We start from the raw sequence: 56,684 nt of genomic DNA, 5'->3' as shown, positions 1-56,684 counted from the left end.
CCGACCGACGCCCTGGGCGCCGGCGCGGCGGTTGAGCTCCTCGATGATCTCCAGCGGGGAGAGGGCACGGCCGTCAAGGGCGGTGGGCACGCCGCGCTCGAAGGCGATGGTCACCACGTCCGGGGCCGGCGGGAAGGAGGGGTCGTCGGTGTAGTCGTAGACGTCCTTGGTGGGGCCGTTCCAGATGTCCTCGAGGAAGCCGGTCTCGACGGCGCGGCCCCACACGTTCTGGTCGATGGAGAACGGGTTCTTCTTGGTGGTGACGATCGGCAGCTCGTTGCGCTCGGCGTACTCGATGGCCTTGTCACGGGTGAGGGCGAGGTCGCGCACGGGGGCGATGCACTTCAGATCCGGGCCGAGGGTCTGGATGGACACCTCGAAGCGCACCTGGTCATTGCCCTTGCCAGTGCAGCCGTGGGCCACCGTGGAGGCGCCGAACTGGCGGGCCGCGGCCACGAGGTGGCGGGCGATGACCGGGCGGGAGATCGCGGACACCAGCGGGTACGCGTCCATGTAGAGGGCGTTCGCCTGCAGGGTGGGCATGCAGTACTGCTCGGCGAACTCGTCGCGGGCGTCCGCGACGTAGGCCTCGACGGCACCGCAGTCCAGGGCGCGCTGACGGATAGTCTCGAGCGACTCGCCGCCCTGGCCCACGTCGACGGCGACCGCCACGACCTCGGCGCCGGTGGCCTCGGCGATCCACCCGATGGCCACCGAGGTGTCCAGGCCACCGGAGTAGGCGAGGATGATGCGTTCCTTCACGGGTTCTTCTCCTTATATTGGCGGCGTCCGCTCACGGCGTCCGCCGGGGGCGGACAGGGCGCCGCCGCAGGACGTGATCGTGCCTGACCCTACCGGCCTCGTGCATATCTATGCAATACGGCGAATAACCCCGCGTGGTGGAGAGGGGCACACACGGGGAGTGCGACTCCTGCACACTCCGACAGAGGGCGGGTTACACATCGGTAACATGTCATGCGATGCGGGCTGTTCACAGGATTGGAGCCGTCCGACGCCCTTGACCGTGGGGTCTGAGTCTCGGCCGGGGAGACATACCCCCCTCTTCCGGGTCGTCGAATGGACGGATCGTCATCGCTCTGCCTCGATCAGATGGAATCGTCCATTCCAGGGGCACCAGGAGTCGTTCTCCACCGGTTTCCCACATGCCGATTTGACGAGTCCCCCCTCCCCGGCGTTGACTCTTCCGTAGCCGATTCGTGATCCAACCGTTACCGAACGGCCCCGGCCAGCCCGGAGCCACGGCAACACGGACCTCGACTCGAACCACTCCCCCGGAGCGCCCGCCAGCGGGTCGTCTCGGTCCGGAGGAGTCTTTGACCCGACCAAGGAGTAGACGACCCCGGCGTGGACACACGCTGCACGGCAGGATCTCGACCCCCTCTCTCACCATGGCTCTCTTCACCTCTTCCGCCTCCCGCTCCCGCCGCGCCACCGCCTCGATGGTGGCCGGCATGACCCTGGCCGGCGCCGCTGCCGTGGGCTTCTCCGCCCCCGCCAACGCCGCGTCCCTGGCCACCTGGGACAAGCTCGCCCAGTGCGAGTCCGGCGGCAACTGGTCCATCAACACCGGCAACGGCTTCTACGGCGGCCTGCAGTTCCACCCCGTCACCTGGACCGCTATGGGTGGCTCCACCCCGCTGGCCAGCCAGGCTTCCAAGGCCGAGCAGATCGCCATCGCCGAGAAGGTCCTGGCCATCCAGGGCTGGCGTGCATGGCCCGGCTGCTCCGCCAAGCTCGGCCTCACCGCCGCCGACGCCCAGGGCACCTCCTCGGTCGCTGTCGAGCGCACTGCCACCGTGCAGCGCCAGGCCGACGTCGCCGCCCAGCGTGCCGCCGCTCAGAAGGCCCAGGCCGAGCAGGCCGCCAAGCAGGCCGCTGCTGAGAAGGCCGCCGCCAAGCAGGCTGCCGCAGAGCGTTGGGCCGCCAAGCAGGCTGCCGCCCGCGCCGCCGCCGCCGAGCGCGCCCAGGCTCAGCGTGCCGCCGCTGCCGAGCGTGCCGCCGTCGCCCAGGCCCAGGCCCAGGCCCAGGCCGAGCGCGCCGCCGAGCGCGCCGAGGCCCAGCGTGCCGCCCAGGCCGCCCGCGTCTCCGCCGCCGAGCAGGCCGCCGCCGCCCGCGTCAACGCTGAAAACAAGGCCGCCCTGGACGCCGCCGCGGACACCGTGTTCGTCAAGCCCGGCGACAGCCTGTGGAGCATCGCGCGTGCGAACAACGTCGAGGGTGGCTGGGCCGCTCTCTACGAGGCCAACAAGCACATCGTGGAGGACGCCAACGTCATCTACGTCGGCCAGGAGCTCGTTCTCCCCCAGGCCTGATGCAGCGAGGGCTTGAACCCGCAGCACCGCAGACATGACTGTGGCCCCCATCCTCTCGGATGGGGGCCACAGTCATGTCCCCCAACGCTTCCCCCTCAGCTCCCAGAAACCCCCAGCGCCCGGGCGACAGTCCAGCAGTGCAGGACCGCTAGAATGTCGCCCGGGCGCTGGGGAAAGGGGGTGGGGGTGCGTGCGGTGGGTGGGGTGCGGCGGGTGGAGTAGGTGAGTATGGGTGCAGGCAGGTGGTGGGTGCAGGAGGGGTCAGCCAGCCAGGCTCAGCAGGTAGGCGGCCACGGCAGGGGCCGAGTCGGCGCTCGGGGTGATCAGCAGGATCGTGTCGTCCCCGGCGATCGTCCCCATCACACTGTCCACGCGTGCCTGGTCCACCACGGAGGCGAGGAACTGGGCCGCGCCAGGAGGCGTGCGCAGCACCACGAGGTTCTCCGTGGGCTCGGCCGAGATGAGCAGTTCCCGGGACATGCTCGCCAGCCGTCCCACCTGGGACTCGGTGCTGCGGCCGGGCACGGGCTCCTCACCCTCCGCCGGCACGGTATACACGAGGCCGCCCGGCCCGCGCATGCGCACGGCGCCCAGATCCACCAGGTCCCGCGAGAGGGTCCCCTGGGTGACGGACAGACCCTGCTCGGCGAGCACCTCCGACAGCTCCGACTGCGAACGGACCTCGCGGGTGGCCAGGACATCACGGATCGCCGCCTGCCGGGCCGTCTTCGTCGTCGGAGTGGCCATCAGCGCGGATCCTCGGCCAGGCCGGAGCGGTACAGCAGCCAGGCCATGAGCGCCTTCTGAGCGTGCAGCCGGTTCTCGGCCTCGTCGAACACCACGGACTGCGGGCCGTCGATGACGTCCTCGGTGACCTCGTACCCGCGGTAGGCGGGCAGGCAGTGCAGGAAGATCGCGCCTTCAGCCGCGCGGGCCATGGCCGCCGCATCCACGCGGTAGTCGGTGAACAGCGTCAGCCGCTGCTCCTTCTCGTCCTCCTGGCCCATGGAGATCCAGGTGTCCGTCACCACGACGTCGGCCCCGTCCAGGGCCTCGGCGGCGTCGGTGGTCACGAGCACGGACCCGCCGGTCTGCACGGCCCGCTCGCGCGCGGCCTCCACCACGTGCTCGGCGGGCAGGTGGCCCTCCGGGCCGGCGATGCGCACGTGCATGCCCGCGGTGACCCCGCCCAGCAGGTACGAGTGGGCCATGTTGTTGGCGGCGTCGCCCAGGTAGACGAGGGTGCGCCCGGCGGTCTCGCCCAGGTGCTCGCGCACCGTGAGCAGATCCGCGAGGATCTGGCACGGGTGGTAGTCGTCCGAGAGCGCGTTGATCACGGGGACCGAGGAGTGCTCGGCCATCTCCTCCAGCCCGGACTGGGCGAAGGTGCGCCACACGATGACCCCGACCATGCGCTCAAGGACGCGGGCGGTGTCCGCCACGGACTCCTTGTGGCCCAGCTGCGACTCGCCCGGGTTCACGATCAGCGGGCTGCCGCCCAGCTCGGCGATGCCCGCCGAGAACGACACCCGGGTGCGGGTGGAGGTCTTGTCGAAGAAGACGATGCCCGTGCGCGGGCCGGCCAGCGGCCGGTGCAGGAAGCGGTCCTGCTTCATCTGGGCCGCCAGGTCCAGCACCTCGGCCTGCTCGGCCGGGGTCAGGTCCGTGTCCACCAGGAAGTGGCGCACGGGCACGGCGGGACGGGACGGGGACTGCGGTGCGGGGGTCACGGGTGCTGCTCCTCAGGGTGGTCGGACACGCCGAGCGCGGCACCCACCAGGGCGGGCAGCTGCTCGGCGAAGCGGTCGAGGTCCTCGACGGGGACGGTGAGCGGGGGCGCCAGACGCAGGGTGGCCGGGCCGGTGGCGTTGAGGATCCAGCCGGCCTCCAGGCCCGCGCGCACCACGGCCGGGGCCAGGCCGCCCTCGGGCGCGCCGGCGGACGGGACGGTCAGGTCCACCCCGATCCACAGCCCATGGGCGCGCACGGCCTGCACCTCATCCAGGGCGGTCAGGCGCTCGGCCAGGCGCTCGCCGGCGCGGCGGACGTGCTCGAGCAGCCCCTCTCGCTCGACGGTCTCGACCACCGCCAGACCCGCGGCGGCCGCCACGGGGTTGCCGCCGAAGGTGGTGCCGTGCTGGCCGGGGCGCAGCAGCGTCGAGACCTCCTCACCGACGCAGATCAGCGCACCGATCGGCACTCCCCCGCCCAGGCCCTTGGCCAGGGTGACGGCGTCCGGAACCACGGGGGCGTCGTCGCCGGTGACCTGCGGGTTCTGGAAGGCGAACCACGTGCCCGTGCGGCCCATGCCGGACTGGACCTCGTCCAGGATCATCAAGGCTCCGGCCTCGGCGGTGGCCTCCCGCACCTGGCGCAGGTACCCGGCGGGCCAGCCGTGCACGCCGGCCTCGCCCTGGACGGGCTCGAGGATCACGGCGGCCACCGTGCGGCCCTGCGCGTCCGGGGCCAGGGCCGCACGCAGAGCCCCGGCGTCGCCGCCCGGAATGAACTCCACCCCGCCGGGCAGCGGCTGGAACGGGGCCCGGTAGACCTCCTTGTGGGTGAGCGCGAGGGCGCCCATCGTGCGGCCGTGGAAGGCCCGCTCCATGGCGATCACCCGCGTCCGGGCCCCGGAGGGGTCCTCGGCGCCGTGCCGCCGGGCCAGCTTGAAGGCGGCCTCGTTGGCCTCGGTGCCGGAGTTGGCGAAGAAGACGGTGGAGCCGATCGGGGCGCCGGCGCGCTCCAGCAGCGCCTCGGCGAGCCGGATCTGCGGCTCGGAGGCGAACAGGTTGGAGATGTGCCCGAGCGTGCTCAGCTGCCCGGCCACGGCCTCCACGAGCGCCGGGTGGGCATGGCCGAGCGCGTTGACCGCGATCCCCGCGAGCAGGTCCACGTACTCGGTGCCGTCCGCGTCCCACACGTGGGCGCCCTCACCGCGCACGAGGATGCGGGCCGGGCGGCCGAACACCCCCGTCAGCGATGCCGTGTAGCGCCCCAGCAGGGCGTCCTGGCCGTGGGGCGCGCTCATGCGTCCTCCTCCTGGTCGGGGTCCGGGTCCGGCACCACCTGGGTGCCCACGCCCGCCGAGGTGAACACCTCGAGGAGCATCGAATGGGGGCGGCGGCCGTCCACCACGTGGGCGCGGTCGACGCCGGCGGACACCGCGTGCAGGCAGGCCGCCATCTTGGGGATCATGCCGGACTGCAGCCGGGGCATGAGCTCGCGCAGCTGGCCGGCGGTGAGGGAGCTGATGAGCGAGTCCCGGTCCGGCCAGTTCGCGTAGAGGCCCTCGACGTCGGTCAGCAGCACGAGCTTGGAGGCGCCCAGGGCAGCAGCCAGGGCCGCGGCGGCGGTGTCCGCGTTCACGTTCAGCACGGCACCGGTGGGCTCACCGTGCCGGTCGATCTCCGGGGCGACCGAGGAGACCACGGGGATGCGGCCGGCGTCGAGCATGTCCCGGATGGCCCCGGGCTCGACCTCGGTGACCTCCCCCACCAGGCCGAGGTCCACGGCGGCGCCGTCGACCACCGTTCCGGTGCGGCGGGCGCGGAACAGCCCGGCGTCCTCACCCGAGGAGCCCACAGCGTAGGGCCCGTGCGCGTTGATCAGCCCGACCAGCTCGCGGCCGACCTGGCCGGTGAGGACCATGCGCACCACGTCCATGGCCTCCGGGGTGGTGACCCGCAGGCCGCCGCGGAACTCGGATTCGATGCCCAGGCGGTCCAGCATCGCGCCGATCTGTGGGCCGCCGCCGTGCACCACCACGGGGCGGACTCCCACATGGTGCAGGAACACGATGTCCTCGGCGAAGGCCCGGCGCAATGGCTCGGAGACCATGGCGTTCCCGCCGTATTTGAGCACCATGGTGGTGCCTGCGAACCTCTGGATCCATGGGAGGGCCTCGATGAGCACCTCAGCCTTGGAGGAGGCCTGCTCGAGGCGCTCAGCCGTGGAGAGCAGGGGCACGGTGGCGGTGGTCGGGTCGTCGGTCATGGGCGGGTCCTCACGTGGAGTAGGCGGAGTTCTCGTGCACGTAGTCGTGCGTCAGGTCGTTGGTCCACAGCTCGACGACGGCGTCGCCGGCGTGCAGGTCGATCTCCACGCGCACCTCGCGCCCGGACAGGTCCACGCCCTCACGCGGTTCGCCCACGCCGGCGGCGCGGCAGACCTGCACCCCGTTGAAGGAGACGTCCAGGGCATCGGCATCGAAGGGGGCGACGCTCTCGGGGACGGTGCCGACCGCGGAGATCACCCGACCCCAGTTGGGGTCCTGGCCGAAGATCGCGGCCTTGAACAGGTTGGAGCGGGACACGGCGCGGGCGACGGCCTCGCCGGCGTCCTCGGAGGAGGCGTTGACCACCCGGATCAGGACCTCGTGCGCGGCCCCCTCGGCGTCGGCGACGAGCTGGCGGGCCAGGTCCGCGCAGACCTCCCGCACGGCCTCGGCGAAGCTGTGCCGGTCGGGGGCGGTCGCGGCGGCACCGGAGGCGAGCAGCAGGACGGTGTCGTTCGTGGACATGCAGCCGTCCGAGTCCACCCGGTTGAAGGTGGTGCGCACGGCCTCGCGCAGGGCGGCGTCGAGGTCCGCGGCGGGGACGTCGGCGTCGGTGGTGAGGACGCAGAGCATCGTGGCCATGCCCGGGGCGAGCATGCCGGCGCCCTTGGCCATGCCGCCGACCGTGTACCCGTCCCGGCGCACCAGGGCGGTCTTGGCGACGGTGTCCGTGGTCATGATGGCGGTGGCCGCGGCCCCGCCGCCGGCAGTCGAGAGCCCCTCGACGGCGGCGTCGACCCCGCTGAGCAGGCGGTCCATGTCCAGGCGCTCGCCGATCAGCCCGGTGGAGCACACGAGGATGTCCCCGGCCGAGAGGCCGAGGGCGGCGGCAGTGTGCTCGGCGGTGCGGTGGGTGTCCTGGAATCCGGGGTGGCCCGTGGCGGCGTTGGCACCGCCGGAGTTGAGCACGACGGCGTCCGCGCGACCATCGGCGAGAACCTGCCGAGACCAGCGCACGGGGGCGGCGGCCACCCGGTTGGAGGTGAACACGCCGGCGGCGGCGCGAGAGGGGCCCTCGTTCACGACGACGGCCACATCCGGCTTCCCGGAGGGCTTGAGGCCGGCGGTCACGCCGGCGGCGCGGAAGCCCTGTGCTGCGGTGACGCTCACGGTGCGACCCCCTGGATCTCGAGCCCGGCCCGCTCCGGCAGGCCCAGGGCGATGTTCATGGACTGCACGGCACCGCCGGCGGTCCCCTTGGTGAGGTTGTCGAGGGCGGCAGTGACGATCACACGGCCGGCGTGCGGGTCCACCGCCAGCTGCATGGCCACATGATTGGAGCCGAGCACGGACTTGGTGGTGGGCCACTGGCCCTCGGGCAGCACGTGCACGAACGTCTCGTCCGCGTAGGCGGCCTCCCAGGCGGCGCGGACCCGGCCGGCGTCGACCCCGGGACGCAGGCGGGCTGTGGCGGTGGCGAGGATGCCGCGGGCCATGGGGGCCAGGGTGGGCGTGAAGGAGATCTGCACCGGCTCCCCGGCGGCCTGGCCCAGACCCTGCTCGATCTCGGGGGTGTGGCGGTGGCCGCCGCCGACGCCGTAGGGGCTCATGCCGCCCATGACCTCGGAGCCGAGCAGGTGGGGCTTGAGGGCCTTGCCCGCACCCGAGGTGCCCGAGGCGGCCACGATGACGACGTCCTGCGGCTCGAGCAGGCCGGCGGCGAAGCCGGGGGCGAGGGCGAGGATCGAGGTGGTCGGGTAGCAGCCGGGCACGGCGATGCGGCGGGTGCCGGCCAGGCGCTCGCGCTGGCCGGGCAGCTCGGGCAGGCCGTAGGGCCAGGTGCCGGCGTGCTCGCCGTCGTAGAACCGCGCCCAGGCATCGGCGGACTCGAGGCGGTGGTCGGCTCCGGCGTCGATCACGAGGGTGTCCGGGGAGCGCTCGGCGATCTGGGCCGCGAGCGCCCCGGAGGCACCGTGGGGCAGAGCCAGCACGACGACGTCATGCCCGGCGAGGACCTCGGCGGTGGTCTCCTGGAGGATGCGGTCGGCGAGGGTGTGCAGGTGGGGCTGGAGCGCGCCGAGGCGCTCGCCCGCGTGGGAGTGTGCGGTGACGGCGCCGACGGTGACATGGGGATGCGCGACCAGGAGGCGCAGCGCCTCCCCTCCCGCGTAGCCGGTGGCGCCGGAGACGGCGACGGTGTGGGTCATGCCGCCATGCTAGCGCAACTATGCGGCGGCTGGAATATCTATGCACCCGGGGGTGCGGCGGGCGAGTGCTCCTACCGTGTCCCCCGCACCTCGTAGAGTGCGCCCCATGAGCCCGACGAGCACCTCCCCCGCCGATCTGCCCCACACCCACCATGCCGTCGTCGCCACCGGCGCCGGCGGCCCCGAGGTCCTCGAGTGGACGCAGGTGCCGGTGCCCGAGCCCGGCCCCGGGCAGGTGCTGGTGCGCACCGCCGGCGTCGGGCTGAACTTCATCGACACCTACCGGCGCTCCGGGGTGTACCCCGTGGACTTCCCCTCGGTGCCCGGCACGGAGGCCTCCGGCACTGTGGTGGCCCTCGGGGAGGGGACGGACCGGGCCCTGCTGGGCACCCGGGTGGCGACGGCGGCGGCCCAGGGGGCGTACGCAGAACACTTCACCGCAGACGCCGACTCCCTGCTGCCCGTGCCCCAGGGAGTGGACCTCACCGAAGCCGCAGCCCTGCCTCTGCAGGGGATGACCGCCCACTACCTGTGCCGATCCACCTTCCCCGTGACCGAGGGGCAGACAGCCGTGGTGACCGCCGGCGCCGGCGGTGTGGGGCTGCTTCTGACGCAGCTGGCGGCCGCATGCGGCGCGCAGGTGGTGACGGCGGCCTCCACCGAGCACAAGCGCGAGCTCTCCCGCCGGGCCGGGGCGACGGCGTCGGTGGACTACGCGGATCTGCGCGCCACGGTGCAGGAGCTCACGGACGGCGAGGGCGCGCACGTGGTGTACGACGGCGTCGGGAAGGACACCTTCGAGGATTCCCTGGCCAGCCTGCGCCCGCGCGGAATGCTGGTGCTGTTCGGTGGGGCCTCCGGGCAGGTGCCCCCGTTCGACCTGCAGCGGCTGAACTCCGGCGGGGGCCTGTTCGTGACCCGCCCCTCCCTGACCTGGTACACCCGCACCGCCGAGGAGACTCGCGGCCGTGGCGAGGAGCTGTTCGAGGCCTGGGCGGCCGGGCGGCTGAGTGTGCGGATCGGCGAGCGGGTGCCGCTGGCGGAGGCGGCGCACGCCCACACGCTGCTGGAGTCGCGCTCCACCACGGGCAAGGTGCTGCTCACCCTAGACTGACCCTGCCGGCCCGGCACGACCGGGCCGTGCTGCGCGCCCGCCGCACCGACCCGCCTGCCGTGGAGGCCCCGTGACGCCCGACGCCCCCCGCCCGCCCCGTGTCCTCCCGCCGGCCCCACAGCCGCCGCATGCACCCCAGATGCCCGGGTCGGACCGCACCCCGGAGTCCCGCACCCTGATGGACGTGCTGGAGGCGACCGCCCGAGCCCACCCGGACGCCCCCGCCCTCGACGACGGCGCCTCCTGCCTGACCTACGCGGAGCTGCAGGAGCGCGTGCTCGCCACCGCCCGGTTTCTCGCTGACCAGGGCGTCGGCGCCGGAGACCGCGTGGGGGTGCGCATCCCCTCGGGCACGGCCGCGCTGTACGTGTCGATCCTCGCGGTGATGGCCGTGGGCGCCGCCTACGTGCCAGTGGACGCGGACGACCCCGAGGAGCGCGCCGCACTCGTGTTCGGGGAGGCCCAGGTGGCCGGCGTCCTGACGGGTGAGCGCGAGCTCGTGCCCGGCACCGTCTCCGACCGCGACGCCCACCCCGAGGCCCGGCCCCCGCTGCCGGAGGACGACGCATGGATCATCTTCACCTCCGGCTCCACCGGCACCCCCAAGGGGGTGGCCGTCTCCCACCGCTCGGCGGCGGCGTTCGTGGACGCCGAGGCCCGGCTCTTCCTCGTCGACGACCCGCTCGCCCCCGGGGACCGGGTGCTCGCCGGGCTCTCCGTGGCCTTCGACGCCTCCTGCGAGGAGATGTGGTTGGCCTGGCGCCACGGCGCCTGCCTGGTGCCCGCCCCGCGCGCCCTGGTCCGCTCCGGCATGGACCTGGGCCCGTGGCTGGCCGAGCGGCGGATCACCGCGGTGTCCACCGTGCCCACCCTCGCGGCCATGTGGCCCACCGAGGCCCTCGCGAACGTGCGCCTGCTGATCTTCGGCGGTGAGGCCTGCCCACCGGACCTCGCCGCCCGACTGGCCGTGCCCGCCCGCGAAGTCTGGAACACCTACGGGCCCACCGAGGCGACCGTGGTGGCCTGCGCCGCCCCGTTGACCGGCCAGGGCCCCGTGCGCATCGGCCTGCCCCTGGACGGCTGGGACCTGGCCGTCGTCGACCCCACCACCGGTATACCCGTGGACGAGGGGCGGACCGGCGAGCTGATCATCGGCGGCGTGGGCCTGGCCCGCTACCTGGACCCGGCCAAGGACGCCGAGAAGTACGCGCCGCTGCCCACACTCGGCTGGGAACGCGCCTACCGCTCCGGCGACCTCGTGGTCTTCGACCCGGCCGGCCTGCTGTTCGTGGGCCGCGCCGACGACCAGGTCAAGCTCGGCGGCCGCCGCATCGAGCTCGGCGAGGTGGACGCCGCCCTCCAGAACCTGCCCGGCGTGCAGGGCGGGGCCGCCGCAGTGCGCTCCACCCCCTCCGGCACGCAGCTGCTCGTGGGCTACCTCAAGCCCACCAGAGACCTCGACTCCTTCGACACCACTGCCGCCCACGAACGCCTGGCAGAGGAGCTGCCCGCCGCGCTCGTGCCCCGGCTCGTGCTCGTGGAGTCCCTACCCACCAAAACCTCGGGCAAGGTGGACCGGGCCGCTCTGCCCTGGCCCCCGCCCGGCCAGCAGGACCAGGACGCCGGCCCCGAGCCGGACGAGAGCACCCCCCGCGGCTGGGTGCTGCGACAGTGGGCCGACGTGCTCGGCTCCGCCCCCGCCGACGACGACACCGACTTCTTCACCTCCGGCGGCGGCTCCCTGGCCGCCGCCCAGCTCGTGGCCCGACTGCGCGCCCGGCACCCCGCCGTGACGGTGCAGGACGTCTACCGCCACCCCACCGCCGGCGAGCTCGTGGCCGCCGTCCTCGGGGAGGACGGCTCCGGCGCAGACATCGAGGTCCACGAGCGCAGCGTGACCGGCACCCGCCGCCGCACCCAGTGGGCGCAGACCCTCGTGAGCATCGCCGCGTTCGTCCCCCCGGCCCTGCGGCTGGGCGTGTGGGCCGGGCTGGCCGTGAACCTGCTGGCCCTGACCGGCCTGGCCCCCGGCCTGCCCACCGTGCCCTGGTGGGCGCTCGCGATCGTCGGCCTGGCCGTGATCACCGCCCCCGGGCGCATGCTCGTGGCCGGGCTCACCGCCCGCGCCCTGCTGCACGGGATCGGCCCCGGCGCCTACCCCCGCGGCGGCCGCGTGCACCTGCGCCTCTGGCTGGCCCAGCACGTGACCGACCTCGTGGACCCGTACTCCCTGGCCGGCGCCGCGTTCATGCCCACCTACGCCCGCCTGCTCGGCAACCGGGTGGGCCGGGACGTGGACCTGCACTCCGTGCCCCCGGTCACCGGCCTGCTGGAGGTCGGCGAGGGCGCCTCCATCGAACCGGAGGTGGACCTGTCCGGGCACTGGGTGGACGGGGATGTCCTGCGGGTGGGCCGGATCCGCATCGGGGCCGGGGCCGTCGTCGGCTCGCGCTCCACCCTGCTGCCGGGCACCCGGATCGGCTCCGGCGCCCATGTGGAGGCCGGCTCCACGGTGGTCGGGCGCCTGCGCGCCGACGTCCGCCACGCCGGCTCCCCCGCCGCCAAGGTCGGCCGCGTGCCCGACGACGGCCCCAACGTCGCCCCGCCCCGCGCCACCGGCTGGCGGGCCGTCTCCACGGTGGGCTCCACCGTGCTGGCCCTGCTGCCGCTGGTGGCCGTGGCCGCCGGCGCCGCCGTCGCGGCCTGGAGCCTCACCTGGTGGCCGCCGGCCCCCGAGGCCACGACGCCGCTGGCCGCCGTCACACTGACCGCCGGACGGCTGCTGGCGGCCTCCCCGCTGATCGCCGCCGCCTGGTTCCTCACCCAGGCCCTTCTCGTGCTAGGGGCTGTGCGCCTGCTCGCCGTGGGCATCACCCCCGGCCACCACCCCGTCCGCTCCCGTGTGGGCTGGCAGATCTGGGCCACCGAACGCATCCTCGACACCGCCCGCGACCAGCTGTTCCCGATCTACGCCTCCCGCTTCACCCCCGTGTGGCTGCGCCTGCTCGGCGCGGAGATCGGCCGCGGCGTGGAGGCCTCCACCGTGGTGCTGATCCCCTCCCTGACCCGGGTGGGCGACGGCGCCTTCCTGGCCGACGACACCATGGTCTCCTCCTACACGTTGCGCGACGGCTGGATGCACGTGGGCCGGGCCAAGATCGGCAAGCGCTCCTTTGTGGGCAACTCCGGCATGGTCCCCGGCGGGCGTACCCTGCGGCGCGACTCCCTCGTGGCCGTGCTCTCCGCCGCCCCCGCCAAGACCAAGCCCGGCACCTCCTGGATGGGGTCGCCGCCGGTGCGCCTGCGCCGCACCGAGGTGGCCGCGGACACCGCACTCACCTACGACCCGCCAGCCCGGCTCAAGGCAGCACGCACCGCCTGGGAGGCCCTGCGCGCCATCCCCGTGGTGCTGCACGTGGCCCTGACCGTGCTCACCGGCGCGGCGCTCGCGGCCCTGGCCGCGTTGGGCTCCTGGCTGCTGCCGCTCGTGCTGGGCGGGGTGGTGATGCTGGCCGCCGGCGCACTGGCCGCGGCCCTGACAGTGGCGGCCAAGTGGGTGTTCGTGGGCCGGATCCGCCCCGGCGAGCACCCCCTGTGGTCCTCGTTCATCTGGCGGAACGAGGTGGCGGACACGTTCACCGAGTTCCTCGCTGCCCCCTGGTTCGCCCGGGCCGCCGCCGGCACCCCCGCCCTGGTGTGGTTCCTGCGCGGCATGGGTGCCACGATCGGCCGGGGCGCCTGGGTGGAGTCCTACTGGCTGCCCGAGGCAGACCTGGTGACCCTCGGCGACGGTGCCACCGTGAACCGCGGCTGCGTGGTGCAGACCCACCTGTTCCACGATCGCGTGATGTCCCTGGACACCGTGGAGCTCGCCCCGGGCTCCACCCTCGGCCCGAACTCCGTGGCCCTGCCCGCCGCCCGCCTGGGCGAGGGCACCACGGTCGGGGCCGGGTCCCTGGTGATGCGCGGCGAGGAGCTGCCCGCCGGCACCTGGTGGCTGGGCAACCCGGTGGCCCCCTGGCGCCGGCCCGGCCGGACCCCTCGCACCGAACGAACCCGCACGGAAGGAGCAGCCCGCCCGTGAGCACCGACCCCTACGTCCCCGGTGTCGGCACCGACGCCGCCGTCCTGCGCCACATCGAGGCGGTGCTGGATGTGCGCCTGGCCGCGAACCGCCTGGCCGGCACCGTCCGCCTCCGCCTGCGCCTGGCCCGTGAGGTCGATGCGGTGGAGCTGGACCTGCACCAGCGGCTGGCCGTCAGCTCGGTGCAGGCGACCACCCCGGTGGGGGCAGGGCCGGTGAAGGCCCGCCGCCCGCCCAGGGCCCCGCACCGGCTGCACGTGCCGCTGGGTGCAGCCCTGCCCGAGGGCACTGTGGTGGAGCTGGAGATCGCCTACGCAGGCTCCCCCGCGCCCCGCCGCAGCCCGTGGGGCACGATCGGCTGGGAGGAGCTCACAGACGGGGTGCTCGTGGCCGGGCAGCCGCACGGGGCCTCCACCTGGCTGCCGTGCGTGGACTCCCCCGCGGTCAAGACGACGGCGGACATCACCGTGACCTGCGACGCCGGCTACCTGCCCGTGGCCAACGGGCGCGGCGAGCAAGTGCGCACGCGCGGGTCCCGGGTGACGTGGCGGTGGCGCCTGGACCGCCCGGTCTCCCCGTACCTGCTGACGCTGCAGATCGGCCGGTACCGCCGGACCGCCCTGCTGCCGGCGGGGCTGTCCTCGTCGACCCCCGCAGCGGAGGAGGTGGCCGCCCCGGCCGTGCCTCCGCTGCGTCTGGTGGCGCCGCCGTCGTTGGAGCGCCGGGCCCGGACGGCGTTCGCGGACCAGGCCCGCATGGCCGCCGTGTTCGCGCAGGCCTACGGACCGTACCCGTTCGAGGACTACACCGTGGTGGTGGCAGACGACGAGCTGGAGATCCCCCTCGAGGCCGCCGGGATGTCCCTGTTCGGCAGGAACCACCTGGACGGCTCGTGGGAGTCCGAGCGGCTGATCGCCCACGAGTTCTCCCACCAGTGGTTCGGCAATTCCGTGACGCTGGCCCGTTGGTCCGACCTGTGGCTTCACGAGGGGTTCGCGTGCTGGTCCGAGTGGCTGTGGGCGGAGGCCTCCGGCCGCTCCACCGTGGAGACCATGGCCCGCCGCGCCTGGGAGGGGCTGCGCCGGAAGCCGCAGGACCTGGTGATCGCCGACCCCGGCCCGCAGGACATGTTCGACGACCGCCTGTACAAGCGCGGTGCCCTCACCGTGGCCGCCCTGCAGGCATTGCTGGGCCCGGAGGTGTTCAGCCAGGCGCTGCGGGAATGGACCACGAAGCACCGCCACGGGACGGTGACCACGCCGATGCTGCGGGAGCACCTGCACTCCTGGGCGCCGAGCGCGGCCGTGAGCACGCAGGCGGTGGACGAGGTGCTGGAGGCCTGGCTCATGCGCCCGGAGCTGCCCGCCCTGTCCGTCTGACCCTCAGGCTCAGGCCCCTGCCCTGGCCGGGGACGGCCGGGGCGGTACGCAATGCGACGGCGCCGACGACGCCCGGAACCCCGACCACGCCGGGAACACCGACCATGCCGGGAACCCCGACGAGGCCGGCAACGATCGAGCCTGCGGAAGGCGCCGGGACGATGCCGGACAGGTCCGACAGGTCGATCAGACAGGTCCCGGCCGGCGGGTGCAGCGCCGCCACCGCGGACGGGTCCCCGGTGAACCCCGTGCCGGCGGCCTTGACGAGCGCTTCCTTGCGCGTCCAGAGCCGGGCCCTGCCCCACGCCCGCTCGGGTTCCGGGAGGGCACGCAGCCAGACCTGCTCGGCTGGGTCGAAGGCCACGGCACCGAGCGCGTCGTCACTGCCGAAGGCCTGGGCCCCCACGGGTTCGAGGTCCACCCCGATCCCAAGGCACGCCCCCGGGCCGCCGCACCGGCCCTGCCCGGCCTCGGACGGCGGCGCCCACCAGGCGGCCACCCGATGCACGGACCCGTCCGCCCCGCGCAGATGCGTGAAGGAGACGACGGCGCACCGCCCCTCCGGCAGCCCCGTCAGCCTCGGTGCCCCGTGGTCGCGGGCCCCACAGGCCGGGCAGTGACGGGCCACCCCCAATGGGCCGACCCCGTGCCCCCACACCGCGGCGAGCGCGGCCCGCACCTGCGCGAGCAGCGCCGCCGAGACGACCTCGGCCGCCCCCGCAGAGGCGGGGACGGCCGAGGTCAGGCCCCAGGGGCCGGCGTCGAGCGCGGGCTCAGCGCTGGAGAGCACGGGCTCAGTGCGGAAGGGCCTGGGGTCAGCGCTGGACCGCACCGTGCCGTTCGGCGGCCAGCGCCGTCGCTGCGGCACGGGCCTCGGAGGCCTCCTCCGCGGTGAGCGTGCGGTCCGGGGCGCGGAAGCGCAGACTGAACGCGAGGGACTTGTGCCCCTCCGGCACCCCGGCACCGGTGTAGACATCGAACAGCTCGACCGACTCCAGCAGCGGGCCGGCGCCCTCGGCGAGCGTCGCCCGGACGTCCCCGGCGACGACGTCCCCGGCCACCACGAGGGCCACATCCTGCGTGCTCACCGGGTAGGTGGACAGCGCGGCGGCGACCACCGTGTCCGGGGCGGCGGCACCCAGGGTACCCAGGTCCAGCTCCCACACGCTGGTGCGCGCGGGCAGGTCCTCGGCCTCGAGCCACTGCGGGTGCAGCTCGCCGGCGACGCCCACGACCGTCTCCCCGTCCGCCCCGGCGACCACCAGCTCGGCGGTGCGGCCGGGGTGGAACGCGTGGTGGCGGCCCTGACGGACGGTCACTTCGGCACCCAGCACGTCCGCGACGTCCAGGGCGGCCCCGAGGGCGTCCTGCCAGTCCAGGGCACGCGGGCTGTGACCCGGGCCCGCCGGGGCGTCCTCCCCCAGGAGCACACCCGCCACATGCCAGGGCTGCTCCGGGATCCCGGCCTCAAGGTCCGCCAGGGTCGCGGCATCCGGGTGCACGGCACGCGGCGGCACGGACGCGGAGCCCTGCCGGCTGCCCGGCAGGAACACCAGGCCCATCTCCACGAGGGCCAGGCTCCGGGCACCGCGGCCCAGGTTGCGCCGGGCCGTCTCCACCAGGCCCGGCAGCAGCGAGCGCCGCAGGAACCGGAACTGGGAGGAGATCGGGTTGGCCAGGGAGACCATCGGCAGGTCCGCGGCGGCCTCGTCCGTGGCGGCCCCGAAGAGCGTGTTCTGCTCGGCGGAGACGAACGGGTAGGACAGCACCTCGGTGTGCCCGGCGGCCGCGAGCGCCGCGATCACGCGGCGGCGCTGGGCCTGGGCGCGGGTGAAGCCGCGTCCGGGCGGGGCCACGGGGACCACGGAGGGGATCTGGTCGTAGCCGCGCAGACGGGCGACCTCCTCCACGAGGTCCTCGGGGATGGTCAGGTCGGTCCGCCAGGAGGGGGCGGTGACGGTGAGCTCCGGGACTCGGCCGTCGTCGGCCTCGGCGACCTCGACCTGCGCGCCGAGGGCGCGGAGGGTCTCGACGACCTCCTCGGTGGTGTACTCCACGCCCACGCGTTCGGTGGGCCGGTCCGCGCGCATGCGCACGACGGCCGACTCGGGGCGGGTGCCGACGTCGGTGACACCGGGCTCGGCGGTGCCGCCGGCGAGCTCCACGAGCAGCTGGACGGCACGTTCGGCGGCCTCGTCCGCGATCTCCCAGTCCACGCCGCGCTCGTTGCGCTTGGAGGCCTCGGAGGGCAGACGGTGACGGCGGCGGGTGCGGGCGATGGAGACCGGGTCGAAGTTCGCGGCCTCGATGACGATCGAGCCGGTGGTGTCGGAGACCTCGGTGCGCTCGCCGCCCATGACGCCGGCCAGGCCGACGGGGCCGTCCTCGTCCGCGATGACGAGGTCCTCGGCGTCGAGGGTGCGCTCCTTGCCGTCGAGGGTGGTGAGCGTCTCCCCGGCGGCGGCGCGGCGGACGGTGAGGCCGCCGGTGAGCGTGTCCGCGTCATAGAAGTGCAGGGGCTGGCCGAGCTCCCACATGACGTAGTTGGAGATGTCCACCGGCAGGGAGACGGTGCGGATCCCGGCCAGGCGCAGGCGCGCGGCCATCCACGGCGGGGTGGGGCGGGACGCGTCCACGCCGGAGACGGTGCGGGCCACGAACCGGGTGCAGCCGGGGGTGCCGTAGATGGGGGCGTCGTCGGCGAGTGTGACGGGCAGGCCGGCGTCGTCCGCGGCGGGGGGCTCGACGGCGTCGGCCGGGTCCGTGAACGGCAGGCCGGTGGCGTGGGCGTACTCACGGGCCACGCCGCGCATGGAGAACACGTAGCCGCGGTCCGGGGTCACGTTGATCTCGGCGGCCTCGCCGCGCAGGTCGAGCACGTCGCGGATGTCGGTGCCGAGCTCCGGATCCAGGCCGAGGTCGGAGAGCACGACGATGCCCTCGTGGTCGTCGCCGAGGCCGAGCTCGCGGGCCGAGGCGATCATGCCGGCGGAGAGGTGGCCGTAGGTCTTGCGCGGGGTGATGCGGAAGTCGCCGGGCAGCACGGCGCCGGGCAGAGTGACGACGACCTTGTCCCCGACCTCGAAGTTGTGGGCGCCGCAGACGATGCCCTGCACCCCGGAGGGGTCGATGCCCTCGCCGGTGAGCGTCTGCTCCTGCCCCTCGGGGACCACGCACACGCTGCACCAGTTGATGGTCTTGCCGTTCTTCTGCGGCTCGGGCTCACGGGTGAGAACCTGCCCGACGACGATCGGGCCCTGCAGGGCGTCCGCCGGGCGGTGGACGTCCTCCTCCTCGAGGCCGACGCGGACGAGGTCCGCCATGACGTCCTCGGCGTGGTGCTCGGCGGGCACGGGCACGAACTCCCGCAGCCAGTCCAGGGGGATGCGCATGGATCAGACCTCCATTCCGAAGTGCTGGGAGAAGCGGATGTCACCCTCGATCATGTCGTGCATGTCCGGGACCTCGTTGCGGAACATGAGCGTGCGCTCCACGCCCATGCCGAAGGCGAACCCGGAGTACTCCGCCGGATCCAGGCCGGCCGCGCGCAGCACGTTCGGGTGGACCATGCCGCAGCCGCCCCACTCGATCCAGCGGGGCCCGCCCTTGGCGCCGGGGTGCCAGACGTCCAGCTCCGCGGAGGGCTCGGTGAAGGGGAAGAAGTTGGGGCGCAGGCGGATGGCGGCCTCCTCGCCGAACATCTGCCGGGCGAAGTACTCGAGGGTGCCGCGCAGGTGGGCCATGGTGAGGCCGCGGTCCACGGCCAGCCCCTCGAACTGGTGGAACACCGGGGTGTGGGTGGCGTCCAGCTCATCGGTGCGGAAGGTGCGGCCCGGGCAGAGCACATAGACGGGCGCGCCGCGCTCGAGCAGGGAGCGCATCTGCACCGGGGAGGTGTGGGTGCGCATCAGCAGGTGGGCCTCGGCGGGCTCCACGAAGAAGGTGTCCTGCATCTCGCGGGCCGGGTGGTCCGGAGCGAAGTTCAGGGCGTCGAAGTTGAACCACTCGGACTCGACCTCGGGGCCCTCGGCGATCTCCCAGCCCATGGACACGAAGATCTCCGAGACACGGTCCATGGTCAGGGACAGCGGGTGGCGGGCCCCGACCCGACGACGGCGCACCGCGGCGGTGACGTCCACGGTCTCCTCGCGGAGGATGCGCTCGGCCTGCTCGGCCTCCAGCACCTCGGTGCGGGCGGCCAGGGCCCTGCCGATGCGGGCGCGGGCACCGCCCAGCAGCTTGCCGGCCTCGGCCTTGCGCTCCTTGGGCAGGGCCCCGATGCCGCGGTTGGCGAGGCTCAGGGGTGCGCGGTCGCCGGTGTGGGCCAGGCGGGCGGCCTTGAGCTCGTCGAGGTCGGCGGCGGCGTCGAACGCGGCGAGGGCCGCCTGGACGGCGCCCTCCACCGCTTCGGCGTCCACGGGGGAGATCTGCGGCGCGTCGTCCGCGCCGGTCTCGGGGCTGGATGTCATGGGGACCACCTTCACGGATGGGTGCGGTCACAGGGTCGGTGCCGTGACGCCGGGCCCCGCGCAGGGGCGGTCCGCCCCGGAGGGCGGGGCCGGCGTCGGCCTTCGGGCCAGTCTAGTGTCCGGGGCGGACACCGCCGCCGCAGGCTGAGCACCATGTCGACGCCGTCCCCTCGCCCGACGCGCGGACCTGGATGTGGGCCGGGGCGCGGGTCGGGGCCGGCGTCGGTCTCGGTGTCTGTGTCAGTGCAGCGCGCCGCCGGGGACGTCGAGGTCCGGGCCGCCCTCCAGCGCCGCGAGGGCGGCCTCGGCCACGGCGCGGGCCAGCTGCTCGGCGGGCAGGGCCGGCTCCGAGGGCGACGGACGGTGCTCGAGGGACCAGGGCACGTGGACGAACCCGGCGGCACGGGCCGGGGCGGGGGCGTCGAGCAGGGTGTACATGACGTGGTTGCACACGAAGGAGCCCGCCGAGAGGGAGAGCGCGGCCGGGACGCCGGCGGAGCGGATCCGGTGGACGGCGCGCTTGACCGGCAGGGTGGCGAACAGGGCGGCGGGCCCGCCCTCGCGCACGGGACGGTCCACGGGGCGGTCGCCGGCGTTGTCCGGGATGCGGGCGTCCTGGAGGTTCACCGCGATGCGCTCCACGCGCACCCGGTCCGTGCCGCCGGCCAGGCCCGTGGCCACCACCGCCGTCGGCTCGTGGCGGGCCAGGGCGGCCCGCAGTGCCGGCCCGGCGTCGGTGAAGGCGCAGGGCAGCTCCACCGCGACGGCGGCCACGCCCTGGGACTGCAGCCGGGCCGCGGCGTCCCGGGCGGCGGCCAAGGACGGGTTGTGGGCGGCGCCGTCGAAGGGCTCGAATCCGGTGAGGAGGACACGCTCGGCCATGCCCGCCAGCCTAGCCCCAGATGGGCCGGATCGAACACTCTTGCGAGGAGATTCGAAGATGTGTTCTACTGGAACCATGCGATGGGAAGCGCAGACCCTGCGGTCCGGGAACGGCGACCGGCGGGTGGGTCCCGGCACTCCGGCCGGAGGGTCCGCCCCGCATCCGTTCCCGGGCCCGCAGCGGGAGCGGACTCAGCCCACGGGGTCCTGAGATCCGTCGTCGGCTTGGGTCCCGGCCCCGGCAGGATCGGCCAGGGCGGCCAGCAAGGCCTCCACGATGGGCCGGTCCGCCGGGATCCACTCGAGGGCGTGCAGCGCCTCGTGCTCCAGAGCCGTCCAGGCCAACAGGTCGTGGTCCTGGAGGGCGGTGGGCTCGGACGAGTCCGGCTCGAGGACACCGAAGAACACCCTCATCCGGGCGCCGTTGCCCAGCAGCCACCCGTCCGCATGGCCTGCGGTCACCTCCGCTCCCAGACGCACAGACGCCCCGAGCTCCTCGAGGAACTCCCGGCGGGCAGCCTCCCGCGCCCCCTCCCCCGGCTCCACCTTGCCGCCGGGGAACTCCCAGAGCCCGGCCAGGGCGGGCGGGGCGCTGCGCCGGGCCGCGAGCAGTCGGCGCGGGCACACCGCGCGGTCCAGCAGGGCCACTCCCACCACGGCACGGTGGGCGGAGGTCTCGGTGTCGGCCCGCGGGCCGGGTGTGGCGGAGGTCATGCGCTCAGGCTATCGGCCCGGGCCGTCGTCGTCGGTGCCCCTCCGTAGGCTGGTGCGGTGACCGCACCCGTTCCGCCGCCCGTTGTCCCCGCCCACCTCGCCGCCCGCGGCGAGGCCCTCCTCTTCCGGGGCCGCAGCGCTCCGCTGCTGCCCGCGATCCTCGCACTGGCCCTGGGGAGCTTCGCGATCGGCACCACCGAGTTCGCCATGATGGGCCTGCTGCCCCTCGCAGTGGAGGACCTCGGCGTGGATCTGCAGGCCGGCGGCATCCTGATCTCCATGTACGCGCTGGGCGTCGTGATCGGCGCCCCTGTGCTGGCCGCAGGCATGGCCCGGTTCGACCGCCGCCTGTCCAGCATGGTGCTGATGGCGGTGTTCGTGCTCGGGCACGTCGCCTCCCTGCTGGCCCCGGATCTGGGCACGATGATGGTCGCCCGGTTCGTCTCCGGGCTGCCCCACGGTGCCTACTTCTCCGCGGCCGCCCTGGCCGCCGCGCACCTGGCCGGCCCGGCCCGGCGGGGGGCCGCGATCGGCTGGGTCATGGCGGGGCTGTCCGTGGCCAACGTGGTGGGCGTGCCCGCCGCCACGGCCCTCGGCCAGGCCGCGGGCTGGCGGTGGATGTTCGTGATCGTCGCCGGCTGCGCCCTGCTCTGCGTGGGGGCGACGGCGTTCCTGGTCCCCCGCGTGCCCGCCCCCGCCGAGGCCACCGTGCGCCGCGAGGTCCGCGGGCTGGCCTCCTGGCGCCTGTGGGGCACCGTGGCGGTCGGCGTCATCGGCTTCGCCGGCATGTTCGCCCTCTACACGTACATCACCCCGCTGCTCACGGAGGTGGCCCGGCTGGACCCGCGGTGGGTCCCGGCGGTCCTGGGCCTCTACGGCGTGGGCATGGTGGTCGGCACCCTGGTGAGCGGGGCGCTGACGGACCGCGACCCGGTGATGACGCTGCGCCTGTCCTTCGCGTGCAGCGCGCTGGCTCTGCTCGGCGTGGTGGCCACCGCCTCCTGGTGGCCCGGGCTGGTCGTCATGCTCTTCCTCGTGGCGATCACGGGCTCCGGCATCGCCCCCTCCCTGCAGGTGCTGCTCGTCGACGCCGCCCCCTCCGCCCCCCAGCTGGCCGGGTCCCTCAACCATTCGGCTCTGAACATGGCCAACGCCATGGGGGCATGGGTCGGTGCTGCGGCCATCGGCGCGGGGGCTTCCCTGCAGGTCCCCCCGGCCGTGGGTGCAGGAATCGCTGCCCTCGGCGTGGTGCTTTCCCTCACGTTGATCCGCCGTCGTCCCGCGGAATGATGCGGTTCTGAGGATTCCATCGCAGAGAAACGGAAGAACCGGGTGGGCAGACCTGGCATGGGCGGCGTGTGCCCCGCTAACGTAAAGTCACGTACCCCGCATGTTTCATCACTGAAAGGTCATCATCATGGGCTTCATCGCTTGGATCATCCTCGGCCTCATCGCCGGTGCCATCGCCCGCCTCATCCTCCCGGGCGAGCAGGGCTCGGGCTGGATCGGTGCCCTCCTCACCGGTCTGCTGGGCGCCCTCCTGGGCGGCTGGATCGCCTCCGCCCTCTTCGACATCGACGTGAACAACTCGATCTTCGAGCTCCGCACCTGGATCTTCGCGATCCTCGGCGGTGTGATCGTGGCCTTCATCTGGCAGGCCATCACCGGTCGTCGCGGCACCCGCGTCTGATCGAGGCACGGCTCCCCTTCAGGAGCCTCCCGCACGGAAGGGGCGGGGCCCCGGAGACGGTGCCCCGCCCCTTCCGTCATGCAAGGCCCCTTCTGTCATGCAAGGCCCCTTCTGTCCTGCACGGCCCCTTCTGTCTTGCACGGCCCCGTCAGGCCCGGCGCGAGCGGGCCATGGCCGTGGCGTAGAGGCACACGGTGGCCGCCGTAGCCACGTTGAGGGACTCCGCCGCCCCAAACAGTGGCACCGCCACCCGGCGGTCCGCCACGGCGCGCTCGGCCTCATCCAGGCCCTGGGCCTCGTTGCCGAGCAGCCAGGCCGTCGGCGCCCCCACGGTCTCGGGCCCCAGCAGGTCCAGGCGGTCGGCGCCGTAGCCGTCGGCGGCCCACACCTGCAGCCCCGCCCCCCGGAGCGTCTCTGCGGCCTCCTGCACCGGCACCGCGAGTGCGAGGGGCACATGGAACAGGGAGCCGGCGGTCGAACGGACGGCCTTGGGTGAGAACGGGTCCACGCAGCCCGGCGTGAGCACAGCCAGCCCGGCCCCGGCGGCATCGGCCGCCCGCAGGATGGTCCCCGCGTTCCCCGGGTCCTGCACCCGGCAGAGCACCGCCACCAGCGGCGGCGTCTGCGCCGGGTCGGGCATCTCCAGGGCTTCAGGGATCCGGGCGACGGCCACGATGCCCTGGGCCGTCACGGCGTCCGACATCGCGGTCAGCACCTGCTCGGTGGCCGTGCGCACCGCCACGGGGCCGCCGGCGGCGACGACTCGCTCCACCAGATCCGAGAGGCCGGGGTCCCGCCGGGGCAGGTCCGGGTCCACGAACACCTGCGTGAGCACACGGCCGGCCGGCCACTGACGCGCCACCGGGGACGGCCCCTCCCCCAGGTGGGCGCGCAGGGCCTCCCGGCAGGACTGGGGGCCCTCCACGAGGAAGGTGCCGCTGCGGCGTCGGGCGGAGCGGCCGGCCAGGGCGGCCACGGCGCGGACCCGGTCGGCACGGGGGTTGTCCATGGGGGGTGCGGTGAACAGGGACACGCGGGGCCTCCTCGGGCTCGGGCGCCGGTCGGGCAGGACGGACGGTGCAGGCAGGATGGGACGGTGTGGGCGGGCGCCCGTGGACCGGATGCGCCCAGGGGGCGGGCCCGGGTGCGGGCCCGCCCCCTGGGCGGTGCGGTGCGGCGTAGGCCGCGGTGCGGGATCAGCGCGTGGCGGCCGGAGCGTTCACGTCGGCGGGGAGGGCCTTGCGGGCGGTCTCCACCAGGGTCGTGAAGGTGGCGGCGTCCGAGACGGCGATCTCGGCCAGCATGCGACGGTCCACCTCGACGCCGGCCAGCTTGAGGCCCTGCATGAAGCGGTTGTAGGTCATGCCGTTGGCGCGGGCGGCCGCGTTGATGCGGGTGATCCACAGGCGACGGAAGTCGCCCTTGCGCTTGTGGCGGTGCTGGTAGTTGTACACGAACGAGTGGAGCAGCTGCTCCTTCGCCTTGCGGTAGAGGCGGGAGCGCTGACCGCGGTACCCGGAGGCCCGATCCAGCATCGTCCGGCGCTTCTTGTGGGCGTTGACTGCCCGCTTCACACGTGCCACGTGCGTACTCCTTCTGTCTTTCGGTGCCTCGGGGTGCGTCTGCACCGCTCCGGGGCTCAGTGTGGGGGTCCGGTCCGCAGACCGGGGGGATCAGATGCCCAGCAGGCGCTTGATGGTCTTCAGGTTCGCCTTGGAGACCACCTGGTCGCCGGCGAGGCGGCGGGTCAGGCGGGAGGACTTGTGCTCCAGGTAGTGGCGACGGTTGGCCTGCTGGCGCATGATCTTGCCGGAGCCGGTCACGCGGAAGCGCTTCTTCGTGCCGCTGTGGGTCTTCATCTTCGGCATGGCAGCCGTTCTCCTTCGTTCTTCAGGTGCGACGCGCGGAAGCGGGTCGCAGTGCTGTTCTCCCCCGCCCCCTGCGGGACGGGTCGGTCTCGATCCCCCGCTGGGCGGGGGGCCGTCAGTCGCGGGGCCGGGGCTTGGGCGCCGCGCCCCGGGGGGCGGCGGGCTTGGGCGGGGCCCCCATCGGCTTGGGGGTGGCCGAGGGCTTCGGCGCGGCCGGCCGGGGAGCCGCAGGCTTCGCGGCCGCCGGCGTGGCGGGCTTGGGGGTCGCAGCGGGCTTGGCCGGAGCGGACGACGACGGCGCAGACGACGACGGCGCGGGGGCCGACGTCGGGCGCGGAGCCTTCGCCTGGGGCGCCGACGCGGGGCGGGCCGTGGCGGCCTCGTTCTCACGCTGGGCGGCGAACGACTTCAGCTGTTCCGGGAAGGCGTCCGCCACGGAGTTGCGCACCGGCGCGGCGTCCTTGGCGGCCTTCTCCTGGGCGCGCTCACGGGCTTCGCGAGCGGCCTGGTCGCGGCGAGAGCCGCCGCCCTTGCGCTCACGGTGAGCGCCGTCCGAGGACTTGCGCTGCTCGGCGCGGGCGTCGGCCTTCGTCTTCAGCGGGCCGATGACCATGACCATGTTGCGGCCGTCCTGGCGGGGCTGGGACTCGACGCTGCCCAGCTCGGCCACGTCCTGCGCGAACTTCTCGAGCAGGCGGATGCCGAGCTCCGGGCGCTGTTGCTCGCGGCCGCGGAACTGGATGATCGCCTTGACCTTGTCGCCCTGGCTCAGGAACTTCCGGGCGTGGCCGGTCTTGGTCTCGTAGTCGTGCTGATCGATCTTCAGGCGGAACCGGACCTCCTTGAGGACGGTGTTCACCTGGTTCTTCCGGGACTCGCGCGCCTTGACGGCGGCCTCGTACTTGTACTTCCCGAAGTCCATCAGCTTGGCGACGGGAGGCTTGGCCGTGGGGGCCACCTCCACGAGGTCGAGGTCCGCCTCGGCGGCGAGCCGGAGGGCGTCCTCGATGCGGACGATGCCGGCCTGCTCGCCGTTCGGGCCGACCAGACGGACTTCCGGAACGCGGATTCGCTCGTTGATGCGGGGATCGCTGATGGTGCTGCTCCTGTGCTGAGACGTGAGGGGGTCTCCGCGCCGATGCGGGGCGTCTCCACGAAGAAGGCCTCCCCTGCGCCGGCGCAGACGGGAGGCCTCGAAACGGTCCCCGAGGGGGACCCTTCATCCGCTGGGGGCGACCGCCGTGACGGCGGACGACCCCGTGAGGACGGTGACCCGGCAACTCGGCCCGGGGGTGCCGGGCGATCCTGCTGACGCGGGTGGGAGGAGGCCTCCACTTGATGCTCCCGACCCCGGACACCCCGTGCGGAGAGCCTGGGACCGGAAGTGGTCTGTGGGAAGCTTACCACCATGACGGAAGAGAACCCCACCCAGAACCGCCGCTCCCCCGCCCTCGAGGAGGCCGTGGCCCCCGCCGAGGTGCGCGAGATCCACGAGGTGCCGGCCGTGGAGGTCATCACCACCACCGCGGTGCACCTGATGACCGCCTCCGCCGTGAAGGTGGGCCTGGCCGACGCCCCGGACGCCCACGAGCTGGTGGACCTGGACGAGGCCCGCAAGCTCATCACCGCCCTGGCCGGCCTCGTGACCGCTGCCGCCCCGGAGATCGGCAGCCAGCACGCCGGTCCGCTGCGCGACGGCCTGCGCTCGCTCCAGCTCGCCTTCCGCGAGGCTTCCCCGTTCCCGGACGCCCCGGGCAGGGGCCCCGGTGAGAAGTTCACCGGCCCCGTCAACTGACGGGCCGCCCGCGCTGCCCCGGCACCGGCCCCGGGCCGCGCCTGCCCCCCCCCGCCAGGCCGATGGGTCACGGTGCCCGCCCGACGCGCGGGCGGGGCCGGCGTCGTCGGCTCAGCCCCGGGCGGGGGCGCCCAGGTGCGCGGCCACCGCGCGACTGAACAGGCAGATCAGCGCGGCCCCGGAGACCACCAGCAGGGCCGTCCCCAGCACTCGGTCCCCCAGGCTCATCAGCCACGTGGACAGCAGCACCCCGAACAGCTGGACCGCAACGCCGGCCCCGCGGCTCCACGCCCGCCCGCGCGCCAGGGCGACGGCGGCCACGGCGATCCCCGCCCCGATCACCAGGTGGACGAGGGCCAGGGTGACCGTCGCGCCGACCCCGAGCACGCCCGTCCCAAGCCGGCGCAGGGCATCCACCCCGAGCCACAGCATCGCCGCGGCCTGGAGCGCGAGAGCGGCCACGACAATCAGCACGGGGGCCGACAGGCGGCCGCGACGGCCGGGTCCGGCGGATCCGGTGGGCGGGGTGGGCCGAGCCGGCCGGGCGGGACCGGTCGGTCCGGGCGTGGTGCTGGGCATGGTGGCCGTCCTCTCCGCGTGCGGTCCGGGCCCGCCGTGGGTGCGGCCCGGTACCGCCACGGTACGTCCCCCCGTCGGACCGGGGCGGTGGGCCCCGAGGGCGCTGTGACCAACCCCTCACGAGCGGAGCGTGATCTGCGTCATTCACCTCTTGTTCGCCCCCAGTCCGCGTGCCAGGATTGCTGACACCAGATTTCCGGGGGCCGATCCACGCGCGATTCGGTCCCCGTCGCATTGACCGGGCCGTCCGCCGCGGGCCGCTGACCCTCCTCCGGGCGTCCGCCGTGGCCATGGGACGACCGCACCGACAGGAAGCGAGCACATCCATGGATTGGCGCAGCAAGGCCGCATGCCTCGACAAGGATCCCGAACTGTTCTTCCCGGTGGGCAACACCGGCCCGGCCCTCCTGCAGATCGAGGAGGCCAAGGCCGTGTGCCGCACCTGTGAGGTGGTGGACACCTGCCTGAAGTGGGCCATGGAGTCCGGCCAGGACTCCGGCGTGTGGGGCGGGATGAGCGAGGACGAGCGCCGCGCCATGAAGCGCCGCGCCGCCCGCGCACGCCGCGCCTCCTGACCCCGCGCTTCCTGATCTCGGGGCGGCCGGCCCGGTCAGTCCACCGGGATCCGGACCGTGGCGCGGGTGCCGCCGCCCGGCGTCGTGCTCCACCGGATGCTGCCGCGCAGCTCCCCCTCCACGAGGGTGTGCACGATCCTCAGCCCGAGCCCGCCGGCAGCGGACGAGCCCGGGAACGCGGCCTCCGGGGCCGGGGCGCCGGCCGCGGCCGAGGCGGTGGTGGCGGCGGGGTCGTCGGGCCCGTCCACCACGGACAGGACCAGCACCTCCCCGGCGGGCGTCTGCTCCCGGCGGGCCTCCAGGGCGACCCGGCCGCCGTCGGGCCGGGTGCCGTGCTCCACGGCGTTGGTGGCCAGCTCGTTGAGCACGAGCGCGGCGGAGGTGGCGATGTGGGAGGGCAGGTCCCCCACGGTGCCTGTGACCTCGACCTCCAGCGGCCGACCGTCCCCGGCGACCTCCACGGCCAGCCGGAACTGACGGCGCATCAGGGAGTCGCCGGAGACCTGGGCGGTGATCTCCTCGCTGAGCGTCTGGTGCACGAGGGCGATGGTGTCCACCCGCTGCATCGCCTGCCGCAGTGCCCGCTCCGCCTCCGGGGAGGAGGAGCGCCGCGCCTGCATCCGCAGCAGGGAGCCCACGGTCTGCAGGTTGTTCTTCACCCGGTGGTGGATCTCGCGGATGGTCGCGTCCTTGCTGATCAGGCGCTCCTCCTGGCGGCGCAGCTCGGAGACGTCGCGCATCATCAGCAGGGCCCCGCGGGAGCCCTCGGGTCCTCGCAGGGGCACGGAGCGGACGGTGAGCGTGGCCCCGTGCGCCTGGACCTCCGCCCGGCCGGGGCGCTGGCCGCTCAGCAGCGTCCAGGTGCCCTCGTCGGAGGGGCGGCGGGCCGCCTCGGTGCCCGAGAGCAGGTCCGTGAGGGTGTGGCCCGGGACGGTGGCGTTCACCCCGAGCCGGCGCAGGGCCGAGACGGCGTTGGGGCTGGTGAACGAGGCCCGCCCGGAGGCGTCCAGCACCACGAGCCCGTCACCCACCCGGGGCGTGCCGCCGATCCAGAACGAGGGCGGGTCCTGCGGGTCCGGCCAGCGGCCGTGCTGGATCATGTCCAGCAGCGTGCCGGCGGTGGCCTGGTAGTTGTCCTCGACCGAGGAGCGGGCCGGTCGGCTGTTCTGGTCCTGGTGGCCGCTGACGACGCCGATCACCCGGCCCTCGCGGACCACCGGCCACAGGCGCACCTCGAGGCCGGCGCCGGGCGCCACGAGCGGGCCCTGCCCCTCGGCGGGGGCGCCGGCGTGCCACACCCGGTCCACGAGGGCCCGCAGGTCCGTGCGGGGACGGGAGCCGACGATGTCCCGCTGGAAGAGGGTGGGCGCGGTGAACGGACGCACCTGGGCCATGGCGATGTAGCCCCGGGGGCCGGGGATGCCCTCCACGATCGGGGCCGGGCACCACAGCACGAGGTCGGCCAGGGCGAGGTCGGCCACCAGTTGCCAGTCGCCCACGAGCATCCGCAGCCAGGACCGGTCCTCCTCGGGCAGGTCGGGGTGGGAGCTCAGGGGGTCCGAGGCGAGGGGGCGGGCCATGGGATCAGCCTACGGCGCTTCGGGCGTCCGGCGGCAGCACGGGCCACGGCCGGGTCCCGGCGCGCCAGCTCCGCCAGCGCCCGGCGCAGGGGGCTCTGCGGTGCCGCCTCGGCCAGCACCTGGCCGCCGAGCAGGGCCCGGTCCGCCGCCGACGGGTCCCAGGGCAGGTGCGCCACCACGGGCAGGTCCGGCCCGTAGCGCGCCCACACCCCCGCGATCTGCGACTCCGGTGAGACCCCGGACGCCGCCGGCCGCACCCGGTTGACCACCACCTCGACCTCCGCACCGGAGGCCGCCTGGCCGAGTACCTCCACACCCCGCAGCAGGCGCGGCAGGGCGACGGCATCGGCCCCACCCACCGCGAGCACACGGTCCGCCGCACCCAGGGCGGCCAGGGTGGCCCCGTTGCGCTGCGGTGCGGGAATGTCGAAGGAGAGCTCCTCGTCCTCCTCCAGGCAGAAGCCCACGTCCACCACCACCCGTTCCCAGCCCTGCCGGGCCACCGTGAGGATCCGCTCCACGGCTCCGGCACGCACCTCGGGCCAGCGGTCCGGGCGGGTCACCCCGGTGAGCACGTCCAGGGGTGCCCCGGCCACCCTCACCCGGACGGCCGCGGCGACGACGTCCTCCACCGTCAGGCGGCCCCGGTCCGCACGGCGGGCCGCACGGGAGACCCCGGCCGACTCCTCGGTGAGCCCGAGGTGCACACCCACGGCCGGGCCGTAGGTGTCCAGGTCCACGAGCAGGGTGCGCAGCCCGGCCGCGGCGGTCTCGGCGGCCAGGTTCACGGCCACCGTCGTCCGCCCGGGAGCGCCGGTCGGCCCCCAGACCACGAGCACCTGGGCCGGCTCCGGCCGTGCCCCGGAGGCGGCGGCGTCGACGCCCGTGGCGGGGGCCGGATGGGGACCGGGCCCGGCCGGGGCGCCGGCAATGTCAGAGGTCGGCCGGGCCGGCCCCGGCTGCTCCGACACCGAACGCCCCGACACCGACTGCTCCGGTGCCGACTGCGTCGGCGGCTGGTGGGTCGGGGGCGACCCGGCCGGCGTCGTGGTCCCCGTGCCCTCACCCCCCGAACCCTCAACCCCAGTGCCCTGAGATCCGGCTCCCTGCGGCGCGGGGACACCCCAGACGGTGTCCGCCGCCGTGGCGGCGACCGGCGGGGCGGCCGGAGCGGTCCGCTCGGCGAACTCCACCGGGATCGACGGCACCGCGGCCCCGGTTCCCTCCCCTGTCCCAGCGCCCTCCGCCGCCATGGCCGAGCGGTCGACGTCACCCGTGCCCGCAGCGTCGCCCGCCCCTGCTCCGGCGGGGGCGCTCGCCTCCTGCTCGTCCGCGCCGAGCATCGGGTCCGCCTCCGCGCCGGTGACGGCCACACGGGCCACCTCGGCCACCACGCGGGCCAGCTCCAGCGGCGGGATGTCCGCGCGCACGCACGGCACGCCCAACTCCCTGAGACGGGCGCGGTCCTCGCGGACCTCGCTCATGGCCAGCACTCCGACCGGCCGGGCGGCGGTGGTGAGCTCCTCGAGCACGGCGGCGTCGAGGCGGTCCGCACCGTCGGCCACGAGGGCCACATCCACGAGACCGGAGCGGGCGACGGCGATCAGCTCGGCGAGGTCCGCGGCACGGCGGACGACCGTGACATCCCGCTGGGCCCGCTCCAGGGGCCCCACATGGTCGAGGCCGGGCAGGACGGTGGTGGCAAGGGCGACCCGCACGCTCAACGCCCCTCGAGGGCGGGCACCAGGGCGATACGCGCGTCCGAGACCTCGGCCTGCAGCATCCGCGGCAGGATGTCCTCCCCCACCATCAGCTGCACCCGGGTGGCGGGACGGGCCCCCAGGCCGCCGTCGATGCCCTGGACCTCGACGATCTCCACTCCCGCGGCGATGCGGCGGGGCTCCTCATGGCCGCGCCCGGTGGCCTTGGGCGCGGCGGCCCATACGTCCACGCGGGAGCCCACGCCCGTGCCCGTCGGGAGCGGCTCGGCCAGCAGCACGCCGACCGGGCTGCGCCGGTGCGGGTCCACATCCACGAGGGCGCCGGCCGGGACCAGCTCGCCCTGGCGGACGGCGCCGGCGAGCATCCGGCCCTCCGGGGAGGCCCCGTCCACGGGCACGTAGCGGTCCGCGCCGTCGCCGAGACGGACCTCCACCGGCACGAGGTCCTCCGAACGCAGCGCGGTGCCGGGGCCGACGTCGCGGGCCACCGCCCAGTAGGTCTGCGTGCGCTGGGCGCCCGCCACCAGGGCGACCACCCCGGCGACGGACAGCAGGACGAGCACCACCCCGACGATCAGCCGCGGGTCCCGCCAGCGCGGACGCCGGAGTCGGGCACCCTCGTTCGGCTCGGTCCGTCGCGTGTCCATGTGGTCTCCCCTCCTGTGGTCGGGGGCGGTGGGCGTCCTCCTGCGACGCCGTCACGCCTATTCACGCAGAAGGGTAGCCACAGCCCCCGCCCATGGCCACGCATGCCGGCACGATCTGTGGAAAAGTGGCCCTCCCCCGGGGCATGGGGTGTTCAATGGCCAGAGGGCGTGAGCACGCGTCCCCCGGACGATTCGATCCCTGGAGCACCTGGAGCAGCAGTGCAGCGATTCCTGACCCTCACCGACGTGGCGGAGATCCTCAACATCTCCGGCCACCAGGCCCGCACCCTCGTGCGCAGCGGCGAGCTGCAGGCCATCCAGGTCGGCGGGCGCAATCAGTGGCGCGTCGAGGAGTCCTGGCTCGAGGAGTACGTGGAGCAGCAGCGGGCCGTGACCCGCTCCCGCGTCCAGGAGTGGGCCCAGGCCGACTCTGCCCAGGCCTGAGCGCCCGCGGCATCGCCACTCCGCGCCGTCAGCGCGCCGGGGCATCACCGCCGCCCGTGCTCACAGCACCGTCCCGAGCGCCTGCACCCAGCCGATCCCCGTGAAGGGGACGGTCATCCCGCCCCGCACCGCCGTGCGTCGCCGTGCCTCGTCCCAAGCGTGCCGGGCGACGTCCATGTGGTCGGTGCCGACGCGGTCCACGGTCCCCTCGACCAGGGCCGCTCCCTGCACCCCCGTCACCCGCACGGGTGAGCGCAGCCGGGCCACCCGGCGCAGCACGGCGGCCATGGACTGCTCCGGCACGACGCCGCCGGGCGCCTCGCGCACAGCACCCAGCTCCCCCTCGACGGCGGCGAGCGAGGCCAGCGGGACGATCACCGAGTCCGCGGCGGCCAGCACCCCTCCGACCCAGTCGGCTCCCGTGGCCTGGACGTGCACGTCGAGCGCCTGACCTCCGGACAGGTGCAGCCGCAGGGTGGTGCCCACCGCGCCGCGCAGACGCGAGGGCAGATCCGTGCGGGACCACTCGGCCCGGGTGAGCTCCGCGGCGTCCGCCACGATCTGCTCCCGGGCCAGCCCGGCCCACCGCGCCTCGAGGTCCTCGAACAGTCCGTCCCACCGCATGGAGCCACAGTACGCGGCCGTCACGCCTCCCTGGGCATGTGAACAGACATCATCAAACGACATCAAACGACACCATTGACAACCATTCGACCCCTGGTGTTCACTGTGAGCAACACCCAGACGGTGGACACAGCCACCGCAGGCACGACGGCGGAGGGATCATGGCCCAGCACGGCAGGGAGAGGACACAGTCCACCCGGCAGCGGACACAGCACAGCCGGCAGCAGACGCGGGGGCAGGGCATCCGAGGGTCGGACCTCGCCCTGACGGCACTGCTGGCCGCAGCCCTGCCCCTGGCGGCACTGGCCGCCCACACCCTGCTCACCGCGGCCCCGGGCACGGACGCCGGGCAGCTCGGCCGCTTGCTCGGCCTCACCGCTGCGGTGGCCGGCGCGGCGCTGGCGGCCTGGTGGACGGTCGGGGTCCTCGGGCTGGCGCTGCTGGCGATGGGCAGCCGGACCGGCGACGGCCGCCTCCAGCGACTGGGCGAACGGATCACCCCGGCCGTGCTGCGCCGCGTGGGCGCCGCGGTGCTGGGGGTCCAGCTGGTCGGCACCCCGGCCGCGATGGCCGCAGAGGCGCCCGCATGGCACAGCACGAGCCCCTCCGCCTCCACGTCGGTCGTGGACACCCGGTGGTGGGCCTCCCCCACCGATGCCGCGGCGGCCGAGCCCGTCTCGCGGATCGAGTCCGTGCCGCGCCCCGCGCCGAGCCCGCACACCGGGGGCGAGCCCCGGCCCCTGCCGACGGCCGCGTGGACACCCGGAGCACCCACCACGCGCCCGCCCGAGGCCCCGGCCGCACCCCGGCCCCTGGCCGAGGCACCCACGGTGACAGTGCGGGCCGGCGACTGCCTCTGGGACATCGCCGCCGCGGAACTGGGCCCGGACGCCACTGCCCTGGAGATCGACCGCCGCTGGCGCGACTGGTACCGCGCCAATCAGCGCGTCATCGGACCGGACCCCAGCCTGCTGACGGTGGGCACGGTGCTTGTGACCCCCACCTTCTCCCCCTACGCCCCCGACGACGTCGTCCCGGCCACCACCGCATGGACCTCGCCGCCGGCCCAGCCCCCGGTGGACGGCCCCCGATGAGCCCCACCGAGACCACCGTCCGGCCCGACCTCGGCCGGCACGTCGACCGCTCGACCCCCACCGACCGCACGACCCGCACCCAGGAGGAAACGATGACCGCCCTCGCCACCGCGCCCACCCGTCCGGCCCCCCGGACCCGCGGCCTCACCGGCTCGCCACGCCTGACCCGGCCGGACGCCTCGGGCGACCGGCTCCGCCGGGAGCTGGAGCGGGAGGAGATACGCCGCGTGCGCTCGCTGGCCGCCGTCGTCGCCGTGGCCTGTGTGGACGCCGAGGCCGGGCGTCGGCCGCTGCGGGACCTCGCCGGCTGGCTGGCCCCGGAGGTCTACGAGAAACTCGTGCGCCGTGTGGACCTGCTGGAGCGCACGCAGACCCGGCCCTCCACGGGCGCGGCGCCCCGCCCGGTGGGCGCACGGGTGTGCGAGGTCGCCCCGGGACGGGTGGAGGCCAGCGCGACGATCCTCTGCGACGGCCACGCCCGCGCCTTCGCGCTGCGCCTGGAGCGGGGCCTGCGCCGCTGGAAGGTCACCTCGGTCGAGATCGGCTGATCGACCCGCCCCGCACACCGGGACGGGCCCGGGCGCACAGGTCCACCCTCAGGCCTGCACCCCGACCAGCCCTCAGGCCTGGTCGCGGCCCTGGCGCCGAGCCTGACGACGGGAGCGACGGTTCGTGCCCGCCGGGACCGTGCCGCTGCCGGTGTCCACGGTCTCCACCGCGTCTCCGTCCTCCGAGGGACCGGTCAGGCGCAAGGCCGCCGGACGCTGCGGAGCCTCCAGGCCCTCGACGGACACCTGCGGGGCCATGGTCGCGGCCCGGGCGTCCTTGATGCCGGGCAGCTGGGTGGGCGCGGGGGCGGCGGCGATCTGCGCGTGGAAGAGGGTCCGCACCGACTCCTCCCGGATGGCCGCGAGCATCGCCTGGAACAGGATGAAGCCCTCACGCTGGTACTCCACCAGCGGCTCCCGCTGAGCCATGGCGCGCAGGCCGATGCCCTCCTTGAGATAGTCCATCTCGTACAGGTGCTCCTGCCACTTCCGGCCGATCATCGACAGCACCACCCGACGCTCGGCCTCACGCAGCGGCTCCGCGCCGACCTCGGCCTCGCGGTCGTCGTAGGCCAGCAGGGCGTCGGAGACCAGCTCGCGGCGCAGCGTCTGCGCGGTCAGACGGCCCCGGCCGCCGGCGGCCGCCACGACCTCCTCGACCTCCACCCCCACCGGGTAGAGCCCCCGCAGGTCCTCCCAGAGCTTCTCCAGATCCCACTCCGAGGCGTGGCCCTCCTCCGTGGCGGCATCCACGATCGCGCCGACCGCGTCCTCCACGAACCCGCGCACCCGCTCACCGAGGTTCTCGCCCTCCAGGATGGAGCGGCGGTCCGCGTAGATCGCCTCGCGCTGGCGGTTCATGACGTCGTCGTACTTGAGCACGTTCTTGCGCTGCTCGGCGTTGCGCCCCTCCACCTGGGACTGGGCGTTCTGGATGGCCGAGGAGACCATCTTGAACTCCAGGGCCATGTCGTCCGGGATGGCGGCGCTGTTCATGATGCGCTGGGCGGCGCCCGGGTTGAAGTTGCGCATCAGGTCGTCGGTCAGCGAGAGGTAGAAGCGGGACTCGCCCGGGTCGCCCTGACGGCCCGAGCGGCCGCGCAGCTGGTTGTCGATCCGGCGGGAGTCGTGGCGCTCGGTGCCGAGCACGTACAGGCCCCCGGCCCCCCGGACCTGCTCGCGGGCGGCCCGCACGGCGTCCTCGGCCTCGGCCAGCACCTGCGGCCAGCGGGCCTCGTACTCCTCGGGCTGCTCCTGGGCGTCCAGGCCCAGCTCCTGCATGCGGGCCACGGCCGTGAACTCCGCGTTGCCGCCAAGCATGATGTCCGTGCCGCGGCCGGCCATGTTCGTGGCCACGGTCACCGCGCCCGGGCGGCCGGCCTGGGCCACGATCGCCGCCTCACGGGCGTGGTTCTTCGCGTTGAGCACCTCGTGGCGGATACCCGCTCGGCTCAGGAGGGTGGAGAGGTACTCGGACTTCTCCACGGAGGTGGTGCCCACCAGCACCGGCTGGCCGGCGGCGTGGCGCTCGGCGATGTCCTTCACGACGGCGTCGAACTTCACCTTCTCGTTCTTGTACACGAGGTCGTTGCGATCCACCCGCTTCCTGGGCCTGTTCGGCGGGATGACCACGACGCCCAGGTTGTAGGTGGAGGTGAACTCCGCGGCCTCGGTCTCGGCGGTGCCGGTCATGCCGGAGAGCTTGTCGTAGCCGCGGAAGTAGTTCTGCAGGGTGACGGTGGCCAGGGTCTGGTTCTCCGGCTTGACCTCCACGCCCTCCTTGGCCTCGATGGCCTGGTGCAGGCCCTCGTTGTACCGGCGGCCGGCGAGCACACGGCCGGTGTGCTCGTCCACGATCTGCACCTCGCCGTCGAGGACCACGTAGTCCTTGTCCCGCTTGAACAGCTCCTTGGCCTTCACGGCGTTGTTGAGGTACTGGATCAGCGGGGTGTTCTGGGCCTCGTAGAGGTTGTGGATGCCGAGCTCGTCCTCGACCTTCTCGATGCCCGGCTCCAGCACGCCCACGGTGCGCTTCTTCTGGTCCACCTCGTAGTCCACGCCGGCCTCGAGCCGGCGCACCAGGCGGGCGAACTCGGCGTACCAGCGGGTGATGCCGCCCTGGGCCGGGCCGGAGATGATCAGCGGGGTGCGGGCCTCGTCGATGAGGATCGAGTCCACCTCGTCGACGATCGCGTAGTGGTGGCCGCGCTGGACGAGCTCGTCCAGGCTCCAGGCCATGTTGTCCCGCAGGTAGTCGAAGCCGAACTCGTTGTTCGTGCCGTAGGTGATGTCCGCGGCGTACTGCGTGCGGCGCACGGACGGCTCCTGGCCCGCGACGATCACGCCGGTCTCCATGCCCAGGAACCGGTACACGCGGCCCATCAGGTCCGCCTGGTAGGAGGCGAGGAAGTCGTTGACCGTCACCACGTGCACACCCTTGCCGGTGAGCGCGTTCAGGTAGGCCGGGGCGGTGGCCACGAGGGTCTTGCCCTCACCGGTCTTCATCTCGGCGATGTTGCCCCGGTGCAGGGCCACGCCGCCGAGCAGCTGGACGTCGTAGTGGCGCTGGCCGAGGGTGCGGCCGGCGGCCTCGCGCACGGCGGCGAAGGCCTCGGGCAGCAGGGAGTCGAGGTCCTCGCCGTCGGCCACGCGGGCCCGGTAGCGGTCGGTCTCCTCGCGCAGCTCGGCGTCGGAGAGGGCGCGGAACTCGTCCTCGAGGACGTTCACGGCGTCCACGGTCCCCCGCATGCGCTTGAGCACACGGTTGTCGGAGACCTTCAGGACGCGGTCGATGATCGAAGGCACTGGCTCTCTCTGCTCCCTCTGCGGTGTGGCCGGGGCGCGGGGGCGCCGCCTGGCCGGTGCGCGGTCGTCCGGACAGTCTACGGTCACGGACGGAGGCCTCGGCGGACCGGACGGCACCGTGCCCGCACGACGACGGCGGCGCCGCCCGACACGGAGTCGGACGGCACCGCCGTCGCGGGGTGCGGGCTCAGGCCTCGGTGCCGCCCTCGGCCCGGTACGGGCGCTCGGTCCCGGTGGAGTCCGGCGCGTGGTCCGCCGGCAGCGACTCGTCCAGGCGGATCAGGCCGTAGCTCCAGCCGCGACGGCGGTACACGACCGAGGGGACGGAGGTCTCCTCGTCCAGGAAGAGGTAGAAGTCGTGGCCCACCAGTTCCATCGCGTCCACGGCGTCCTCGGCCGTCATGGGGGTGGCGGGGAAGGCCTTCTCGCGGATGGTCACGGGGGTGCCGGCCTCGGGGATGGTCTCGTCCGGGGTCTGCTCGGCGCCGATCGGGGGCAGCGGCGGCACGAAGGCGACCTCACCGGCCCCGCGCGAGGCCCCGCCCCGGCCGGCGCGGCGGTCCTTGCGGCGGTCGCGCAGACGGCGCAGACGCTCGGACAGGCGTGCGGCGGCGGCGTCGTAGGCGGCGATCTTGTCGTCCCCGTCGGCGGCGGCGCGGACGACCTCACGCGGGCCGCGGACCGTGAGCTCCACGCGGATGGTCCCGTCCGAGTGGCGCTGGCGGGAGACCTTCTCGACCTTCACCTCGAGGGCGGCGCCCTCCTCCGCGAGGGTCTCGAGACGCTCGGCCCGGGCCGTGACGTGGTCGCGGAACGCCTCCGTGGGGGTGATGCCGCGGGCGATGAAGCTGACGTCCAGGGTCATGGTGTCCTCCTGATCCGACTCACTCGGTCCCGACCGTGTGGAGTGGAGGCCTGCCCCTGACGTCGTCCGACCGGACGGAGCGAAGGGGCGGGGACCTCCTTCTAGCCGTGGGCGGGACGGGACCGGCGAGGCGCCGATCCGTGCCCACCACGCTAGCGGCCCCCGTCTGCCGGGGCCAGACCCCACGGCCCGAGCTCGGGCCGGTGCGTCCCGTCCGGCGGGAGCACCGCGGCCAGCACCGCCGCCCCCACCGGCACCGCCCCGGCCCGGCGCACGGCCGCGGCGAGGGCGGCCAGGGTGGAGCCGGTGGTGAGCACATCGTCCACGAGCAGCACGGGCGCGCCCCGGGGCAGGGCTCCCTCCCGCACCCGCCAGCGGCGCTCGCGGCGGCGCCGCTGGCGGGTCCCGGCACCGGCGTGGGCCGGGCCCATGCGCCGGGCCGGGGCGGGCAGCAGCGGGGCACGGACGACGTCGTCCCGCACCCATGCGCCCGGCAGACTGCGGCACAGCTCGGCCAGGGGGTCGTAGCCTCGGGTCCGGTAGCCGCGCCCGCCGCCGGGCACGGGCACCAGCACGGCTGTGCGGGCCGCGGGCAGCCGGGGGTCCAGCCGGGCGGCGGCCACGGTGCGGGCGAGGGCGTCCCCCAGCCGGGTGCGCAGGTGCAGCCCGTGGTGATCCTTGAAGGCGAGCACGGCGGTGGACACCGGGGGCAGGTAGGCGGCGCCGGCCATCACCGGCAGTGGCTCGCCGTCCGGGCCCAGGGGCAGGGCCTGGGCCCCCTGCTCGGCCCGGCGGGGGCAGGCGAGGGCGGCCTCGAGTGCGGCGGCGCAGCCGGGGCAGAGCCGGGTGCCGGGGGCGGAGCACACCAGGCAGTCGGCGGGCAGGACGAGGTCGACGAGGCCCTCGAGCAGGGCGGGGAGTGCGGCCATGCCACGAGCCCACCACGCCGGGCCTCGGCACCGGCCGCCACGGCCCCCGGTGTGGAGGGGCGGACGGGCTGTGCAGGAGCGGACGGGTCGGGCCGGAGCGGAGGAGCACCCCCGCCCCGGCTCGCTCAGCCGGGGAAGGCGAGGTCGGTGACCGGCTGGGAGAGCTCCTGGGCCCGCCACGAGGAGCCCACCAGCAGGGACACCCCGTCCTCGGTCTCGGCGTACAGCGAGGACGTGCCTCCCACGGACAGCCCCCGCACCCCGGCCAGCGGGAAGAGCTGCCGGCCGCCCCCGGCCAGGGGCACGATCTCCGGCTGCACGTCCGTCTCGGCGTCCGGGGCCACCGGCGTGACCACGAGGGTCACCGAGTCCACCCAGCGCACCAGGTCCGGGGACTCGGCCGTGGCCAGCAGCATCGGCTCGGTCAGGGAGGAGGGCACCCCGTCCGAGCCCCGCACCACCCCGGCCACGCGCAGGGTGCGGCGCGCGCCGTCGTCGACAATCAGCGCCGCCCGAGCCCCGGCCGGGCCGATGCGCAGGTCCACGATCTGCTCCCCCTCCTCCAGCCACGGGGCGGTCACGACGCGCGGACGCTCGGCGGCCTGGACCGGTATCGCCGCGATCCGGGAGTCCGCACCGCGTTCCACCGTCCAGACCCAGCCGTGCGGGTCCACACTGGGACCGGTGAGGTCCGTGCCGGTCAGGGCCGTGCGCAGGGAGCCGTCGGTCCGAGCCACCTGCAGGCGCCTCCGGCCCGGGTCCAGGAACGCGAACCCGGTGCGGTCCACGGTCATGGCAGGATCCACCGGCCGCACCGCCCCGAGGTCCGGCAGGCCGCCGACCGGGGTGACGGTGAGGTCCTGGAACTGCACGAGCTGCCCGGTGGCCGGATCCACGCCGACCTGCATCGACCCCGGCCCCGGGTCCACCTGCACAGGGGCGGGGCTGCCCCCGGCAGGGTCCTGGACCACCGCCTTGCCCTGCACGGACACATCCACGCGCGTGATCCCCGAGATGCCCTCCAGGGACAGCCGCAGCTGCTCGCGCATCCGGTGCCGCCCGACGGCGTCGGCGCCCTCCACGGTCGCCGCGGTGAGGTCCACGCTCGCCACCCCCTCCGGGGAGACCGGCACCGAGGGACCGGTGAGGTCACCTCCGGTACGCAGGGGGAAGGCCGTGGCCACCGCCCCGGTGAGATACGGGGCCGGCCCCTGCAGCAGGGCGCGGGTCACGGCGGTCACCCGGGTGGAGCGGTTGACGAACCAGCGCACGTCCGGCACGACGGTGGTGAACGTCGGATCGTAGAACGCCAGCGCCTGCGGAGCGTAGAGCTGGGAGAACTGGGAGCGGGAGAGCAGCACGCCGTCGTCGGTGCCCGTGATACGCGGACGGCCGCCGATCTCCTGCACCGTCAGATTCCAGGCCTGGGTGGTGCCGGGCGGGGCCATGGTGCGCAGCCCGGCCTCGTCCACCACGGACTCGACCTCCACCTGCACCTGGTAGGCCCCCTCCCCCGCGCCGCGGGTGATGGTCGGTTTCGAGGAGTACACCACCGTGCGCCGGCCGGGATCCCAGTCGTTCTCCGCGGACCCGGCCAGGTATTCCCGGGCCACCGCGTAGTCGTTCTGGGGCCCGGTGCCGGCGAGCATGAAGCCGCGGATGATCGCCTCCGCGTCCGCGTCCGCGGCAGGGCCCGGGGGCCGGTAGAGGGGCGCGTCGGAGGCCTGGACGGCGCCGTCCCGGGCGGGGTCGGAGCGCACCGTGGAGCTCTGCGGGATCTGCGCGCAGGCCCCCGCGGACAGGGCGACGGCGGCCGCGAGCGCAGTGACCCGCAGGACGGTCCGGGGGCGGTGGGTCACGACAGCTCCTGTTCTCGGGTCCGGTCCAGGGCGCGGGCGGCGGCCCGCGCGTCGGGGTCCGGGGCGGCCGGCAGGGACCGGTCGAGGTCCGTGGCGTGGCGGCGTCCGTCGGTGTCGTAGACCGGGGGCATGGCCAGGGCGGCCCGGGGCACCGCCGGCGGCGCCTCCCCGTTGGGGCCGGGCTGGCCGGGGCGGTGCCACACGGAGACCATGAACACGGACCCGACGCCGAGCTCGCCCCAGGCCTCGAGGCGGCCGCCGTGCAGGCGGGTGTCCTCGGCGGCGATGGCCAGGCCCAGTCCGGAGCCGCCGGTGGTGCGCTTGCGGGAGGGGTCGGCGCGCCAGAAGCGGTCGAACACCCGCTGGACCTGCTCGGGGGAGAGCCCGATGCCGTGGTCCACGACGGCGACCGTCACCACGTCCGCGTCGGCGGCCACGACGACGTCGACCGGCTCGCCCTCGGCGTGCTCGACCGCGTTGTTCACGAGGTTCCGCAGGATCCGCTCGAGGCGGCGGGGGTCGACCATCGCGTGGAAGTCCGCGCCGCTCTCCGGGTCGGAGGCCTGCCCGCCCTGGGGCACGAGGTAGACGGGCACGCCGGCCTGCTCGGAGATCGGCTGGGCGGTGAGCACCACGTCCCGGGCGAGCTCGAGCAGGTCGGTGTCCTCCAGAGCGAGGGAGGCGGCGCCGGCGTCGAAGCGGGTGATCTCCAGCAGGTCCGCGAGCATCGCCTGGAAGCGGTCGACCTGGTGGAACAGCAGCTCGGCCGAGCGGCGGTTCACCGGGTCGAAGTCCTCCCGGGAGCCGTAGAGCACGTCCGCGGCCATGCGCACGGTGGTCAGGGGGGTGCGCAGCTCATGGGAGACGTCGGAGACGAACCGCTGCTGCATGCGCGAGAGCTGGGCGAGCTGGGTGATCTGCCCCTGGATGCTGTCCGCCATGCGGTTGAAGGAGGTGCCCAGGCGGGCAAGCTCGTCCTCGCCGCGCACGGGCATGCGCACGGCGAGGTTGCCGCCGGAGAGGGACTCGGCGGCCAGGGCGGCGTGCTGCACGGGCCGGACCACCGAGCGGGCGGCCCACCAGGCCACCAGGACGTTGACCACGAGGAAGCCGCCGCCGAAGAGCAGCAGCACGCGCAGCACCGAGTCCAGGGAGGCCTGCACGTCGGAGAGGTCGTAGACGAGGTACAGCCCGTAGCCGGCCCCGGGCGGGACGATCACCTGGGTGCCGAACACGATGCCGGGCACGGTGCCGCCGTTGCCGTCGGGCAGTGCCACGGACTGGTCGACGACGCCGGGGCCCTCGGCCACGGCGCGGCGCAGCTCGTCGGGGATCACCGAGGAGTCGAGCCCCGGGGAGGAGAGCGTGCCGACCGAGGTGGTGCCGGCGTCGGGCAGGGGGGCCAGGAGGAAGCGGCGGCGGATGGTGGCCCCGGAGTCCCCTTCGAGGGCGCGCACGGTCTGGGTGACGAGCGCGTCGGTGGCCTGGGCGTCAGTGGCGGTGGAGCCGGCGAAGCTGGACCGCACCTGGTTGAAGCCACGGCGGGCCTCCGCCTCGACCTGCTGGTAGCGGGCCTCGAAGAGGGCCTGGGCCACCTGCTGGGCCAGCAGCTGGGACAGGGCCAGGCCGGCGGCGAGGGTCAGCAGGGCCGCGACGACGGCGGTGCGCAGCTGCAGGGAGCTGCGCCACCGGTGGGCGAGCTCCCCCGACCACGCACGCAGGCTCGCGGCGGGGTCACGGCGGGGCGGGGTGTCCGGGGAGAAGGGGCCGGCCACGGGCTCAGCCCTGGCCGGCCTTGTACCCCACGCCGCGGACCGTGAGCACCACGGAAGGGTGCTCAGGATCCGGCTCCACCTTGGAGCGCAGGCGCTGCACGTGGACGTTCACGAGGCGGGTGTCCGCCTGGTGGCGGTAGCCCCAGACCTCCTCGAGGAGCATCTCGCGGGTGAAGACCTGGCGCGGGCGACGGGCCAGGGCCACGAGCAGGTCGAACTCGAGGGGGGTGAGGGAGATCGGCTCGCCGGCCCGGGAGACCTGGTGGCCGGCCACGTCGATGTCGACGTCGCCGATGCGCAGCAGCTCCTCCGGGCGGGACTCGCTCTCCCGCAGGCGGGCGCGCACGCGGGCGACGAGCTCGGCGGGCTTGAAGGGCTTGGGCACGTAGTCGTCGGCGCCGGACTCGAGGCCGCGGACGACGTCGGCGGTGTCGGACTTCGCGGTGAGCATGATGATCGGCACGTCGGACTCGGCACGGATGCGCCGGCACACCTCGATCCCGTCCATGCCCGGGAGCATGAGGTCCAGCAGCACGAGGTCCGGGCGGACACGGTGGAAGGTGGGCACCGCGGAGGTGCCGTCCGAGGCGAACGCCGTCTGGAACCCCTCGCTCTGCAGGACGATGCCGATCATCTCCGCCAGCGGCTCGTCGTCGTCCACCACCAGGATCGTGGGACTGCTCATGCCTGTACCTCCTCAGCCCGTCACGGCGTGCCCGCGTGGGCGCACGGGACCCTCGCCCGGGATGACCGGGCTGTCTGGGATCGTAGCCCCTGGCGGACCCCCACACGCCAGTATGCGCGTGTCAGCGGCGGGTCGTCACCGATTCGTGACCGTCCGGGACCGGGTGCCGGCACGAGGGACGTCTCCGGGCCTGGAGGCGCCCCTCGCGCAGCGGTGAGCTTCAGCCGCCGAGCTCGGCGATCCGGTCCCCGAGCTCGGCGGCGGTCCGGCGCAGACGGGCCAGCACGCCGGCATCGTGGGCCCCGGCGGTGGTGAGCGTCAGGGCCCGGGCCCGGTGCGGGTCCAGGCCCAGCCGATCCCAGGTCTGCAGCAGTGCGGCCGGATCCAGTGTCCCGGCCCGGCCGGAGTCAGCTGCCGGCCGCAGAGCCACGGGGCGCTCGGCCTCCGACCAGCCGGCCGCGACCTCCCAGGCGGCGGGGGTCACCGCCGTCGTCGCCTGCCGGGACGGCGACCCGGCGGGCGCCTCGAGGGCCCCGACCTCCAGCACGACGCCGACCCCGCCCTCCGCGGGCAGGCCCGGGTCCGGTGCATCCCCCTCCGAGGCGGGCCGGGCCTCGCCCAGCAGGAGGGCGAGGTCGCGGACCTGCGCGTCCGCGGCGTGCGGGTCCACCCACACCGCCGTGCCCTCACCGGCGCCCAGGGCAGCGAACGCCTCCCGCCACAGGTGGCGGGCCTCGTCCCGGGGCATCGAGCGCACCGTCCGGTAGCCGCTGGCGGTGGGCAGGTCCCCGCCGAGCACGGCCGCGGCCGCCGGCTCGTCCAGCAGCACCGTGGGCCGGGCCACCCCCGTGGTGGCCGCGAGCGCGGACAGCGCCTCCCCCAGCCCCTCCCGGTAGGCGGCGGCGACGTCCCGGCGGGCGCCGGCGTCCACGAGCACCCGCTCACCGCCGGGCAGCCAGAGGTTGCCGAGCAGGGTGAGCGGGCCGAGCACGCGCACGGCCAGGCGCTCCGGGCGCACCCCCTCGGCGCCGGCGGTGTCCGCCCACCGTTGGAGGTCCTCCTGCCAGTACGAGCGGGCACGCCGACGGTCCATGCCGGAAGCCACGGTGGAGGGCGGGCTGACCCGCCAGCCGTGGGGCTGCAGGTCCACGGAGAGCTCGGCCAGCAGGGCGGCGGAGCGCCCCACAGCGTCCGCTCCGGGGCCGCGATCGGGCAGCTCCGGGAGCACGGGCACATGCTCCTCGGCCAGCTCCCCGAGGGTCACCCGGTGGGCGAGGGCCGCGTCGGTCCCGCGCCAGGGTGTGCCGCCGAGGGCCCTCACGGGGCGGGGCTCAGCCATCGGCCGGTCCATCCTGGCCGGCATCGGCCTCCGCGATGGCCCGGTGGTGGCGGATCACCTCGGCGATGATGAAGGTGAGGAACTTCTCGGCGAACTCGGGCTCAAGGTCGGCGTCCCGGGCGAGGGCGTGGAGGCGTGCGATCTGCGCGGCCTCCCGGCCCGGGTCCGAGGGGGGAAGATCGTGGCGGGCCTTGAGCTCACCCACCCGCTGGGTGAACTTGAACCGCTCGGCGAGCAGGTACACGAGGGAGGCGTCGATGTTGTCGATGCTGCCGCGGATCGCGTACAGCTCGGCGAGCACGGCCTCGTCCGTCGTGCCGGTCAGAGAGCTGGCATGCGGGTCGTAGTCGGTGCTCATGGCCGTCAGCCTACGCATCCCGGTCCGTGGAGAGCAGGGCGTTGCGGGCGGTGTCGATGGTCGCCTGCCCCAGCACCCGGGTGCCCCGGTAGAGCACAGCGGACTGGCCGGGGGCGACCCCGCGCACGGGGTGGGCCGGCTCGATCTCCCAGCGGGCGCCGTCGTCGCCCCGGGCCGGGGCCGGTGGGGCGCCCTGCGCCGGCGACGACGGCCCCTGCATTGGCGCAGAGCACACCCGGGCGCGGGCAGGAACGATCTCTCCATGGGCGCGGAACTGCAGCTCGCAGGCGAACCAGTCGCCGCCGTCGGCCTCCGGCAGGGGCGCGCCGGCCCAGGACGGGCGAATCCCGGTGATGCGGTCCACATCCAACAGCTCACGCCCGCCCACCACCACGGTGTTCTCCTTCGGGCGGACCTCCAGCACGAACCGTGGGCGTCCGTCCGGGGCGGGCCGGCCGATCGCCAGGCCCTTGCGCTGGCCCACGGTGTAGGCCTGGGCGCCGGTGTGGGTGCCCAGCTGCTCGCCGTTCGGGCCGACGATGGGCCCGGGAGTCAGGTCCACGCGCTCGGCGAGCCAGCCGCGGGTGTCGCCGTCGGGGATGAAGCAGATGTCATGGGAGTCAGGCTTGGCAGCCACTGACAGCCCGCGCTCGGCGGCCTCGGCGCGCACGAGCTCCTTGGACGGGGTGTCCGCCAGGGGGAAGAGGCAGTGCTCCAGCTGGTCCTCGCGCAGCACGGCCAGCACATAGGACTGGTCCTTGGCGTCCTCAGCGGCCCGGTGCAGCTGCACGCGGCCGTCGGGCCCGCGCGTCACCCGTGCGTAGTGGCCGGTGGCCACGGCGTCGAAGCCGAGCTCGAGAGCTCGGTCCAGCAGGGCCTCGAACTTGATCTTCTCGTTGCAGCGCAGGCACGGGTTGGGGGTGCGTCCGGCCGCGTACTCGGCCACGAAGTCCTCCACCACGTCCGCCTGGAAGCGCTCGGAGAAGTCCCACGTGTAGAAGGGGATGCCCAGGCGCTCGCAGGCCCGCCAGGCGTCCTGGGCGTCCTCGATGGTGCAGCAGCCGCGCGAGCCGGTGCGCAGGGTGCCGGGCATGCGGGACAGCGCCAGGTGGACCCCGACGACCTCGTGCCCGGCCTCCACCGCCCGGGCGGCGGCCACGGCCGAGTCCACTCCCCCGCTCATGGCGGCCAGGACCTTCACGGGTGCCTCCTCCGCCGGGCCGGGGCGGCCAGCCCCGGCAGCGCCTGCACCAGCCGGGCGACGTCCGCGGCCGTCGTCGTGCGTCCCAGAGTGAAGCGCTGCGTGGAGCGGGCGCGCTCGGCCAGCCCCATGGCCTCGAGCACGTGGGAGGGGGCGGCCACGCCCGCGGTGCACGCCGAGCCGGAGGAGGTGTCCAGTCCGGCGGTGTCGCAGCGGAACAGCAGGGCGTCGGCGCTGACCCCGGGCACGGTGACGTGCACGTTGCCGGGCAGGCGGCGGGTGCCGGCCGGCAGCGGCGCCCCGGTGGCCGGGTCCACGTCCCGGGGGCCGGTCAGGTCCATGCCGGGGGCGGCGTCGACGGCGGCGATCACCTCGTCCCGCAGCCGGCCCAGGCGCCGGGCCTCGGCGGGCTGGTCGGCCACGGCCTCCACGAGGGCGGCCGCGAGCGCCGCGGCCAGGGCCACGGAGACGGTGCCCGAGCGGAGCCGGCGCTCCTGCCCGCCGCCGTGCAGCACGGGCTCGAGGGTGAGGTCGCGGCGCACCAGCAGCGCCCCGACGCCCACGGGGGCGCCGAGCTTGTGGCCGGAGAGGGCGAGGGTACCGGCCCCGGAGGCGGCGAAGTCCACGGGCACGGCGCCGACGGCCTGCACGGCGTCCGTGTGCAGGGGCACCCCGTGGGCGGCGGCGGCCCGGGCGGCCTCGGCGACGGGCTGGACGGTGCCGACCTCGTTGTTGGCCCACATGAGCGCGGCCAGGGCCGTGCGCTCAGGGGCCTGGGCCAGGGCGGCCTCCCAGGCGGTCAGGTCCACACGGCTGGCGGCGTCCACGGGCACGACGACGGCCTCGGCGCCCTCGTGGGCGGCCAACCAGGCGACGGTGTCCAGGACGGCGTGGTGCTCGACCCCGGTGAGCACGATCCGGGTGCGGGCGGGGTCCTGGGCGCGGCGGGCACGGTAGAGCCCCTGCACGGCCAGGTTGTCCGCCTCGGTGCCCCCGGAGGTGAGCACCACCTCGACGGGGTCGGCACCCAGGGCCGTGGCGATCCGTTCACGGTCCTGTTCAAGGCGCAGCTTGGCTCTGCGGGCGGAGGCGTGCAGGGCGGCCGGGTTGCCGGGCAGCGCGGCGGCCTCGGCGAAGGCCGCGAGCGCGCCGGGGCGCAGGGCCGTCGTCGCAGCGTGGTCCAGGTGGACGCGGTCGGGGGCGGGCACTGCGTCAGTCTAGGTGTGATGTGGAGGGGGCGGGGAGCGGGGCCGGCCCCGCCGCTGGCAGACTGGCCGCATGCGCATCATGACGGTCTGCCTCGGGAACATCTGCCGCTCGCCTGCCGCGGAGGCGGTGCTGCGCCGCGCCTTCACGGAGGCCGGGCTCGACGACGTCGAGGTGACCTCCGCGGGCACAGCGGACTACCACGTGGGCGAGCGCCCGCACGAACTGACCCTGGCGGTGGGCACGGAGCTGGGCTACGAGTTCCCCACGGTGGGCGCGCAGGTGCGGGCCGAGGACCTGGACACCCAGGACCTGCTCCTGGTGATGGACGAGTCCAACCTCGCCGATGTGCAGGCCCTGGCTCCGGACAGCAGGCGGGCGGCGAAGGTGCGTCTACTGGGCGAGTTCGCCTCGGACGCCGCCACCGCGGGCGTACAGGAGGTCCCGGACCCGTGGGGAAAGCCGCGCCCGGCGTTCGAGGCCATGTACCGGCAGATCGAGGACGCGGCCGCCGGGGTGGTGGCCGCAGTACGCGAGAGGCGTGTGGCGGAGGGCCGGGATGGGCGCTGACCGCCGCACCGCCTACGAGGTGCTGGGTGTGCGCCCGGACGCCACCCAGGAGCAGCTGCGGCGGGCCTGGCGCGCCGCAGCCCGCCGCACCCACCCCGACGCCGGCGGGGAGGCCCGCGCCTTCCGGGCGGTCACCCAGGCCTGGGAGCAGGTCGGGGACCCCGAGGCCCGACGCCGGTACGACCTCTCCCTCGGGTCCACCGCGACCGGGGCTGCGCGTCCCTCCGCCGCCTCCGCCGACTCCCGTGCCGGAGCGGGCAGCGGGACCGGGGCAGGCACGGGGGCGGGCGCCGTCGTCGTGTACGACCCGCCTCCGGGCGAGGGCGAGGCGGACCCGGGCGTGCTGGACCTGGTGCGCTCGAGCCAGCGGCTGCACGGGGCCCCGCGGGCGCGGGGACTGCTGCCGGACGGGCACCGGGTGCTCCGGCAGGCCCGCGCCCTGGACCTGCTCTCCAGCACCCTGCCTGGTCCGCTGCCGGCGGTGCGGATCCTCACCGGTCTCAGCGTGCCGCTGCGCTGGGGCAGGGCCCTGGAGGTGGACCACGCGGTGCTGTGCGGGCACCGGCTGGCCCTGGTCGGCTCGGTCATGGTCCCGGACGGCGTCTACACGTGGGACGGGGCGGACCTGCGCTCCGGGGCGCGGTCCCGGCCCGTGGCCCCGCCGCTGATGGGCCCGGCTATGCAGGCCTGGCAGCAGCTGCTGCCGGACGTCACCGTGGGAGGGTTCGTGCTCGTCATGACCGACCGGGACGCCCTGCACGCCCCCGTGGTGCGGCACACCCGCGGCGCCTCGGACCCGGCCGCACAGGCGGACCTGCTCACCGAACTCCCAGCCGCCGGCCGCGACCTCGTGCGCGGGCTGCAGCTGTTCCTGGGCACCGGCCCGGAGCGGAACCTCGTGGACCGCCGAACCCTGGCCGTGCTCGTGGACCACCTGCAGTGAACCTCCCCGGCCGTGCCGGGCACGGCGCGGACTACCATGGCCCCGTGCCGCACACCCCCGCCGAGTCCCCTGCCGTCCCGCCCCCGGGGCTGCCGAGCCCGAGTCCACCACCCCCGAGTCTGCTGCCCCCGCGACCAACCCCCACGACGGCGCCGAGCGCTCCCCCCGCGGCCGGCACCCCCGGCTTCCGCATCCTCTTCCTCACCCCGGAGATCCCCGGCAACACGGGCAACGCGATCCGCTTGGCCGCGATCACCGGCGCGGAGCTGCACCTGGTGGAGCCGCTGGGCTTCGGCTTCAAGGACGCCCACCTGCGCCGGGCCGGCCTGGACTACCACGATCTCGCCGTCGTCACCGTGCACCCGGACTTCGACACCGCCCTCGAGGCGCTCGCCCCCGGCCGCGTGCTCGCCTTCACCGCCCGGGGACGCACCCGCCACGACCACGTGCGCTACCGCCCCGGGGACGTCCTGCTCTTCGGCCGCGAGTCCACCGGCCTGCCGCCCGAGGCCCTGGCCCACCCGCGCATCACGGACACCGTGTCCCTGCCCATGCAGCCGGGCCGCCGGTCCCTGAACATCGCCAACGCCGCCTCCATCGCCGTGTACGAGGCCTGGCGCCAGCACGACTTCGCCGGAGCCCCGGGCCCCGAGGCCGATTCCCTACACTGAGGTCACCATGCAGACTCCTGACCCCCGCGACGCCGCCGACGCCTCCCCCACCCCCGCCGAGGCGGACGCCACCCCCGCGGTGGACGCGCTGCTGCACCGCAGCGCCCAGGGGGACCGCGCCTCGTTCTCCGCCTTCTACGACGCCACCGTGCCGTGGGTCCACGGGCTCGCCGCCGCCATGTTCGCCCGCCCCCAGGACGCCGCAGAGGCCACCGCGCGCACCTACCTGACCGCCTGGGAGGAGGCCGGGGAGGCCGAGCTGGACCTGGCCGAGCAGGACGGCCCCCACGAGCGTGAGCGCCGCGTGTTCTCCTGGCTGGGCGTGCTCGCCCACCGGGTGATGACGGATCTGATCCGCTCCGGCACCCTGCCCGCCCCCGCCCGGGCCCCGGAGCATCGCCCGGCCGCCCTGCCCGAGGAGCTGGCCGGGCAGGTGCGCCCGGAGGCCTACGACGCCGTCCGCCTGGCCTGGCTGGGCGGGCTCACCGACGCCCAAACCGCCGAGCGCCTGGGCCTGCCCCTGGACCGCGCCCGCACCCTGCTGCGCGACGGCGTGCGCGAGCTGGTCGCCGCCGAGCGCGCCGCCCACGGCCGCCCCGCCGCGGAGACCCCGCAGGCCCCCGCCCTGGGGGCCACCGTGCAGGAGGACGCGGCCGCCGGGCGCGGCGCCGAGCTGGCGGACCTGAGCGCCCTGCACGCGCTGGACACCGCCGGGCACACGGCCGCCGTCTCCGCCGCCCAGGGCCGGGGCGCCGGGGAGCTGGCCCTGTGGCGGTCGCGGGTCTCGGCCGGGCGCCGGGCCGTGGCCTGGGCGTTCCGGGACGTGGTGGCCGAGCCGCCGTCGGCCCTGCTGGACGAGGTGCTGGGACGCCTGCCCGCCCAGGACGTCGGCATGGAGCTTGTGGAGGAGCACCGGGCCCCTCACCCTCCCCAGGACCGCCGACGCCCGTTGAAGGTCGCCCTGATGCTCCTGCTGGGTCTCATGGTGATCGCCGCCGGCGTGTGGGCGCTGTGGAGCCAGTTCACCCCCGGGGGCATCCAGCACCGGGTGGTGGGCGCGGACGACCTCTACACCACCTCGGAGGTCCCGGCGCGCGGCGGCGGCAGCGTGCAAGGCTTCCTCTCCAAGCACGAGAACAGCGGGTACCTGCTGGTCAGCGGGATGCCACAGCTGCCGGAGGGGCAGGCCTACCAGGTGTGGCTCTACCCGGAGGACGGCACCGCTCCGGCCTCCCTGGGGGTCTGGGACGACTCCGACCTCGACGGCCCGGTGACCTTCCGCGGCCTCGACGGCTTCGCGGCCGCCTCCATCACCGTGGAGCCGGCGGACGGCTCCGAGGTGCCCACCGGCGAGCCACTGCTGGGCCTGGACCTGGACCCCGCGGCCTCCGTGGGGCCCCAGTACGGAGGCCGCCCCTCCAACGGCTGACCGGTTCCCTGGACCTCCTCGAACCCTCGACCCTCTAGAACTCGACCTTCTAGAACCCGGCGAAGGTGGCCTCGTGGTTCACGGTGACCAGATGGAAGGCCTCGGCGGAGCCGGTGGGGGCTCCCGGACCGGCTGCCTCGCGGTGCCGCCGGGCCATCAGCGCCCGCACGGCCCGGTGCATGCCCGGCACGTCCGGGTGCTGGGAGAGGTGGGCGTTCAGGGCGGCGATCTTGCGCTCCTCCCAGCCGCCGACGTCCACCGCCAGGGTGCGCCGGGCCGCCGGCGCCGCGTAGAGCAGCAGATGGCGGATCCGGAATGCCTCGAGCCCCTGCTCGGCGAGCTCCGGGTAGGCGTAGGGGTTCTCCACCGCCGGGTACGCGGCCCGCACCACCGCCTCCCCGCAGGCGAGGTGGTCCGGGTGAGAGGCCTGCATGGACTCCCAGTCCCGTTCCGGGTGGGGGGCCAGCACGACGTCGGGACGCACCCGGCGCATGAGCGCCACCAGGGCGCGGCGCACCCGGTGGTCCGGCTCGAGGTGGCCGTCGCGCTCACCGAGGAAGTGGACCTCCGCGGCACCCAGGGAGCGGGCCGCCTCCCGCTGCTCCTGCCGACGTCGGGCGGTCATCGCCGCGGGCCCTGCCGAGTCGAAGCCGCCGGCGTCGCCGTCGGTGACCACGCACAGCTCCACGTGGGCGCCGGCCTCGGCGAGCCCGGCCAGGGTGGCGGCGGCCCCGAAGTCGAGGTCGTCCGGGTGGGCACCGACGGCCAGCACCCGCCGCCAGCCGAACTCGGCGGCCAGCTGCGCGGCGGTGCGCAGGCGGCGGACCGGGCCGTGCGTCGTCGTCGGCTGCGGCGCGTCCGGCAGGGCGCCCGGCACTCCCCCACCGGTCACCGCGTGCCCCCGGTGGCGGTGAACGTGACCTCGGCCGTGTGCTCCCGGCCGTCCCGGAGGTAGGTGAGGGTGGCGTTCTCGCCCTCGCGGTACTCGCGCACCGCCGCGGTGAGGGACTCGGTGTCCCCCACGACGCGCCGGCCCATGGCCGTGATCACATCGCCCTCCTGCAGGCCGGCCCGGGCGGCCGGGGAGCCCTCGGCGACGCTGCGCACGCGGGCGCCGTCGCTGAAGGTGGTGGGGGTATCGGTGGCGCCGCCCTGCACCTGGGCCGGCTGCGGGGTGACGGTGACGCCGAGCAGACCGTGGGTGGTGGAGCCGTGCTCGATCAGGTCCTCGGCCACCCGGCGGGCGTGGTCCACGGGGATCGCGAACCCGACGCCGATGTTCCCGGCCTCCCCCGCCCCGGTGCCGGCGGAGGCGATCGCCACGTTGACGCCCACCAGGCGCCCCTGGCTGTCCACGAGCGCGCCGCCGGAGTTGCCCGGGTTGATGGCCGCGTCCGTCTGCAGGACGTTGATGTACACCTCGCCCTGCTGGACCTGCGCCTGACCGTCGGGCAGCTGGAAGCGGAACCGCTCCCGGCCGCGCGAGCCGGAGTCGGAGGCGCGACTCTCCGTGGGGGCCTGGGCCGAGGCGACGGCGATCGTGCGGTCCAGCGTGGAGACGATGCCGTCGGTCACGGTGTTGGGCAGGCCCAGGGGTGCTCCGATCGCGATCGCATCGTCGCCGACCTTCAGATCCGCCGAGGAGCCCAGCTCGATGGGGGTCAGGCCCTGGGCGTCGATCTTCAGCACGGCCAGATCCGAGAGCGGGTCCGTGCCGACCACCGTGGCCGCGTAGACCTTGCCGTCTGAGGTGCGCACTGTGATCGAGGGGTCCGCGGCGGTGCCGCCGAGGGTCACCACGTGGGTGTTGGTGAGGATGTGTCCCTCGGTGTCCAGGATCGAGCCGGACCCGGATCCGGCGGACGGGCCGGAGGTCACGGAGATAGTGACCACGGAGGGCAGGGCCTTGGCGGCGGCGTCGCCCACCGGGGTGTCCGCGGTGGTGGTGGCCGTCGACGAGGACGACGGTGCCGCATCGGAGGGCTGGGACTGGGTCTGCTCCGAGGAGGCTGGGGCGTCCTGCTCGGTGGCGGCGACCCCGCAGCCGGCGAGCGCGGTGGACAGCAGCACCGCCGCAGCCAGGCCCGTGCCGAGGCGATGCCGCCCGGCCGGGGGCCGGAGCGCCCCGGAGTGCGGGGACGCTGCATGGGCGGGGGCGATGGGCTCGGACAGGGCGGCGGGGGCCGGGGGGACGACGGGGGTCCGGGGGGTCTGGTCCATGGGGTCCTCGCTTCGGACGAAAGAGCTCGGGCGATGCCGCGGGGATGACCGGGCGGACTCCATCGTGGCGGCCTTGTCTGGATGTCTGCTGAACGTCGCCCGCCCGTCAGCGACGAATCTGCCGCACCCGTTCCCGGGGACGCGGATTCCTGGTGCCAGCGTGAGAGCCCCCCGTACACTCAGGCGCAGGATCCTGCGGGTCGCCGCCTCCCGGCCTCCCGCTCCCCCGCCCCGAAGGAGTGCCCGATGGCCGCCCCCGCCCCCCGCCCGTCCACCGCTCGGCTCAGCCGCGCCGTGCTCGCCGGAGGGGCCGGAGTTGCGGCCCTGGCCGTGCTGGCTGCCCCGGGGGCCCAGGCCACGGTGGCCATCCCGCCGGGCGTCAGTGTGGTGGACGAGGCCGGAGTGCTCTCCCCCGCCGAGGAACGCCAGCTCAGCCAAGACATCACCCGTCTGCGCACCCAGGCCGGGCAGAACCTCTACGTGGTCTACGTGCCCCAGCACCCCGGCGGCATCCAGGGCATCGCCGCGGACATCCGCGACTCCCGCGGCCTCAGCCCGAACGACAACATCCTGGCCATCGAGGTGGAGAACCGCCAGTACGGGCTCAACCTGAACCAGCGGCTCGACTCCGCCGAGGACGCCGTGGACTCCGCCTACGTGAACCCGATGCTGCTGCAGGCACCCCAGAACGGTGACTGGCTCGCCCCCGCGGTGGCCGCCGTGGAGGGCATCGACGACGCCGCCGACGGTCGCGTGGACGGCGTCGGCCGCTCCGGCGAGCGCTACGACCCGGCCGGCACCCTGCCGAACACCTCCGCAGGATCCTCGGACTCCTCTGCGGGCTCCGGGGCCGGAGGCGCCCTCACCGGGGCGCTTGCCGCGGCCGCCGTCGCCACCGCCGTGGGCGCCGGCGTGGCGGTGGCCCGCCGCCGGAAGAAGGACGCCGGCCGCTCCGGTGGCGCACCAGCCAGCGCCGGGGCCGCCGGGCCCCGCGGTGGCGGGGAGCCCGCGCGTCGTGACCCCCTGGACGAGATGAGCGTGGAACAGCTGCGCACCAAGGCCGGCTCGCAGCTCGTGGCCGCGGACGACGCGATCCGCTCCTCCGAACAGGAGATGGGCTTCGCGATGGCCGCCTACGGCGACGACGCCGTGCGCACCTTCCGTGAGGACATCGACAAGGCCAAGGAGCACATGCGGGCCTCCTTCCAGCTGCAGAACCAGCTGGACGACGAGATCCCGGACACCGAACAGGACCAGCGCTCCTGGCTCAAGGAGATCATCGCGCGCACCGGCGAGGTCAGCGCCGCCCTCTCCGCCCACCAGGAGGAGTTCAACCGGCTCCGCGACCTCGAGAATTCCGTGCCGGAGGCCCTCAGCCGGATCGACGAGCGCCTGCCCGCCGCCGAGGAGTCCGTGCGCCGGGCCGAGCAGACCCTCGTGGACCTGCACGCCAGCTACGCCGAGTCCGCCCTCGCCCAGGTGCAGGACAACGCCGCCCAGGCCCGCGAGCGCCTGGAGTTCGTGCGCACCGCCGAGGACAAGGCCCGCTCCGCCTGGGAGTCCGGGGACCGCTCCACCGCCGCACTGGCCGTTCGGGCCGCCGAGGAGTCCCTCACCCAGGTGGACACCCTCGCCGCCGCCGTGGACAAGGCCCGGGACTCACTGGCCGCAACGCTGGAGAACGTGCGGGTCGGCGTCGGGCAGTCCCAGCAGGACGTCGCCGAGGCGGAGGCCGTGCTGGCCTCCGGGCGCTCCCCCGAGCTCGCCGGCCCCGTGGCCGGGATGAAGCAGACCCTCGCCTCCGTGCAGGCGGCCCTGCAGTCCGGCCGGCCGGACCCGCGCGAACTGCTGCACCGGCTCGAGACCGCCCACCGCACACTCAACACGCCCCTGGGCGGTGTGCGCGACGCGCGGGAGCAGGCCCGCCAGGCCGAGCAGATGCTTTCGGCGGCGCTGTCCCAGGCCAGCGCGCAGATCGACGGCACCGCGGACTTCATCGGCGCCCGCCGCGGCGCCGTGGGGTCAGAGGCCCGCACCCGGCTGGCCGAGGCCGATCGCATGCTCCAGACCGCCCTGTCCCTGCGGGGCTCGGACCCGGTGGCCGCCCTCGAGCACGCCCAGCGCGCCGGGGAGCTCGCCGAACGGGCCGGCGAACTCGCCCAGCGGGACGTCGCCGGCTTCGGCTTCGGCGGCGGCGACGCCTGGGGCGGCGGCTTCGGCGGGCACGCCCCCCGCGGCTATCGCCGCTCCGGGGCAGGCAGCGGCTTCGCCGGTGGCCTCGGAGGCGCCCTGCTGGGCGGAATCCTGATGAACTCCATGTTCAACAGCGGAGGCCACGGCGGAGACAGCTGGGGCGGCGGAGGGTTCGGCGGATTCGGCGGAGGTGGCCTCGGCGGCGGTGACTTCGGCGACCTCGGCGACTTCAGCGGCGGCGGCTTCTGACCCCTGCCCACGACTCCGGTGCCGGGCGCACCGGCCCGTCACGGCCGACGTCGTGACGGGACCCCGACGGACCGGCCGGTCCGTGCGGGAACGTCCGGCGCGCAGGCCCCCCGGCCTGCCGGACACCGACAACAGACCGACGAAAGGCAGACCCCATGGTCAAGCAGTCCATCCTCGGCCGGATCACCACCCTGGCCAAGGCCAACATCAACGCCATGCTGGACAAGGCGGAGGACCCGCAGAAGATGCTGGACCAGATGGTCCGGGACTACACCAACAACATCGCCGAGGCCGAGGCCGCCGTCGCCCAGACCATCGGCAATCTGCGGATGATCGAGGACGACCACCGCGAGGACCAGGACGCCGCCCGCAGCTGGGGTCAGAAGGCTCTGGCCGCCTCTCAGAAGGCGGACCAGTTCCGGGCCTCCGGCAACACCGCGGACGCTGACAAGTTCGACAACCTCGCCAAGGTCGCCATCGAGCGCCAGATGGATGCCGAGCGCCAGGCCAAGGCTGCTGAGCCCACCATCGCCTCCCAGCGCGAGATCGTCGAGCGCCTGAAGACCGGCCTGAACCAGATGAAGACCAAGCGTCAGCAGCTGGTGGCCAAGCGCGACGAGCTGACCGCCCGCGCCAAGTCCGCGCAGGCCCAGTCCGCCGTGGCCGACGCCGTGAAGTCCATCGACCTGCTGGACCCCACCTCCGAGGTCTCCCGCTTCGAGGAGAAGGTCCGCCGTGAGGAGGCCCGGGTGCGCGGCCAGCAGGAGCTCGCTGCTTCGTCCCTGGACGCCCAGTTCGAGTCCCTTGAGGACCTCGGCGAGCAGACCGAGGTGGAGGCCCGCCTGGCCGCCCTCAAGGCCGGGTCTGCGAGCACCCCCGCGGCCCTGACCGACGGTTCCGAGGAGCTCGCCCTGGACTACTCCGGCCAGCAGACCGGCACCGCCGAGCCGACGGCCACCGAGAACCGCTGACCCCAGCCGCAGGCGCGCCCCATGACGAGCGCTCCGGGGGCGAAAGGGGCCGGAATTCCTCGTGGATTCCGGCCC

The 56,684-nt window shown here is 74.7% G+C and carries 50 protein-coding genes (1 of these 50 running past the window's edge); 17 read left to right on the top strand and 33 right to left on the bottom strand.

Annotated elements, in window-relative coordinates; all coding sequences use genetic code 11:
- A protein-coding gene (locus SPI96_RS08625) for an argininosuccinate synthase (protein ID WP_321081959.1) crosses the window boundary here: on the bottom strand, positions 1-762 show its 5' portion. Its footprint begins 480 nt before the window's first position; the window shows 762 of its 1,242 coding nt (coding positions 1-762); it begins with the start codon at positions 760-762; its stop codon lies off the left edge, out of view.
- A 647-nt stretch (positions 763-1,409) separates the two neighbouring features.
- Between SPI96_RS08625 and rpf the strand changes: the two genes are divergently transcribed.
- A complete protein-coding gene (rpf, locus tag SPI96_RS08620) occupies positions 1,410-2,333 on the top strand; it encodes a resuscitation-promoting factor Rpf (protein WP_321081958.1) in 924 nt (307 codons plus the stop codon).
- Between the two features lie 261 nt (positions 2,334-2,594).
- Here rpf and SPI96_RS08615 read toward each other — a convergent pair whose 3' ends face one another.
- From SPI96_RS08615 to argC, 6 genes are read right to left on the bottom strand one after another with little or no spacing between them, the layout of a single operon-like run.
- Positions 2,595-3,080, bottom strand: a complete 486-nt coding sequence (locus SPI96_RS08615; protein WP_321081957.1) for an arginine repressor — start codon at positions 3,078-3,080, stop codon at positions 2,595-2,597.
- Complete coding sequence (argF, locus tag SPI96_RS08610) at positions 3,080-4,063, bottom strand: ornithine carbamoyltransferase (RefSeq protein ID WP_321081956.1); 984 nt, start codon at positions 4,061-4,063, stop codon at positions 3,080-3,082. Before argF ends, SPI96_RS08615 begins: the two co-directional genes overlap by 1 nt.
- Positions 4,060-5,361, bottom strand: coding sequence for an acetylornithine transaminase (locus SPI96_RS08605; RefSeq protein ID WP_321081955.1), 1,302 nt, complete (start codon positions 5,359-5,361; stop codon positions 4,060-4,062). The genes argF and SPI96_RS08605 overlap by 4 nt, the downstream gene beginning before the upstream one ends.
- Positions 5,358-6,326: an acetylglutamate kinase gene (gene argB, locus SPI96_RS08600; protein WP_321081954.1), complete on the bottom strand. Its 969-nt coding sequence runs from the start codon at positions 6,324-6,326 to the stop codon at positions 5,358-5,360. Before argB ends, SPI96_RS08605 begins: the two co-directional genes overlap by 4 nt.
- Before the next feature lie 10 nt (positions 6,327-6,336).
- A complete protein-coding gene (gene argJ, locus SPI96_RS08595) occupies positions 6,337-7,497 on the bottom strand; it encodes a bifunctional glutamate N-acetyltransferase/amino-acid acetyltransferase ArgJ (protein ID WP_321081953.1) in 1,161 nt (386 codons plus the stop codon).
- Positions 7,494-8,534: an N-acetyl-gamma-glutamyl-phosphate reductase gene (argC, locus tag SPI96_RS08590; RefSeq protein ID WP_321081952.1), complete on the bottom strand. Its 1,041-nt coding sequence runs from the start codon at positions 8,532-8,534 to the stop codon at positions 7,494-7,496. Before argC ends, argJ begins: the two co-directional genes overlap by 4 nt.
- A 106-nt stretch (positions 8,535-8,640) precedes the next feature.
- Here argC and SPI96_RS08585 point away from each other — a divergent pair, with 106 nt between their 5' ends.
- From SPI96_RS08585 to SPI96_RS08575, 3 genes are all read left to right on the top strand, one after another.
- The gene (locus SPI96_RS08585) at positions 8,641-9,648 is read left to right on the top strand and encodes a quinone oxidoreductase (protein WP_321081951.1); all 1,008 of its coding nucleotides are present in this window, start codon (positions 8,641-8,643) and stop codon (positions 9,646-9,648) included.
- Between the two features lie 139 nt (positions 9,649-9,787).
- Positions 9,788-13,732 carry a Pls/PosA family non-ribosomal peptide synthetase gene (locus SPI96_RS08580; RefSeq protein WP_321081950.1) on the top strand — a complete coding sequence of 1,315 codons (3,945 nt, stop codon included), beginning with the start codon at positions 9,788-9,790 and terminating at the stop codon, positions 13,730-13,732.
- Positions 13,729-15,111: a M1 family metallopeptidase gene (locus tag SPI96_RS08575; protein WP_321081949.1), complete on the top strand. Its 1,383-nt coding sequence runs from the start codon at positions 13,729-13,731 to the stop codon at positions 15,109-15,111. The genes SPI96_RS08580 and SPI96_RS08575 overlap by 4 nt, the downstream gene beginning before the upstream one ends.
- Here SPI96_RS08575 and SPI96_RS08570 read toward each other — a convergent pair.
- The 5 genes from SPI96_RS08570 to SPI96_RS08550 all read right to left on the bottom strand — a co-directional run bounded on the left by SPI96_RS08570 (position 15,077) and on the right by SPI96_RS08550 (position 21,176).
- Positions 15,077-15,901 (bottom strand): 4'-phosphopantetheinyl transferase superfamily protein, encoded by an 825-nt coding sequence (locus tag SPI96_RS08570; protein WP_321081948.1) that lies wholly within the window; start codon positions 15,899-15,901, stop codon positions 15,077-15,079. The two genes, SPI96_RS08575 and SPI96_RS08570, sit on opposite strands and share 35 nt — an antisense overlap.
- A gap of 25 nt (positions 15,902-15,926) precedes the next feature.
- Entirely contained in the window at positions 15,927-18,503 is a 2,577-nt protein-coding gene (pheT, locus tag SPI96_RS08565; RefSeq protein WP_321081947.1) for a phenylalanine--tRNA ligase subunit beta, read from the bottom strand.
- A 3-nt stretch (positions 18,504-18,506) separates the two neighbouring features.
- Positions 18,507-19,580 (bottom strand): phenylalanine--tRNA ligase subunit alpha, encoded by a 1,074-nt coding sequence (pheS, locus tag SPI96_RS08560; RefSeq protein ID WP_321081946.1) that lies wholly within the window; start codon positions 19,578-19,580, stop codon positions 18,507-18,509.
- Between the two features lie 240 nt (positions 19,581-19,820).
- Positions 19,821-20,462 (bottom strand): pyroglutamyl-peptidase I, encoded by a 642-nt coding sequence (locus SPI96_RS08555; RefSeq protein ID WP_321081945.1) that lies wholly within the window; start codon positions 20,460-20,462, stop codon positions 19,821-19,823.
- A gap of 192 nt (positions 20,463-20,654) precedes the next feature.
- Positions 20,655-21,176, bottom strand: a complete 522-nt coding sequence (locus SPI96_RS08550; RefSeq protein WP_321081944.1) for an NUDIX domain-containing protein — start codon at positions 21,174-21,176, stop codon at positions 20,655-20,657.
- Positions 21,177-21,233: 57 nt separating this feature from the next.
- On the opposite strand from SPI96_RS08550, the gene SPI96_RS08545 reads away from it, so the two are divergent.
- A complete protein-coding gene (locus tag SPI96_RS08545; protein WP_321081943.1) occupies positions 21,234-22,466 on the top strand; it encodes an MFS transporter in 1,233 nt (410 codons plus the stop codon).
- 127 nt (positions 22,467-22,593) lie between these two features.
- Positions 22,594-22,866 (top strand): GlsB/YeaQ/YmgE family stress response membrane protein, encoded by a 273-nt coding sequence (locus SPI96_RS08540; RefSeq protein WP_321081942.1) that lies wholly within the window; start codon positions 22,594-22,596, stop codon positions 22,864-22,866.
- Positions 22,867-23,014: 148 nt separating this feature from the next.
- On the opposite strand, the gene SPI96_RS08535 is transcribed toward SPI96_RS08540, so the two are convergent.
- From SPI96_RS08535 to infC, 4 genes are all read right to left on the bottom strand, one after another.
- Positions 23,015-23,875 (bottom strand): RNA methyltransferase, encoded by an 861-nt coding sequence (locus tag SPI96_RS08535; RefSeq protein ID WP_321081964.1) that lies wholly within the window; start codon positions 23,873-23,875, stop codon positions 23,015-23,017.
- Between the two features lie 187 nt (positions 23,876-24,062).
- Positions 24,063-24,449 carry a 50S ribosomal protein L20 gene (gene rplT / locus SPI96_RS08530; RefSeq protein WP_321081941.1) on the bottom strand — a complete coding sequence of 129 codons (387 nt, stop codon included), beginning with the start codon at positions 24,447-24,449 and terminating at the stop codon, positions 24,063-24,065.
- A gap of 90 nt (positions 24,450-24,539) precedes the next feature.
- Complete coding sequence (gene rpmI, locus SPI96_RS08525; protein ID WP_321081940.1) at positions 24,540-24,734, bottom strand: 50S ribosomal protein L35; 195 nt, start codon at positions 24,732-24,734, stop codon at positions 24,540-24,542.
- A 115-nt stretch (positions 24,735-24,849) separates the two neighbouring features.
- On the bottom strand, positions 24,850-25,782 hold the full coding sequence (infC, locus tag SPI96_RS08520; RefSeq protein ID WP_414601933.1) for a translation initiation factor IF-3: 933 nt from the start codon (positions 25,780-25,782) through the stop codon (positions 24,850-24,852).
- Between the two features lie 360 nt (positions 25,783-26,142).
- Between infC and SPI96_RS08515 the strand changes: the two genes are divergently transcribed.
- The gene (locus tag SPI96_RS08515; RefSeq protein WP_321081939.1) at positions 26,143-26,529 is read left to right on the top strand and encodes a DUF1844 domain-containing protein; all 387 of its coding nucleotides are present in this window, start codon (positions 26,143-26,145) and stop codon (positions 26,527-26,529) included.
- Between the two features lie 111 nt (positions 26,530-26,640).
- Here SPI96_RS08515 and SPI96_RS08510 read toward each other — a convergent pair whose 3' ends face one another.
- Entirely contained in the window at positions 26,641-27,108 is a 468-nt protein-coding gene (locus tag SPI96_RS08510; RefSeq protein ID WP_321081938.1) for a hypothetical protein, read from the bottom strand.
- A 326-nt stretch (positions 27,109-27,434) separates the two neighbouring features.
- Between SPI96_RS08510 and SPI96_RS08505 the strand changes: the two genes are divergently transcribed.
- Positions 27,435-27,683, top strand: coding sequence for a WhiB family transcriptional regulator (locus SPI96_RS08505; RefSeq protein ID WP_321081937.1), 249 nt, complete (start codon positions 27,435-27,437; stop codon positions 27,681-27,683).
- A 35-nt stretch (positions 27,684-27,718) separates the two neighbouring features.
- Here SPI96_RS08505 and SPI96_RS08500 read toward each other — a convergent pair whose 3' ends face one another.
- From SPI96_RS08500 to SPI96_RS08490, 3 genes are read right to left on the bottom strand one after another with little or no spacing between them, the layout of a single operon-like run.
- A complete protein-coding gene (locus SPI96_RS08500; RefSeq protein WP_321081936.1) occupies positions 27,719-29,263 on the bottom strand; it encodes a sensor histidine kinase in 1,545 nt (514 codons plus the stop codon).
- Entirely contained in the window at positions 29,233-30,981 is a 1,749-nt protein-coding gene (locus SPI96_RS08495) for an ATPase (protein ID WP_321081935.1), read from the bottom strand. Before SPI96_RS08495 ends, SPI96_RS08500 begins: the two co-directional genes overlap by 31 nt.
- Positions 30,982-30,983: 2 nt before the next feature.
- Positions 30,984-31,631 carry a flagellar biosynthesis protein FlgA gene (locus SPI96_RS08490; RefSeq protein ID WP_321081934.1) on the bottom strand — a complete coding sequence of 216 codons (648 nt, stop codon included), beginning with the start codon at positions 31,629-31,631 and terminating at the stop codon, positions 30,984-30,986.
- Between the two features lie 219 nt (positions 31,632-31,850).
- On the opposite strand from SPI96_RS08490, the gene SPI96_RS08485 reads away from it, so the two are divergent.
- Positions 31,851-32,075, top strand: coding sequence for a helix-turn-helix domain-containing protein (locus SPI96_RS08485; RefSeq protein ID WP_321081933.1), 225 nt, complete (start codon positions 31,851-31,853; stop codon positions 32,073-32,075).
- A 60-nt stretch (positions 32,076-32,135) separates the two neighbouring features.
- On the opposite strand, the gene SPI96_RS08480 is transcribed toward SPI96_RS08485, so the two are convergent.
- Complete coding sequence (locus tag SPI96_RS08480) at positions 32,136-32,699, bottom strand: hypothetical protein (protein ID WP_321081932.1); 564 nt, start codon at positions 32,697-32,699, stop codon at positions 32,136-32,138.
- Positions 32,700-32,860: 161 nt separating this feature from the next.
- Here SPI96_RS08480 and SPI96_RS08475 point away from each other — a divergent pair, with 161 nt between their 5' ends.
- Together SPI96_RS08475 and SPI96_RS08470 are read left to right on the top strand one after the other, a co-directional pair.
- The gene (locus tag SPI96_RS08475; protein WP_321081931.1) at positions 32,861-33,793 is read left to right on the top strand and encodes a LysM domain-containing protein; all 933 of its coding nucleotides are present in this window, start codon (positions 32,861-32,863) and stop codon (positions 33,791-33,793) included.
- Positions 33,790-34,341 carry an Rv3235 family protein gene (locus tag SPI96_RS08470; RefSeq protein WP_321081930.1) on the top strand — a complete coding sequence of 184 codons (552 nt, stop codon included), beginning with the start codon at positions 33,790-33,792 and terminating at the stop codon, positions 34,339-34,341. The genes SPI96_RS08475 and SPI96_RS08470 overlap by 4 nt, the downstream gene beginning before the upstream one ends.
- A 72-nt stretch (positions 34,342-34,413) precedes the next feature.
- On the opposite strand, the gene secA is transcribed toward SPI96_RS08470, so the two are convergent.
- The 10 genes from secA to SPI96_RS08420 all read right to left on the bottom strand — a co-directional run bounded on the left by secA (position 34,414) and on the right by SPI96_RS08420 (position 47,365).
- A complete protein-coding gene (secA, locus tag SPI96_RS08465) occupies positions 34,414-37,146 on the bottom strand; it encodes a preprotein translocase subunit SecA (RefSeq protein ID WP_321081929.1) in 2,733 nt (910 codons plus the stop codon).
- Between the two features lie 187 nt (positions 37,147-37,333).
- Entirely contained in the window at positions 37,334-38,011 is a 678-nt protein-coding gene (hpf, locus tag SPI96_RS08460; RefSeq protein WP_321081928.1) for a ribosome hibernation-promoting factor, HPF/YfiA family, read from the bottom strand.
- Positions 38,012-38,163: 152 nt separating this feature from the next.
- The gene (locus tag SPI96_RS08455) at positions 38,164-38,940 is read right to left on the bottom strand and encodes a ComF family protein (RefSeq protein ID WP_321081927.1); all 777 of its coding nucleotides are present in this window, start codon (positions 38,938-38,940) and stop codon (positions 38,164-38,166) included.
- Between the two features lie 125 nt (positions 38,941-39,065).
- The gene (locus SPI96_RS08450) at positions 39,066-40,799 is read right to left on the bottom strand and encodes an LpqB family beta-propeller domain-containing protein (protein WP_321081926.1); all 1,734 of its coding nucleotides are present in this window, start codon (positions 40,797-40,799) and stop codon (positions 39,066-39,068) included.
- A complete protein-coding gene (gene mtrB / locus SPI96_RS08445; protein WP_321081925.1) occupies positions 40,796-42,574 on the bottom strand; it encodes an MtrAB system histidine kinase MtrB in 1,779 nt (592 codons plus the stop codon). Before mtrB ends, SPI96_RS08450 begins: the two co-directional genes overlap by 4 nt.
- 4 nt (positions 42,575-42,578) lie before the next feature.
- Complete coding sequence (gene mtrA / locus SPI96_RS08440; protein ID WP_321081924.1) at positions 42,579-43,259, bottom strand: MtrAB system response regulator MtrA; 681 nt, start codon at positions 43,257-43,259, stop codon at positions 42,579-42,581.
- Between the two features lie 220 nt (positions 43,260-43,479).
- Positions 43,480-44,598 (bottom strand): hypothetical protein, encoded by a 1,119-nt coding sequence (locus SPI96_RS08435; protein ID WP_321081923.1) that lies wholly within the window; start codon positions 44,596-44,598, stop codon positions 43,480-43,482.
- Positions 44,591-44,956, bottom strand: coding sequence for a chorismate mutase (locus tag SPI96_RS08430; RefSeq protein ID WP_321081922.1), 366 nt, complete (start codon positions 44,954-44,956; stop codon positions 44,591-44,593). Before SPI96_RS08430 ends, SPI96_RS08435 begins: the two co-directional genes overlap by 8 nt.
- Before the next feature lie 10 nt (positions 44,957-44,966).
- Positions 44,967-46,157: a tRNA 2-thiouridine(34) synthase MnmA gene (mnmA, locus tag SPI96_RS08425; protein WP_321081921.1), complete on the bottom strand. Its 1,191-nt coding sequence runs from the start codon at positions 46,155-46,157 to the stop codon at positions 44,967-44,969.
- On the bottom strand, positions 46,154-47,365 hold the full coding sequence (locus tag SPI96_RS08420) for a cysteine desulfurase family protein (protein WP_321081920.1): 1,212 nt from the start codon (positions 47,363-47,365) through the stop codon (positions 46,154-46,156). The genes mnmA and SPI96_RS08420 overlap by 4 nt, the downstream gene beginning before the upstream one ends.
- Before the next feature lie 70 nt (positions 47,366-47,435).
- On the opposite strand from SPI96_RS08420, the gene SPI96_RS08415 reads away from it, so the two are divergent.
- From SPI96_RS08415 to SPI96_RS08400, 4 genes are all read left to right on the top strand, one after another.
- Positions 47,436-47,933 (top strand): low molecular weight protein-tyrosine-phosphatase, encoded by a 498-nt coding sequence (locus tag SPI96_RS08415; protein ID WP_321081919.1) that lies wholly within the window; start codon positions 47,436-47,438, stop codon positions 47,931-47,933.
- Complete coding sequence (locus SPI96_RS08410) at positions 47,923-48,876, top strand: DnaJ domain-containing protein (RefSeq protein WP_321081918.1); 954 nt, start codon at positions 47,923-47,925, stop codon at positions 48,874-48,876. The genes SPI96_RS08415 and SPI96_RS08410 overlap by 11 nt, the downstream gene beginning before the upstream one ends.
- 191 nt (positions 48,877-49,067) lie before the next feature.
- Positions 49,068-49,547: a tRNA (cytidine(34)-2'-O)-methyltransferase gene (locus SPI96_RS08405; RefSeq protein WP_321081962.1), complete on the top strand. Its 480-nt coding sequence runs from the start codon at positions 49,068-49,070 to the stop codon at positions 49,545-49,547.
- 7 nt (positions 49,548-49,554) lie between these two features.
- Positions 49,555-50,976 (top strand): anti-sigma factor domain-containing protein, encoded by a 1,422-nt coding sequence (locus tag SPI96_RS08400; protein ID WP_321081917.1) that lies wholly within the window; start codon positions 49,555-49,557, stop codon positions 50,974-50,976.
- 49 nt (positions 50,977-51,025) lie between these two features.
- On the opposite strand, the gene SPI96_RS08395 is transcribed toward SPI96_RS08400, so the two are convergent.
- Together SPI96_RS08395 and SPI96_RS08390 are read right to left on the bottom strand one after the other, a co-directional pair.
- Entirely contained in the window at positions 51,026-51,793 is a 768-nt protein-coding gene (locus SPI96_RS08395; RefSeq protein ID WP_321081961.1) for a PIG-L deacetylase family protein, read from the bottom strand.
- A 71-nt stretch (positions 51,794-51,864) separates the two neighbouring features.
- Positions 51,865-53,196 (bottom strand): S1C family serine protease, encoded by a 1,332-nt coding sequence (locus SPI96_RS08390; RefSeq protein WP_321081916.1) that lies wholly within the window; start codon positions 53,194-53,196, stop codon positions 51,865-51,867.
- Positions 53,197-53,442: 246 nt separating this feature from the next.
- On the opposite strand from SPI96_RS08390, the gene SPI96_RS08385 reads away from it, so the two are divergent.
- Both SPI96_RS08385 and SPI96_RS08380 read left to right on the top strand, forming a co-directional pair.
- Positions 53,443-55,638, top strand: a complete 2,196-nt coding sequence (locus SPI96_RS08385) for a TPM domain-containing protein (RefSeq protein ID WP_321081915.1) — start codon at positions 53,443-53,445, stop codon at positions 55,636-55,638.
- A 155-nt stretch (positions 55,639-55,793) separates the two neighbouring features.
- Complete coding sequence (locus SPI96_RS08380) at positions 55,794-56,609, top strand: PspA/IM30 family protein (protein WP_321081914.1); 816 nt, start codon at positions 55,794-55,796, stop codon at positions 56,607-56,609.
- Positions 56,610-56,684: the final 75 nt, after the last annotated feature.

The organism is Micrococcus sp. (genome assembly GCF_034179925.1).
Taxonomy (GTDB): Bacteria; Actinomycetota; Actinomycetes; order Actinomycetales; family Micrococcaceae; genus Micrococcus.
Note: the sequence above shows the minus strand (reverse complement) of the source record. Positions and strands in the feature narration are given on the sequence as shown.

Bases quoted from the DNA above. Each gene is read 5' to 3' on its own strand.
- rpf (WP_321081958.1), top strand. From the start codon at position 1,410: ATGGCTCTCTTCACCTCTTCCGCCTCCCGCTCCCGCCGCGCCACCGCC.
- SPI96_RS08615 (WP_321081957.1), bottom strand. From the start codon at position 3,080: ATGGCCACTCCGACGACGAAGACGGCCCGGCAGGCGGCGATCCGTGAT.
- SPI96_RS08605 (WP_321081955.1), bottom strand. From the start codon at position 5,361: ATGAGCGCGCCCCACGGCCAGGACGCCCTGCTGGGGCGCTACACGGCA.
- argB (WP_321081954.1), bottom strand. From the start codon at position 6,326: ATGACCGACGACCCGACCACCGCCACCGTGCCCCTGCTCTCCACGGCT.
- argC (WP_321081952.1), bottom strand. From the start codon at position 8,534: ATGACCCACACCGTCGCCGTCTCCGGCGCCACCGGCTACGCGGGAGGG.
- SPI96_RS08585 (WP_321081951.1), top strand. From the start codon at position 8,641: ATGAGCCCGACGAGCACCTCCCCCGCCGATCTGCCCCACACCCACCAT.
- SPI96_RS08580 (WP_321081950.1), top strand. From the start codon at position 9,788: ATGCCCGGGTCGGACCGCACCCCGGAGTCCCGCACCCTGATGGACGTG.
- pheT (WP_321081947.1), bottom strand. From the start codon at position 18,503: ATGCGCATCCCCCTGGACTGGCTGCGGGAGTTCGTGCCCGTGCCCGCC.
- pheS (WP_321081946.1), bottom strand. From the start codon at position 19,580: ATGACATCCAGCCCCGAGACCGGCGCGGACGACGCGCCGCAGATCTCC.
- SPI96_RS08555 (WP_321081945.1), bottom strand. From the start codon at position 20,462: ATGGCCGAGCGTGTCCTCCTCACCGGATTCGAGCCCTTCGACGGCGCC.
- SPI96_RS08550 (WP_321081944.1), bottom strand. From the start codon at position 21,176: ATGACCTCCGCCACACCCGGCCCGCGGGCCGACACCGAGACCTCCGCC.
- SPI96_RS08540 (WP_321081942.1), top strand. From the start codon at position 22,594: ATGGGCTTCATCGCTTGGATCATCCTCGGCCTCATCGCCGGTGCCATC.
- SPI96_RS08535 (WP_321081964.1), bottom strand. From the start codon at position 23,875: ATGGACAACCCCCGTGCCGACCGGGTCCGCGCCGTGGCCGCCCTGGCC.
- rpmI (WP_321081940.1), bottom strand. From the start codon at position 24,734: ATGCCGAAGATGAAGACCCACAGCGGCACGAAGAAGCGCTTCCGCGTG.
- SPI96_RS08515 (WP_321081939.1), top strand. From the start codon at position 26,143: ATGACGGAAGAGAACCCCACCCAGAACCGCCGCTCCCCCGCCCTCGAG.
- SPI96_RS08510 (WP_321081938.1), bottom strand. From the start codon at position 27,108: ATGCCCAGCACCACGCCCGGACCGACCGGTCCCGCCCGGCCGGCTCGG.
- SPI96_RS08505 (WP_321081937.1), top strand. From the start codon at position 27,435: ATGGATTGGCGCAGCAAGGCCGCATGCCTCGACAAGGATCCCGAACTG.
- SPI96_RS08500 (WP_321081936.1), bottom strand. From the start codon at position 29,263: ATGGCCCGCCCCCTCGCCTCGGACCCCCTGAGCTCCCACCCCGACCTG.
- SPI96_RS08490 (WP_321081934.1), bottom strand. From the start codon at position 31,631: ATGGACACGCGACGGACCGAGCCGAACGAGGGTGCCCGACTCCGGCGT.
- SPI96_RS08480 (WP_321081932.1), bottom strand. From the start codon at position 32,699: ATGCGGTGGGACGGACTGTTCGAGGACCTCGAGGCGCGGTGGGCCGGG.
- SPI96_RS08475 (WP_321081931.1), top strand. From the start codon at position 32,861: ATGGCCCAGCACGGCAGGGAGAGGACACAGTCCACCCGGCAGCGGACA.
- SPI96_RS08470 (WP_321081930.1), top strand. From the start codon at position 33,790: ATGAGCCCCACCGAGACCACCGTCCGGCCCGACCTCGGCCGGCACGTC.
- hpf (WP_321081928.1), bottom strand. From the start codon at position 38,011: ATGACCCTGGACGTCAGCTTCATCGCCCGCGGCATCACCCCCACGGAG.
- SPI96_RS08455 (WP_321081927.1), bottom strand. From the start codon at position 38,940: ATGGCCGCACTCCCCGCCCTGCTCGAGGGCCTCGTCGACCTCGTCCTG.
- mtrA (WP_321081924.1), bottom strand. From the start codon at position 43,259: ATGAGCAGTCCCACGATCCTGGTGGTGGACGACGACGAGCCGCTGGCG.
- SPI96_RS08435 (WP_321081923.1), bottom strand. From the start codon at position 44,598: ATGGCTGAGCCCCGCCCCGTGAGGGCCCTCGGCGGCACACCCTGGCGC.
- SPI96_RS08430 (WP_321081922.1), bottom strand. From the start codon at position 44,956: ATGAGCACCGACTACGACCCGCATGCCAGCTCTCTGACCGGCACGACG.
- SPI96_RS08415 (WP_321081919.1), top strand. From the start codon at position 47,436: ATGCGCATCATGACGGTCTGCCTCGGGAACATCTGCCGCTCGCCTGCC.
- SPI96_RS08410 (WP_321081918.1), top strand. From the start codon at position 47,923: ATGGGCGCTGACCGCCGCACCGCCTACGAGGTGCTGGGTGTGCGCCCG.
- SPI96_RS08400 (WP_321081917.1), top strand. From the start codon at position 49,555: ATGCAGACTCCTGACCCCCGCGACGCCGCCGACGCCTCCCCCACCCCC.
- SPI96_RS08390 (WP_321081916.1), bottom strand. From the start codon at position 53,196: ATGGACCAGACCCCCCGGACCCCCGTCGTCCCCCCGGCCCCCGCCGCC.
- SPI96_RS08385 (WP_321081915.1), top strand. From the start codon at position 53,443: ATGGCCGCCCCCGCCCCCCGCCCGTCCACCGCTCGGCTCAGCCGCGCC.
- SPI96_RS08380 (WP_321081914.1), top strand. From the start codon at position 55,794: ATGGTCAAGCAGTCCATCCTCGGCCGGATCACCACCCTGGCCAAGGCC.